Here is a 46,026-nt window from a genome sequence, read left to right on the forward strand (position 1 = left end):
TTTAATCCTTTGGGTGTAGGTTTAGCGTTGGGCGCCGGAGTTGCCTATGCCATGTTTACAGTAATCAGTAAACGATTACTTAAAGAACACCCCTCGGAGGCTGTGATGGCAATTACCTTCTGTTTGGGAGCCGCTTTACTCTCCCCCTTGCTATTTACTGCCGATTTAAACTGGCTAACACAACCCCGTGGTCTGGCCGTAGCCTTACATTTGGGCTTTATTGCAACCGGAGCTGCCTATGCTTTGTTTGCTCAAGGTTTGATAACCGTTCCTGCAGCCAGAGCCGTCACTTTATCCCTTGCCGAACCCCTTACAGCCGGTACTCTGGGTATCATTGTCCTTGGTGAACGACTTACCTTGTTGGGTATCGCAGGAATTGGATTGATCCTGATCGGATTAACACTCCTTTCGGTGGGAAAAGATTCTCTTTCCATTAGATCCCCTTGACACAGGTCCGACCATGAATAGAAATTTATAAGACAGGAACTGAGCCTAAAATAATTCTTATCGTAACTGTTCATCCTCGTCCCAACCCTCTCCCAAGTTGTGGGAGCTTTTAAGGGTAGGTTTTTTGTAAATATAAATATTAATTGATGGGTGCCCCTATCCTTTCCCCATTCCTTCCCCCTTTTACAAGGGAGATAACTTTGACTGCAACGTTCCTTTCCCCCCTTCCCAGCGTGGAAAGGTCAGAAAGGGGGCCTACTCCCATTCGCTCCTAAAAAACCTACCTCAGAAAGGTTAGGGAAGAGGGCCTGAATAGTTACTCAAAGGAGTAGCCTATGATCTCCGTTGAGGAAGCTAGAGCCATTATTTTAAACCAGATTAAGGTGCTGGGTACCGAGAAGGTCAATTTATTTTCTGCTCTAGGGAGAGTCTTGGCAGAAGATGTCCTGGCTCCTTTCAACATTCCTCCCTGGAATAACACGGCCATGGACGGATTTGCAGTTATAGCTCAAGATACCCGAGGAGCTTCCCGGGAACATCCCATCGTTTTGGAAGTGATTGAAGACCTTCCGGCAGGATATGTAGCCAGATATCCGGTTGGACCAGGACAGGCTATTCGGATTATGACCGGAGCACCTATTCCAGATGGAGCGGATGCAGTAGTTCGAGTAGAAGATACTGAACTCATTGACGATCGGCATATTAAAGTGTTTGTTGAAGTGGAGCGGGATCAGGATATTCGTATGGCAGGCGAGGATGTAAAGCAAGGAACCATTATTTTAGAAAGGGGTACCCTCCTTCGACCTGCCGATGTGGGATTATTGGCCTCTATCCAGCGATCTTTCGTAGCCGTGTATCAGCGACCCGTAGTTGCTATTTTATCTACAGGAGATGAACTGGTAGATATCGATGAACCTTTAATGAAGGGGAAGATTGTCAACAGCAATGGCTATTCCCTGGCGGCTCAAGTCCTGGAGTGTGGAGGAATTCCTATTCAGTTGGGAATTGCAAAGGATACCCCGGAGGATCTGGAAGAGAAATTCTCACACGGACTCAAGGCCGATGTTTTGATTTCTTCAGCGGGAGTCTCCGTAGGGGATTATGATTATGTCAAGCAGGTTTTAAAAAAACTGGGAGCCGATATGCAATTCTGGAAGGTGGCTATGAAGCCGGGGAGTCCTTTAACTTTTGGAATCATAAAAGAAAAACCGGTTTTTGGTCTTCCAGGAAATCCCGTCTCGGCCATGGTGACCTTTGAGTTGTTTGTACGACCCGCTCTTCTGAAAATGAGTGGTCACAAAAAAATATTCCGTCCCCTTCTCAGGGCGATAGCAGAAGAAAATATCAAACCGGTTAAAGGAAAAACCCATTTCGTGCGTGTACGGCTCTCTACAAGGAACGGTCGCTATTATGCTTCTACCACAGGACCTCAGGGTTCCGGAATCCTTCGCTCCATGGCCTTATCCCATGGTCTGGCGGTTATTTCAGAAGGCCAGAACCCCATAAAAGTCGGGGAAGAAGTTCCGGTCATCGTAATGGATCGAAGCTTTGAGGATCGAGAAAGTATGAGCCTTCGTATCGAAGAGACGTTAATGGAAGATAAGCATTTTCATTCCCACGATCCCGGTCATGAAGAATCTTGTTGTTGAGAGGTACCACCCTTGCCCTCTCCGTCAACGAGGAGAAACAGATAACGTGAAATAATGGTAAACCCTTAATTCTACAAACACGCCTTCTAGTTGTATAACTCTGATGAGGGGAATTGAAAGATTTTTATCGCTGATGGAAAAATTTAAACAAACTCGCCTGTTGGTAATCGGGGATATTATGCTGGACGAGTATATCTGGGGAGAGGTTCATCGTATTTCTCCGGAAGCTCCTGTTCCCATTGTAGAGGTTCAGTCTGAGAGCTTCCGGCTGGGTGGCGCAGCCAATGTAGCCCACAACATTCGATCCTTAGGTGGAGAAGTTGTAATTTGCGGGATAACCGGGGACGATTTCATGGGGCAAAGACTTAAGGACCTGCTGAAAGAGATAGGAGTTCCTGTTCACGGGATTTTTCATGAAGAGGGTCGACCTACTACCCTAAAGACCCGGGTTATTGCCCATAGTCAACAAATTGTCCGATTTGATCGGGAAGTTCGGGGAGATGTATCAGAAAGAACAACCCGGCAAGCTTTGGAATTTATAGAAGCCCAACTTCCTGGAGTCGATGCGGTAGTTCTGTCTGATTATGCTAAAGGTATGATCACCGTCAAACTTCTCAGAGAGCTAATTCCTCTGTGTCGGCAGAAGGGAAAAATCATTACGGTAGATCCCAAGATCCATCACTTCCCCGAATATAAAGGAATTACCCTCATGACACCTAACCATTATGAAGCAGGACTGGCCCTGAATATGCAGCTCAAGAGTGAACAAGAAATTATACTGGCCGGAAGGAAACTTCTGGAACAATTAGATGCCCAGGCTATTTTGATTACCAGGGGAAAAGAAGGTATGTCCTTGTTTGAAAAGGGAAATCCCCATGTTTCCCATATCTCCACCATGGCCCGAACCGTCTATGACGTAACAGGCGCCGGAGATACCGTCATCGGAACTTTAACCCTGGCTCTGGCCGCCGGCGGCAGTCTCCTGGATTCCGTCCTCTTAGCTAACCTGGCCGCCGGTCTCGTTGTGGGCAAAATGGGAACGGCTACAGTTACTCCGGAAGAACTCAAAGAGGCGTTAGACAACCTGTAGATGGCTCGTACATCTTTCCATTCAGAGATGATTTCTATATAGATTCCTATATTCGTATCCTGAGTTATTAACCTTTTCCCTTTTCTCTTCCAGCAGGCGGAAGACTTTGTTAAAGAATTGCTCCTACAGGGCATGGATTCTGCAAATTTCCTAAAGCCAATTCAATTGTTTCTTCCTGGATTACTATCCTTCAAACATTTAGCCTATATTACTACACTGTTTACTTAGTTTTGGCTTAACTTTTAAGTGGCCTTTACCTCCCCCCCGACCTCCTCCCGCTTCTCCCTCCCTGTCCACGGGGAGGGAGAAGCGGGAGGAGGTCGGGGGGGAGGAGCCGAGGGTGAGGGCAGAGAGTTACATGGAATTAACTTTATAAGATACAATCCAATTGGTCGTGGAAGGGATTAAATCGTTAAAAAAAAGTCGTCATAACGAAAACATCATCTTTTCTTAACCCTTTTTTAAGGAAAACATGTTACCGTGAAATAGCCCATAGATAACATTACTTAAAAAGACTGGAAGGGAGCTTAATTATGCCAAAACAACGTTTTACTTCAATTATATGGAAAACCCGAATCTGGGTATTTCTTTTTTTAGGTTTATTCATTTTCATCTCTTTTTCTGATCTTGTAGCTCAAACTTCTATCTCGGAGTCTGGGATTACAAAGCCGGAATATCTGGTTTTGATAGTTCTAGATCAGTTAAGACCAGAACATTTAGATCGGTTCCATATGACCAACTTGAAGGCTCTCCAGCGGGAGGGAACTTTCTTTGGGAATGCCTATGTGGGACACATGACCAGTTTAACCGTTGTCAGTCATCCGGTCATCACTACCGGACTCCTTCCCAAACACCTTGGTTGGGCTGATGGCATCTTGCGGGATGAAGCTGGAACCCTGGGTAAAAGGGAAGCTTACCACCTTACCATGGAGTTAAAGAAAGATCAATATTTTCAACTTCTGAAAAGCTATGGAGTTCCTTCCCTTCCCGATCTCCTTCATCAATACAAGGGGGGTAAAATCGTAGCTGTTAGTGTAAAACCTTATGCTGCTTATAGTTTCGGTGGCCCGGGTACCGATATTATTATCACCTTATCCGGTAAGTATAAATCGGATTCTTATCCGGGATATCCGGATAGCACTTATGCGGATCTGGTAGGATGGCGGGGTCCTGTAGGGGTTAATGTTCCTTCTTATATTTCACAACCCATCGGGGGACGCTTCTATCTGGATTCCAGAAATACCTATGGAACCGAAGGGAATATTTATCCTTTGGATGGAAATCGTTTCGTTCCGGGGTTGGATCCCAATCACCTGGGCGGAGATATCTGGGCAACCGATGTGGCTTTATCGGTAATGCGAAATGAGCAAGATTGGCGGGCCATTTTGATTACCTTGGGGGGTATCGATAAAGTGGGACATATGTTTGGTACCCTTACCGATACCCAAATCTCTCTGGATCCTCTTATGAACATGATTCATATGCCTAATATTGCTCGAGTTGCCGATGAGCAGGTTGGCAGAATTGTTCGGGAGTTAAAAGCCCAGGGAAAGTACGAGAAAACCCTTTTGGTCGTCACAACCGATCATGGGGCTCAGCCTGCAGATTATTTTTACGGCGTAATGAAGCCTGGGCGGAGTGGTGAAAATTTGCATTACGGACGGGCCGAAAATGGAGTCTATCTTTCCCCAAGCCCCGTCCTGGAGCCTTTAATTCAGACCCAGAATATCGACTTCAGTATCCAGGACTCAGCCATTCGCGTATGGCTGAAGGACCGATCTGAACCTAAGCTAAAAGAAGCGGCCAAGGTAGTTCTAACCTTGCCGGGGGTTATAGCGGCTTATTATAAGATTTCTGAAAACGGCGTTTTTCAATACCGTCTAGGGGGAAAAGACTTTGCCGGACTGGATATAGATCAACGCCAATGGTTTGAGGAACACACCGAGGAACTCCTCGGTACCATGGTGGCTCCCTATGCCGCCGATGTGGTGGGTGTACTTAAAAATCATGTGAATTATGCCATGGTAGGAGAACACGGTGGGCTTCAAGAACCCGTCCAAAGAATTCCTTTACTTTTCGTCGGACCCAATGTTCCTCGTGGAGAGGTTTCCAAAGCACCTGCACGGTTGGTTGATGTGGCTCCTACCATCTTGTCCCTCATGGGAATCGAAATACCTGAGAAAATGGATGGAAAAGCGCTGTTTTAGCTCATTGTCCATGGTTTTTTGTTGGTTGTATCGAAAGGACCCAATCAGGCTCTATAAGAACAATCTGTAGGGAACCGGTTAAATGGGTCATCCCTTTCCAGATTGAGAGAAGAAGGAAGGGCAGATCTACCAGAGTAGGGCTTAGCCGGGAGCACAACCATCTGCCTCACCCCCTAACCTCCATTGATGGGGAAATGTGGGGCTTCAGGAGAAGGGGAGCGCGGGGGTGAGGGCCACTTAAAGGTTAAGTAAGACTAAGTAAACAAAGCAACCCTACCGCGAAGGTAAAAGACAAAAACAACAGACAAGGCCTAAGGGATAGAGAACCCTCAGGCTTTTACATCTTCTAGGCTTTTGGGTAACTCCTGCAAGAAACTGGCATCAATACGATAAACTGTATCCCCAGATTTGGTTCGTGTATAAATCAGGCCGTTGTCTGTCTTCTTTCCGAGGATGAGCGTGGTAATCTCTTCTCCGCCTTTCTTCCAAAGCGTGATTTCTACTTCAGGTTTGTCGAAACCGTAATCACTCTCAGGCTTTTGGTCTGTCGAGACCAATTCTTTAAATTTTAAAAATTGAAGATCGGTTAAGAGGTTTCCCACCCGCCAGTCCTTAGCCTTTGCTTTTTCAGGTTCAACGAGTCTCCATTCCTTACCGGATTTTTGGAAAGTGAAAGTCTTATCCGGGTATTTAAGTGTAATTTTTTCGACATCCTCTCGATTGAAGGAAACGAGGGTCTTATCTCGAAGATCCATGGGGGTCTTTGTAAGGGTTTTAACAATAGCCGAATCTACCAGGTACACCGAATTACTTTCATTGGTTTTAACATACACTCCAGATCCTTCTTCCTTTCCAACCCAAAGGGTTTTAGGATTCTCCTTATCTTTCTCCCAAAGGTTTACCTGGATTTTAGGTGTATTCAGACCATAAGCTGCCAAATCTGAGGGGTTATCATGGGTAAACTCTTTAACCTTGAGCCCTCTTACTTCTGTTAAGACATCCGAGATGGCAGATTCATCGGCCTTTACTTGCTCGGGTTGTGTGAGGTTCCAATCTTTATCCGAAACTTTCTCGGCTATCAAATCCATACCTTCTCGCTGAATTTGGACTTTTTTGATATCTCCCTTCTCAAAGGCCAGTACCGTTTTATCCCGGAGATCCATGACCGTCTTGGGAAAATCTTTGGTCAGGTCATCGGGAACTAAAAATACATTATGGCTTCCTTCTCGTTTAGCATAAATCCCCTTTTTGGACTCATCAGATTTGCCCAGGAGGAGAGTTTTTTGGGCCATATCATCTCCTACCCATAAAGTAACCTGTATGGGCGGGTTATCCAATCCATACTTACTCAGGTCTTCTGGATTTTCTTCTATAAACTCCTTGACTTTGGTGAAATTTAATTTCGTCAAGATACTGGTAATTTTGTCCTTATCCCCTTTGTACTCCCCGGGTTGCGTTACTTTCCAATTCCCACCGCTAGCTTCTGCAACCATTTTGTTTTTATCCACAACAAATTCCAATTTCTTTACTTTATCTGTTTCAAAGGCAACAATGGTTTTATCCCGAAGGTCGAAAACCTTTTTATTGAGATCGTCCCGAAGGAATTTATCAACAAGATAGATTTTGGGGTCTACGTTTTTCTGAGCATATACGTAGAGTTCAGAGGGGGTCAGATCTCCAAAGTAAAGGGTTTGATAGGTTGGCTGGTCCTTAAGTTTAAAGGAAACTTGTAGAAAAGGTTTTACAAGACCGTAGTCTGCGAGTTTGGGAGTTCCTTCATCTACAGACCGGTCGCTTTGAGCAGTTTTAAGCCGACTGAGGAGGAACTCTATTGCTTTGTCATCGGCCTTTGCCTGGATAGGTTCTTCCAGAGCCCATCCGCCATCACTTTTCTTGACCACAATAGTCCCCTCTGGTCCGATTAATTTGACTTCCTGTACCTCCTGCTCCGAGAAAAGGAACAGTTTTTTCTTGTCTTCTTCAATTTTAGCTTGTTTCGCGGCAAATTTAACCTCGTAAAAATAATAATATCCTCCTAACAAGGCTAAAATAAGAAGTAAGATGACCGTAGCTCTGAAATTCATTCAAAGACCTCTACCTTATACGCCATGTGCAATGGGTTTGGACCGGTAGGATGATCTCATTACACATGACGTAGTAGATATTATTTGTGGCGTCTTCTTTCTACATAGACCACAATACCTGTTACAAGAACGGCAAGGGGTAACAAAACCACAGGCACCCAGAACATGACCCGACCTTGAACTGCATTCAGGAGAATAGGTTGAGATTGAGGCTGCTTAGGACGGATAGCAATGAGGTTCTCTTCTTCCAGTAGCCAGCTTACGGTGTTTAGGAAGAGATCTCCATTCCCCTGGAGATTAAATCCAGAATCACTGATAAAATCGGAATCTCCAAAAACTACAATTCGAGCTTTAGTTTTTTTGGATTCCTGATCTTTTTGTTCTTCGGTTTTAGATTCTCCTTCCTTTTTAGGTTCCTCCTTGATTTCCACCGTAGCCAGGGCAGCTACCGAAACCGGACCTTTAAGATCTTTATCCTTATCAAAACTGGCCATTCCTTGTTTGAGCCTGGCAATATCGGTCTCTCCCCAGCTTTCCGGGCTTGTTTTTGCCAGAGATTGGGCCGTAATCCCCTCGGGAAGCTGTTCCGCAACCCCTACAGACCGAGCCCAGGGAAAGAAACAGGCAATATGGAAGTCTCTGGTAATTTCATGGGGTTCATATTCTACTACAACAGGTACAGTTGGCTCTGCTCCAAATACCCGGCTCAAACGATCTACGATTACGTCATTTCCAATCTTAAATCCGTATTTAGCCAAAAAAGTAACCAACCCGGGAGCATTTTCTGGATCGATCAGAACGAGAAGTTTACCGCCTCGTTTGAGGTATTCCTCTACGTTATCCAGTTCCTTAGGCAAAAGATCTTTTTTAGGTCCGTTGATAATCAGAAGCGTGGCATCATCGGGGACTTTCTCCTCTCGTAATAACAAAAGTTCTTTGACTTCATAATTTCGGTCTGTGATGGCCTTTTTAACCTGACTATAGCCTCTGGCACCCGACTCATTCAAATTGCCTTCATCATGTCCGGTCAGGAAATAAACAACTTTCTTTCCCTCCCGAATTACTTTAAGAATTGCATTGGTGATGGCCTGCTCAGAACTATCCGTAATCTTCTCTCGTTTATTTCCACTTTCCAGGACAATGGTTCCATAATCTCGAATTTCATAAGCTTTTGCTTTACCTGGATTACGATCTGGGTCTACGATCTCATATTTAAAATGAGAAGAATGGTAAGCGTATCGATCCAGAACATCGTTGATCCCTCGTTCTTCTCCTTTTCGATAGAAAGCAACGGCCTGAACATCCCGGTCCAGAGATTTGAGAATCTTGACGGTCTGATCGGACAGACTATTTAGCTTGGCCGTGGTAAAATCCCAACGATAATTATGCTTTACCGAGATGGCCTCTACAATGCTGATAATTCCTAAGACGATAAAAATCATGAGGGTTACATTGGCGCCATATCGGGTAGTGCGTTTTCCAAGAAGCCTTTTAACTCCTTCAAAGTTAAAATAAATATAGGTCAGCAAGGCCAGCAGTCCAACGATTAAAAAGATCGAAGCTACAGGGGTCAACTGGGATCGGATAACATAAATTACACCACCACCTAAGGCCAGAATCAATCCGGCCAGACCTATTATAGAGGAATATTTTTGTAACATGCCGTGACGTGAAAGAATAGGAGCATGGGAGAATGGAGAAGTGAAGAGTTTCTCCCATCTCCCAGGCTCCTATTCTCCCTCTCTGTCTTTTAGCCTCGCCATCTATTGGACTCCAGGGATCTTAGGGTTAAAAACAAGAAAAACAGGGTAAAATTCAAGTAATAGATAAGATCTTTGGTATCGATAATGCCTTTGGCAAAGTTTTGAAAGTGCTCAATAATGGAGAGATGCCGAAGAACACTTCCCAGGGTAGGACCCGTGTTTTCGGCAGAGAATCCGATAACCCAAAATATGATAAGAACCCCAAAACTAGCTACTGCAGCTATAATTTGATTTTCTGTCAGGGTAGAAATTAATATTCCCAGGGAAATAAATGCAGACCCCATCAAGAAAACGCCTAAATAAGCCGATATAAAAGGCTTAATATCCGGCCTTCCTACCCAGGCGATGAGGATTGGGTAAACCAGGCTTAAGGCCAGCATGATGGCAAAGACCGTTACACAGGCCAGGAATTTCCCCAGTACCACTTCGATATCCCGAATGGGATACGTCATGAGCAGCTCAAAAGTACCCAGCCGTTTCTCCTCAGAAAATAATCTCATGGTAAGAATCGGCATCATCAAGAGGATAATAACTGCCATATTACTAAACAGAGGGTTGACCACACCTTCGGTGATATTGAGATTGGCTGCAGCAGCCGGTTGTTGCATGGCTTGAAAACTGATCATGCTATAGAAGGTGACAATAGCCGAGAAGAAATATCCTGTGATGACTAGGAAAATAAACAGGACTACATAAGCAATAGGCGAGTAAAAATAAGATCTTAGTTCTTTTTTAAAGAGATAGAAGATATTCCGCATGTTCTATTGTCTATCGTCCGTTGTGCGCTGTTTATATGGAGATGGAGGATAACAGGAAAGAAACAACGAACAACGAACAATGGACAACGGATCTATCCTTCCTCTTCGGTAACCAATTTGACAAAGACATCTTCCAAACTGATTTCCACCGGTCGTAACTCCAGCAACCCATTTCCACTCTGAACGATGGCATGTGCCAAATCCCGACGGACATCTCTATCTTTAGAAGCTTCAACTTCATAATTGAAAATATTTCCGGTTACCTGGTCTTTCCTTTGAACCCGATTAACTCCGTTGACCTCCTTCAAGATTTTCAAAACAGCCTCGGACGGTCCATCTACCTGAAGTAAAATACGTCGGGATGTCTGAGATCGAGAAGTAAGGTTCTCGGTAGTATCTTCTGCCACCACCTTTCCCTGGTTGATGATAACAACCCGTTGACAGATCATACTGACCTCCGGAAGAATATGGGAGCTCAGGATAATGGTTTTTTCGGTGGCAAGTTCTTTGATAAGATGACGGATATCGGTGATCTGTTTAGGATCCAATCCCATGGTTGGCTCATCTAAAATAAGAACTTCAGGATCATTGACGAGGGCCTGGGCCAATCCTACACGCTGCCGATATCCTTTAGAAAGGTTTTTAATCAATCGATTGGATACACTTTCAAGTCCACAACTTTTAATAACCTGCTGGATTTTTTCCTTCCGGAGTTTTTTAGGTACACCCTTGACTTCGGTTACAAAATTCAAATAGGCCCAAACCTCCATATCATTGTAAATAGGGACATTTTCCGGCAGATACCCGATCCTTTTTCTGACTTCCAGAGAGTCTTTAAAAACATCGTATCCCGCAACGGTTGCCGTTCCGCTGGTTGCCGGCATGAACCCCGTTAAAATTCGCATGGTGGTTGTTTTACCTGCTCCATTAGGGCCTAAGAATCCTAAGATTTCACCCTTTTCTACCCGGAAAGAAACCCCCTGAATAGCAGGAAGTGTTCCATAGTACTTGGTTAAATTCTCTACCACGATCATCCTTGATTTTCCTCCTTCCTAGGTTATTGAAACTCACAGGTGAGATAAGCACAAGTAATCTCTTCATGTGGTGAGGGCTGAAAAAGTAATAACTTACGCCAAGCCTCTAAGTTAGATTTTAAGCAGATTAAAAAGTTCCATCTTTTAATGCTTTAAACTTAAAACGATGGGATAAAAAGTTACCTTTGGCGATCTAGATTCAAGGTTTTTAATCACCTTAACAGGAACTTTTAAAACTTGTCAAGACTCCAATTATTGAGAGAGTTTATTCTCTTTACAATCCCATGGACTGGATTCAATTTTGAACCTGGCCATTAAAAGAAAATAATTATAGTATTGATCGGAAAAACCATGGTTATTTCGTCTGTTTGATGGATAGAAAGGTAAGCATGAGGGATAGTTTTAGATTTAAAAATTTCCAAAGCAAGCAGATTATTCTGATCTTTTCGAGTTCCCAGTTTCTCAGGTCCGCTCTCCGAAGTAGCCAGATCCGATATGGATTCCTGGGTTTAGGAATCTACTTGACGATCTGGATGTTACCGGTTTATGCAGAAACGGATTTGCAGCAGGTCCCCTTAGTTCAGGTTTTTGATGAAGCCTGGCAGCGGATTGACTCGGAGTTCTACGATCCTCACTTTAATGGCGTAGACTGGAAGAAAATGCGAGAAATTTATCGTCCTCTGGTAGAGAGAGCCGCAACGAGAGCACAGGGATATGAGATCATCAACCAAATGATCTCGCAATTGAAAGCTTCTCATACCCATCTATATACACCCGATCAACCTGCGTATTATCAACTGGCTGCCATCTTTGGAAAGAGGGTGAGCGGGTACTCCCAGGCTTTTGGGGATAAAGAGGTTCGTTATACTGACATAGGTATTCTGACGGTAACCACCCCCCGGGGTATTTTTGTAAAAGGGGTTCTTGAAGGAAGTCCGGCCCAAGAAGCAGGGATTCAGGTAGGAGATCAAATTTTGGAAGTAGATGGGGAGCCCTTTGAACCGGTTGCATCGTTTCGTAATAAAGCAGGACAGCCTGTTCGTATTCTGATTCAAACGGCGGCTTGTAAAGACGAATCCTCCGATGAGTCCAGAACGGGCTCTTGTATCCGTCCGAGTCCAGAAGAGAAAACAGTCATTCCCAGGGAAGTAGATCCTAACCAGATGTTTCTGGAAGCCGAAAAGAAAAGTATTCGAATCTTTGAGGAGGATGGGATCAAGATTGGATACATTCATATCTGGTCTTATGCCAGGGAAGTCTATCAAGATGCTTTTGTGGAGGCTATTATAACCGGAGAATTCGCCAAAGCTTCAGCATTAATCGTAGATTTACGGGATGGGTGGGGCGGGGCAAGTCCTGAGTACCTGAACGTTTTTAATAAAAATGTACCTGTTATGACTACTGCCTCCCGGTCGGGAGATAAGCGTAAGTACGATCCTCAATGGAGGAAACCAGTGGTCTTTCTGGTTAATGAAGGTACCCGAAGTGGGAAAGAAATGCTCACCTATGGATTCAAGAAATATCGTCTGGGTAAAGTTATCGGTACGCCGACTGCGGGGGCTGTCCTGGCAGGCAAACCTTTTTATCTATCCGATGGGTCTTTATTGATGGTTGCCGTCAGAGATGTCTGGGTGGATGGCGAACGCCTGGAGGGAAAGGGAGTTCAACCGGATATTTACGTGGATTTTCCCGTGGAATACGCCAGGGGCTATGACCCGCAACGTGCCAAAGCCTTAAAAGTCTTGGCCGAAGAAGTTAAACAGTCCAAGCAGGAATCGTAATTGAAGTATGAAGCTATGGGGGTGTGGGGGTATGGGAGTGTGGGAGTATGTGAAGTATAGAAGAATAAGTGGCTATCCCCACCCTTTTACCCTTTCCCACTTCTTCACTTCCCCACTCTCACACCTCCACATCCCTATACCCCTACACTTCCATACTCCCACACTTCCTCTACCTACTGCCTCATCACCTCACGATCTCCTTTATCCCTCGTAGAGGGATAATGGCCCAATCCGGGCGGTTGTTAAGTTCATGATGGAGTTCACGTATGGCCTTATCTAAGAGGAAGGTTTTTAATAAAATATCCAGTTCCTCAGAATCCTTGGGAATAAAGGGTGCGTTTTCGGTGGTCTCCAAATAAGATCTTAAAAAAGCGCCTCCCATAGACCGGTACCAAAAATCCGTCCAGGGTTCTAACACAGGAATATCTTCAGGCCTGAGAGAGGTATGTTTGAGGAGAACAGTATAAGCCGCATAGTGGATGGATCTTAACATGCTGGCTACATCCCTAAGTGGAGAGCGTTTGAGTTTTCTTTCACTGAGGGCTTTTGTCGGATCACTTTCAAAGTCAATGATTACAAAATCTTTTCCTGTATAAAGGACATGTCCCAGGTGATAATTTCCATGGATTCTTATCTTTACGGTGGATATTTTTTTCTGCAGGATTGTTCTGAAATGGTCCATCACACTCTTTTCAAGATTTAAAACCTCTTCCGCTTCCTTTCTTATATTTTGTAGGGAGCGTTCCGATTCAGGAAGCGTATTCAAATTTTTCCGTAAAAGTTGGAGAACCCTTCTTGCAGAGCTTCGCATAGATTGATAAACGGATCTTTGATAAAGGGTTGAGAAGGGTTCAGGGGAGAAGTTGGGGTCTTTTGAATTCGAAGCGAGTGCCAGGTGCAATTCGGCGGTTCTTTTTCCTAAAAGCTTAACCATCTCAAAATAAGCTCCTATAACCAGGTCTTGAAGGGAAGGGGGGATTTCAACTTTTAGAAGAGAGGCCGATAATTTGGGTATTTGCTGAATTTCGCTCCTTCGGGAAAGTACCCGATCGAAATACCTTTCAACCGCATTAAGGGTAAAAGTCCAAGCATCTCCCTGATTTGGAACAAAACTTTGAAGGATGCCCAGGGTCATGGGTTGAGACCCGGGTTTTCTATATTCTATAGCGCCTATAAAAGAAGGAATGTAGGGGAAGGACACAGTTTCTGTAAGAAATCTTCCTATCTCCAGATCTGGATGGGTGCCTTCCTCTAGATATCTAAACAATTTAAGGAAGAATTTGTCACCGTATAGGAAAGAAGGCTTTTGCTTTTCAGCATTGAGGACTTGAAATTCGCGGAGGGGTATTTCACCTACTGATCCTGCCAGGGTTTTAGAGGATCTTTTAGTATGGACGATAAACTCTCCTTGCTTTCCCTTTATTCGGTGTTTTCTCAAGATCATTTCCAGGAGATTTTTACGGAATCCCTCGGAATAGATACTATCATAAAGGATACCCTCCAGGTTTCTTCCCTTGACCCGGGCAATAATTCCCGGCAAAGAGGATTCCAGTATCTCCTTAGCTTTTTCTCCCATAGCAAAGGATATGGGTAACAAATAGGTTTGGGGAGGGCCTTCTACATATTGAACTTCCAGAAGCAGGAGTCGGGTATCCTGAATCCCCCGTTCCCCTGAAGAACCCTCGATCTCTTCCGTCCGTTTAAGATCTTTTCCTATGGGAAGGACCTCCAAGATTTGAAGTCGCTGGATTTCCCGAGTATTTCCCTGGATATTTTCTATCCCGGCAAACCATTTACGCCCTTTGAGATAAGCCGGTAATATCTCCCTTTCAAGTTTTTCCATGGATCTTTCTTCCAGAACTTCCCAGTTTGCCTGGGTTAAGACCCCGGCTACTTCCAATTCCGGAATGGTCCATACATTAATACTTTCTACTGCTTTCTCCTTTTGTAGCGAGAACCAATAGTAACCATAAGGTCCAAGGGTAAGTATGTAAGGAGAATCCTTAATAGGAGAAAATCTGTTTCCACTAAAAACTTCCTCCAAAACATAGCCGGAAAGTCTGGATAGATTCAATTCCACCATTTGAGGGTACTTGGAAAGGTTGACCACTACTAAGATTTTCTCCTCTTGAAGGGATGGTTCAGGTTGGTAGTGACGGATAAAGGCAAAGACTTTGGGGTTGTCTGGAAGGAGAAACTCAATGCTTCCCCGCCCAAAAGCCTTAAAGCGCTTTCTCATGGCGATATATTTTTTCATCCACCAGAGTAACGAGGCCTGGTTTCTCTGTTGATTCTCCACGTTTACCGATTCGTAGTGATATTCGGGGTCTATGATAATGGGAAGGTAGAGCTTTTGGGGGTTGGCTTTGGAAAAACCGGCATTTTTATCTGCACTCCACTGCATGGGTGTTCTAACCCCATTTCGATCCCCCAGGTAGTAATTATCCCCCATTCCAATCTCATCGCCGTAGTAGATAACCGGAGTTCCCGGAAGAGAAAAGAGAAGGACATTCATGAGTTCAATCTTGCGTCGATCATTTTCCAGAAGAGGTGCCAGCCGTCGACGAATTCCTAAATTGATTCTTGCATGGGGGTCGCGGGCGTACATTCTATACATATAATCCCGTTCTTCATCGGTTACCATTTCAAGGGTCAATTCATCATGGTTTCTCAAAAAAAGTGCCCATTGACAGGTTTCTGGAATGGGAGGAGTCTGTTCCAGGATATCGATAATGGGAAATCTATCCTCCATCCGAACTGCCATAAATATCCTGGGCATCAATGGGAAATGAAAGGCCATATGGCATTTATCTCCATTTCCAAAATAACTTACGGCATCCTCAGGCCACTGGTTTGCCTCGGCAAGGAGCATTCGATTGGAGAACTTGCTATCTACATGGGCCCGAAGTCGCTGTAAAAATTCATAGGTTTCCGGCAGGTTTTCGCAGTTAGTCCCTTCTCGCTCAAAGAGGTAAGGAATCGCGTCTAAACGCATCCCATCCACACCCATATTTAGCCAGTAATCCACTACTTTTAGGATGGCTTTCTGAACCTCGGGATTGTCATAATTTAAATCGGGCTGGTGAGAGTAAAAACGATGCCAGTAATAGGCCTTACCTACAGGATCCCAGGCCCAGTTGGAAGTTTCAAAATCCTTAAATATGATCCGGGCTTCTGGATACTTTTCCGGAGTATCACTCCAGACATAGAAATTCCTTATCGTAGAGCCCGGCCTGGCTTTCCTGGCTCTCTGAAACCAGGCATGCTGATCGGAAGTATGATTTACAACGAGTTCTGTGATGACCCGTAATCCCCGACGATGGGCTTCATTTAGAAACTCCTTGAACTCTTTTAAATCACCGTAGTCCGGGTGAATATTGAAGTAATCGGCAATGTCGTATCCATCATCTTTAAGGGGAGAAGGATAGAAAGGAAGAAGCCATAAGGCCGTTACACCGAGATCTTCCAGATAGTCCAGCTTTTCCGTAAGTCCTTTAAAGTTTCCTATTCCGTTACCCTTGGCATCGTAAAAGGTCTTTACGTGAAGCTCATAAATAATGGCATCTTTATACCAGAGTGAATCGTCTTCAAGATACATATCCTAAAGATTTCCAATTTCGTCCGGGTAGAATCTTCCCGAGGATAACCGGATATCTGGCCCCTGTTGCCGGGGGAACATTGCTGGGAATCCCCAGGAAAGTCGCCCGGGCGAGTAAAGCAAAGAGAATAGCTTCTAAAGCGTCACTGGAATATCCGTACTCTTCCACCGTCTTGACGGAAATAGACTCAGAATGAAACGCTTTCTGAAGCATAGCCATCAAAGTTTTGTTTTTAGCACCTCCTCCACAGAGGATGAGCTCCAGAGAGCCTTCCCCTTTAAGGTTCCGATACCGATCAACCAAAAGGAATCGTCGGTAACTGTCTGCGATGGATTCAGCTGTGAAGGCGGTAGCCGTGGCCAGCAAATCCTTTGGAAAGATGCCCATCTCGTTTGCTTTTTTCAGTAGCTTTTGGAGAAACTCTCCGCCAAATTCTTCCCTGCCCGTGGTTTTAGGTGGGGGTTTCTTTAAGTAAGGATGGGCCATAAGCCAGTTGAGGAGATCTGGATGCACCTGCCCACCAGCCGCCATCTGACCATCTAAATCGAAGGAGAGCTTTCCCTGCGTCAGTTGGTTTATCAGTCCATCTATGATAAGGTTTCCGGGCCCGGTGTCGAAGGCGATAAGTTGATCTGGCTCTGCATGGGCCGGAATAAAGGTTACATTACTAATCCCACCAATGTTATTTACTGCCCGGGCCTTCACCTTATCCCGGAAGAGAAGATAATGGGCGTAAGGGGCCAGGGGAGCCCCTTCACCCCCTGCTGCAATATCCCTGGGACGGAAATCGGCCACTACCGTACAACCGGTCCTTTCTGCGATAATGGAAGGCTCTCCGATTTGTAGGGTGGATTTAACGGTTAAAAAACCTGCCTGGGGAGGTAATGCCGGTTCATATCGGGGTTCCGGCAAGTGATGAATAGTCTGACCATGGGAACCAATAAGATCAATCTCCTCCGGTCTGCATCCCCCTCGTTCCATGATCCTGAGAGCCGCCTGGGCAAATAATTCTCCCAGGTAGAAATTAAGGTGACAGATTTGATCAACTTTTCCTGCTTCCGGGGAGGAGAGTTCTAAAATTCTCTCTTTAACCCCCTCTGGAAAGGGATAGGTTTCAAAGCATAAAAGGTTTACCTGGGTCTCCAAATCACGACCCGTAATATCTACTAAAGCCGCGTCAATTCCATCTACAGAAGTTCCTGAAAGTAGACCGATAACCTTCATGGGACCAATAAGGAAGTTTTTAGTATCTACTTACCGGATACTATTTACCCTTTATTCCCTCCCAATGTTGGGCTCTTCCATAAATCCATGTCATTTCCAGAAGTTTCTTTTTTATGGCAGGTGTAAGTTGTTCTGGCAAAAACCTCCACATCCAATTCCCTCTGGAAGTTGCCGGAAGGTTCATTCTGGCTTCTTCTCCTAAGCCTAGAATATCTTGCAAAGGAATGATGGCAATTTTCGCAACGGACATAAGTGCCAACCTGACAAATTCCCAATGAACTTCCTCTTCTGAGACCTCTCGTCCTATGTATTTACAAAATCTTTCCCTGTCTTCCGGAGTGGATTCATTCTGAAACCAGCCTCTCGCCGTGTTATTGTCATGGGTTCCTGTATACACAACGCAATTTTTTACATGATTATGAGGGGCATGGACGCTGGTCGGAAGATCTTCTCCAAAGGCAAAAACAAGGACCTTCATACCGGGAAATCCAAAGAGCTCCATTATTTCTATGACCTCCGGAGTGATTACCCCCAGGTCTTCAGCAATAATAGGAAGATTTACAAAATGCCGGGATAGCGTACTGAAAAAGTCCTTGACGGATACTTCAATCCATTGCCCTTTTACTGCAGTTTTCTCGGTTGCCGGAACTTCCCAGTAGGCGACAAATCCCCTAAAATGGTCCAATCGGATCTGGTCAAAAAATTTCAAGTTGTGCCCAATACGCTTAATCCACCAGGCATAACGGGTTTCCCTCAAAACATCCCACCTGTAAACGGGATTTCCCCAGAGCTGACCGGTTTCACTGAAGTAATCCGGAGGTACCCCGGCTACAAAAGCCGGTTTTTTTTCTTCATTAAGCTTAAATAGCTGAGGATTTGCCCACACATCGGCACTGTCATAACTTACATAAATGGGTAAGTCCCCTATAATCCGGATATTTTTACTCCGACAATAATCTTTAAGGGAATACCATTGTTTAAAAAACAGATACTGGAAAAACTTTTCCCTCCGAATCCTATCCGCCAGTCGGGTTTTCCATTCCTTAATAGCCTCTTCTCTTCTATCCCTTAAATCTTCCGGCCATTGACCCCAAACAACCCCTTTGAATTCCTCCTTGAGGGCTGCAAATAAGGCATAATCCTCTAACCAGGAGGAGTTTTCCGTGCAGAAATCCTCAAATTCATCTTCTTTTCCTATCCGGCTCTTGGACTTCTCATAAGTTAAATGAAGAATTTTTCTTTTGTACTCTGTAACCGCTTCATAATCTACCTTCTCCCTGGGAAAGGAAGGATGATCTTCTACTTCAGATTTCAAAAGAAGTCCTTCCTCTACCAGAAGGTCAGGACTGATGAGGATCGGGTTTCCGGCAAACGCCGAATAACTACTGTAGGGAGAGTTTCCAAGGGCCGGGTCGGTCGGATTTAGGGGAAGAATCTGCCATAAACTTTGATCGGTTTCCGTAAGAAAATTTACAAATCTGTAGGCCTCCGGCCCCAGATCTCCTATACCATAGGGGGATGGAAGGGAAGTAATGTGAAGAAGAATTCCACTTTCTCTTTCCTTCATGTTTTTTACTGTCTTCTAAGGCCAGGCTTGAAATGTGGACCTGTTAAGAGCAAAATAACGCCCTGCCCCACAGCCAGCAAGCCGTTATTTGCTTCCGCAAATTAACAATCTGTTTGCTTATCCGGGGCGTAATACCAAATCTGATAAAAAATGTTGTATTCAAAACGTACGATTTCCTGAATAACCGATCCTAATCTGGGCCATGGAGACATAAGGACCTGGGGATTTTGGGACTGAGAGACGCGGGAGTACCAACGCAAGGCCTTGCGTTTTTGCCCCAAAACTCCCCGTCTCCGTGCCTTTCTGTCACCGTATCTCAAAAGGGAGTCCTTCCTGGGGGAAGGTTTAAAAACTCCAAACGTGTAGGCTAATGAGGAATTCCCCTCGATACCTTCTCGGTTCTGGCTTGGGATAACTGTTCCATGGACTCTTTTTGAGTAGCTTCCCAAACCTTTGTTAATTGCTCAAATTCTGCTAAACCAGGGTAAATAAAAACCATCAAAGCACTGGATGCCATGATGGTACAATTCCGGCGACCCTGACCTCGAGGCGTACAATCTCTGACATGTTTGGTTCCTAAGGCATGGTAAAACTCGTGCTTTGCCATAGCCTGCAGGGTGAGCGTAACCTTATCGATGGGTGATTCGAACTGGAGTTCTTGCCGATCCCGTCCGGCAATATGAATGCTGCGATTAAAGTCGGCGTAGTATTGAGGATGCGCAATTAAGCATTCGACATGTTCAAAATCCTTGTCTACATACTCCGGATCAAAATCTAAAGCATGCCCTTTTCCATCGATAACAAAGGTAATTCCCCCATAGGAACGGGAGAGAACTCGAGGATCCAAAGCAGTATTGGTCTGTTTATACTGTTTTAAATAGTTGGAATCTTCATAAATGCCGAACCAGATCGCACCCTCTTCAGGCTGTGAAACGATTCTGAATTCCGGAATAGGGAGCATAAAAATCTCCAACTGTAAATCATGTAAAACCCTCTGAAGGATCTCCGAAAGGTCGATTGGGTAGGTGGTGCTGCCTATAAGAATGGGAATTCGAGTTTCTCCAAACCTGTACACCGGGATATAACCCTTCTCCAGCCATTTCAGAAATCGGCCTTGTTCTGATCGCTGCAAAGACTTATCTTGAATAACTTCACTGGATACAGAAACCTTTTGTTGGGCCATTGCCGGACTTATCCAGAGAAGCAGGACGAAAACCAATGGTATAAGAAGTCGTATAAACTGCATCTTCTCATGAGGATAGAGGGTAATTCTAATTGAAACGTAGAGATCATTTCAGAGATTATATTACCCGCCGAACCCTATCCTTCCCCTCTCTAAGTTTTAATTTTTACCTCTTAGAGGTCAACTCCTGTTGAAATATTTTAAGCTATCAAACGAGATGTTCGACCTACTTGTCTATATTTCTCCTAGCATAAACCCTGCCAATTCCTGTTTCCTTGTTTTCTATTTACTGAAATATAAAACGAAGTAAAGGTTATCTCAAGGATTTTCATTCTTTTAAGATCCTCTTCTGAATATTTCTGAAGAGGTTGAACCAAACCCCCGGGCCGAATATCTGTAGCATTAAGCGAAGAACCCATGGTAAAGATGGAGGATTTTTAGCTTTGTGAGAACCTGTCCTGAACCCTTCCGTTGCCTGATATTTCGGCAAGGGAAAGTCATTCCGCTTCCCCTAAAAGCAGTTCTTGAGTTCCAAAAAAACTTTAAGGAGAAAATAATGATTAACATTTATTAATTTCTACTTGCAAATTTTATTAACCTTTGTTAATTACAATACCATGTCAACAACAAAGGTGCAACGGATGGCTTTAGGCTACTTTTCAGAGGGACGGTTTCCCAAGGAGGAAAGTAACCCCACCTAAGACCCTGAGATCCCATTGATGAGATTCATGGAACAGGATTTACAGGATTTTCTTTCGATTACCTTCCGAGATCTTGTAAATTCCGTCTATTTCCATTCCGTGGAGTTTGTTCCAGTTTATGTCGACTAATACCAGGCTCATGTTCCTTGCCAGTGAAAGGTTTGAGAAAGGTAATACCCTTCGAGGGGCTTTTTTGGTAACAGATGATAAAACCATACCTCTAGAGTTTCGATGTACTCAGCCTGTTCAACCAACCGATCTTCAAAAAATATTGTACGGGCATATCTTGGAGCAGTATGTATTGATTGAATTACTGGCCATGCCGTTAATTCAGGCCGCCCGGGAAAAACCGGATTTGATTTTAGTTCGAAATCCATTTTTCCTGGAACTTCGCCCTAAAATCGAGATCCCTGTTCTATGCCTTCTTAAAGAGACAGAAGGCCGAAGGCATAAAAATATCGAAACCCGACTGCTTCTCGACCGACGGGATCGGATGGATATCATCTTAACGACAGCAGGACCAAGTAAGGAGGCTGTCATTCAGGCTTTATCTAAAATCCAGGGACTTAAGTTTCAACCCCATCAAATTATAGGGCATCTTCCTTATACAATTGGAAAAAATGTCTCCAAAGAAACGGCCCAGAAGATTCGTATTCTTCTTGAAAAGGCTGGAGCGACGGTAAAGCTGACCCCCTCTATTCAAAAGACCACATTTTCTACACAGATTATTCAGGACGACCAGATTCTTCATTCCGAGTCCGGTCGGTTTGAGTCTCTCATCTTAATAACCCATCGGGATTTTGCCGATGAACGAAGTCAACAGCGGATTATTCTCAACCAGATATTTAAACAATACAACTTAATTGAACCCTTTGATCGTATTGCAGCGGCGCTGAAACAAGTTCATGCACAAAATTTGGATACAAGATCCCTCTCTATCTAAACCCGACATTTCCGACGATCTGACCCCACCGTGGAGGGTAACTTTATCCCCCATTGAGTTACGGGTTATAGAATGTCGGGGAGATGAGGCCTCCTCGGTAGTAGGCCATACTCTGGAGGTAAGGAACTCCTTACTCCCGGTTTATGGTTCATTATCCTTTATCCACTTCTCCCCTCTCCAACCTCCTGGAATACAAGGAAAAATATTTTATGGGGAGGCTTCTCTTCAAGAAGAAACTACTTCTGGAACGAGGCTTCCTATTCGTCCTTCTAAAACGGAGGGGTTGCCTGTTCGATCTTTACAAAGAAGTAAAAATATCTCGTGGGACCTCATTTATTCTCTGTTAACCCCATCCGGCAGTCTCAGCCTTCCCGGAGAACTTTATTCCTATCAGCGGATAGGAGTAGAGTTTTTAATCTCTCACCCGGAGGCTCTATTAGCCGATGAAATGGGAACAGGCAAGACCGTTATGACAACGGTTGCCATTAAAATTTTATTTCAACAGAATAAAATCCGAAAAGCCCTGATTGTTTGTCCACTCAGTATGGTAGGAGTTTGGGAAGAACACCTAGATAAATGGGCACCGGGTTTATCTTTGTTAACAATGCGAGGGGGGCGAGAAACCCGTAAATGGATCTGGGAATGTCCTGTCCAGATTTTGTTGACAACCTTTGATACCTTACGAAGTGACCTGCTGGATGAAGATTCTTTTATAAGCCGGGATATGTTAAAGGAGATTGATTTGGTAGTGGTGGATGAGGCACAAAATATCAAAAATTCTTCCAGTGGGCGAAGCCAGGCGGTAAAAAAAATTCCTGCGCGGTGGCGTTGGGCATTGACCGGAACGCCTTTAGAAAATCGATTGGAGGATTTAAGTTCGATATTTGAATTTGTTAAGCCCAATTGTCTACCTCAGAATGGATTAACTCCAAAGTTGGCCCAGCAACTCGTTAAACCGTATTTATTAAGGCGGCTTAAACGAGATGTTATGAAGGATCTTCCTCCTAAAATTAAGCAAGACACCTGGCTGGAATTAGATGCCTTCCAGCGTCGAGCTTATCAAAGGGCCCTTTATCAAGGCCAACATCATCTTGAACGGATGGGTCGAAAGGGTTCTACTTCTCCACTACGGGCTCATATCTTTGCCATTATTCAGACCCTTAAACAGATTTGTAATTTTGCCCCAGGAAAAGCCACCAGTCCTAAAACAGAAGCCCTCATAGAGTTGGTTGAAAAAATCCTTGCCAATGGAAAGAAAGTACTTGTTTTCTCCCAGTATCAGGAAGAGGGTGTTTACAAATTAGCAAAAGCCCTTGAAGCCTATGGGGTTGTGATATATACGGGAACAATGTCCGAACGAGAGCGTCAAAGTGCAATAGCTACTTTTCGTCGCAGCCCGAATAAATCGATCTTCCTGGCCTCCGTACGATCTGCCGGGGTTGGATTGACGCTGACGGAGGCTAATTATGTTGTTCACTTTGATCACTGGTGGAATCCGGCCCTCATGTGGCAGGCAGAAGATCGGGCTCACCGAAGAGGACAAACCGAACCCGTTCATATCTACCATCTCTGGATGCGAAATACGATTGAAATGCAGATTTATAATAAACTGAAAGAAAAGGGACTACTTTTTCAGGAAGTCATGGAGGATCTTTCATCGGAAGTTGTGGAAAATTCCATTACAACCGAAGAATGGTTAGAAATGCTGGGTCTAAAATCCCTTTCCCGATAGCCTTCCTCACCTTCGCATTTTCTCTTAAGTTATTGATTTATCCACACTTCCAACCCCTCCATACTTCCATACTCCCACACCCCCCTACTTCCATACTCCCATACTTCGACCTTCTTCGTGGATAAAATAGAATGAATTCGGGATTGACAGGAAGGATAAAAGGTTAATTGTAATAAGAAGGGGAAGGGAGGTGAGTGAAGAATGGCTAAAAAAGTGGTAGTTTATCATTCAACCGGTTGAAGACCCTGTCATCAGGCGATGGAGTATCTATCGCAGAAAGGGGTAGCCTTTACCGAAAAAAATGTAAGTGAAGATCCCCAGGCTTTGGAGGAATTATTCCAGCTTGGAAGCCAGGGAACTCCGACGATTCTTATCGATGGAGACATGATCATTGGATTCAACCGGGCCAGGATTGATGAATTACTGAGCAAATAGTTTTACCTGTCCTGGTCGTTTATTGAGGTTTAAGGAAAGACCTCCGAGGTTTAGAAAATAAGGCCCTTCGCACCCCGGAGGTCTAAGAAGTAATTGCTACATCCTCACCGTGATTAGATTTCCGCTTTCATAGCGCCGTAATCCCCTGTAAAAAATCCCAATGGCTCCCAGCAAGCTGCCGAATGCAAAAAGTCCGAAATAAAGCAGGCGCCAGGGACTAAATCCATAAAGCATTTGTACCGGCACGGTTCCCAGAAAAGCGGCAGGGAGAATCGTATAGAGGGTCAGCCGGATAATTCCTTGAAAGATGTCCGCCGGTTTCCTGGCAAATTCCAGTAAAGATGCCAGGGATTCCCAAACGAGGGTGGATTGACCTAACCAGAATGTGAGGGAATGAAAAATAATTAACCAGCTTAAAAATACGGTGGCTCCCAGGAGACTTCCGATGACCAAAAGAGTAAGGGAATAGAAGTTAACCGGGACAAATAAGAGGTAGTATCCCAATCCAACCAGGAGACGCCCTATTCTATTGACACTGGTCCCACTGATCAAAAGGTGAGCCAGCACGTTCTTGGGAAGCGTCAGATAAAAATCTATCCGTCCTTCTCGAATATATTCATTGATATTCCAGATCATTCCTCCAATACCTACATCGACCAGTCCGTAAATCAAACTGTTAAAGGCTACCAGACTTACCAGTTGTTCAAATTTCCAACCGTTGATATCCTGGGTTACCGTAAAAAACAACCTCCAAAAAAAGATATAAATGGACACTTCAACTAAATTTGCAAAAAAGTCTAGAACCACATTGAATCGATATTCTAGATGCGAGTTCAGGTTGATTTTCAGATAAGCCAGGAAGAGTTTTAAATAGGCCATTTTTTGTTTGCTATTCCCTATAGGTTGTGAAAAAGTATGTACCTGAGTTATCTCTGAACAGAAAATTATCCCCCATTAATATCCAATTTCCTGATTGCCTTCCTATATTCTAACAAGAGTAAAGATCCCAAGATAAAAACCCAGAAGATCTGACCTGCCAGGAAGTGAAGGAACAGATCGAATTTAAAATGAATAAAGAGTTTGGCCGGGTAGTAGAAGATGGCACTAAAAGGGGTATAGTCGGCCAGAGGTTTCAAAGAATCAGGCCAGGCATCGATAGGAATAAGCCCACCTCCCAGAACCAGCATAACCGTATTCAAGACCCATACAAAAACCGTAGCCCGCTCGAGCCAGAACGCGGCTATTCCACATATACACTGCAGAATAAAATGGATGAGGAACCCCAGGAAGAGAACCGGAAACAATTGCAAAACCCCTCCCAGGGGAGGAACAAAGGATTTGGCGAAAAAGAGGGCCATTAACAGGGAAATACTGAAGTTAATGATCAAATTAAGTACAACTTTTCCAGAGCTGATACAGTAGGTATACAGGAGGTAGCTATAGGGTTTATTCAGATAATTGGTAATATTTCCACTCTGGACATCCTCTTCGATATTAAGCATGAGGGTATAATCAACACTGAAATGAATCACCTGTACGATAAGAAGATACCAGATGAGTTCCTGTTTATAAATACCTGCCATCTCCTGACGGGTTCCATAGCCGATCAGCCAGAGTTGAACACTTACAAAATAGGCTACCACAATGCTGAGATTTGAGAGAATAAAATCACCCAGATAGACAAAATGATTTTTTAGCTCAATGCTGAAAATGGCCCAGTATTTAATAAATTTCCTTATCACGGATTTCCCCCTATTCTAGTCCCTCCCTTTTATTCCTCTTCCTGTTCTTTATAGATTTGGCGAATAATCTCCTCCAGGGGAGGTTCTGTAATGGTAATATCTTCGATATCATACTGATTCAGAAGCTGGTTGATTACATCCCGAGTGGAATTCCAGTGGGTATCCACGGTAACTTTGAGTTTATAATCAGTTTTCTCTAAAAGTGTACAACCTTTACAGGTAAAGGGGTCTTTCCCAGGGGTGTTGAGGGTTGCTTCGATAACCCTGCGGTGGAGATACGTTTTCTTGAGTCCGTTTACATCTCGATCATAAATGATTTTTCCCAGGTTAAGGATAATAACCCGTTCGCAGAGTGTTTCAATATCTCCTGCATCGTGGGAGGTAATAAAAATCGTGGTTCCCTCGGTACGATTAATGGTTCGGATGTGTTCCCGCAGTATCTGTTTGGCCACCACATCCAGGCCTATGGTCGGTTCATCCAAGAAGATAATGGAAGGTTTGTGAAGAAGGCAAGCCACCAACTCCGCCCGCATCCGCTGACCCAAGGACAATTTTCGTACGGGAGTATGAACAAAACTTTTTATCTCCAATAAATCTATTAAATAATCCAGGCGTTGGCGAAAAGTATGGGAATCCAGTTCATAAATCTTTGAAAAAAGATAAAAGGTTTCCATGGCAGGAAGATGGTACCAGAGTTGGGATTTCTGACCAAAAACAGAACCAATGTGAAAAGATAACTTTTTCCGCTCTTTCCAGGGGTTAAACCCAAGCACCCGAGCTTCACCGGAGGTCGGAAAAAGAATGCCCGTTAGCATCTTGATGGTCGTCGACTTACCAGATCCATTAGGGCCAATAAATGCGAGGGTCTCTCCAGATTTTACAGTAAAGTTTAGATTTTTTACGGCCTCAATCCAACGATACTGGGGTTTGAAGAGAGCCTTGAAGCTATTTTTAAGACCAGGGGGCTTAATCTTAACTCGGAAGGTTTTCGTCAGGTTTCTTACCTCAATGGCATCCATATCCATGGATGATAGGTACAGATTAAAGGATTGTCAAGAGTGAATGACAGAGTAAGCTGAATGACAAGGGTATAAGGAGGAATCGGACCAAGTAATACGTTGAAGAGGTCCTCTTAACAGACTTTACTCCCCTTGGGATTAAACTCCTGGATAAACTAAGGGGTAGGGTTATTTTTTGCTAAAAGACTTCCAGAGTTTTCCTATAAGGGATCGGGTTTGGCTCTAAGGGGTAGGGTTAGTAAACCTCCCGGTTCTCCCAAAGCTTTATAGCAACCGTAAACGGGGTATTTTAGTAAAACCCGGACCCTGGTCCGAGGTTTTACTAAAATACTCCTTAGAGGTTTTCTGAAATTTTACTGGGACCGGTGCTTTTCAGGATTATCAATGTCTGTTGCTATCAATCATCATCATCGTCTTCATTATCATTGTCCTTTTTCTTTCCCTTTAAGGAGAAGCCAGACACAAAAGCATCATCTGTAAGGGTCACCGGAGGTTTTGTGAAAGAGGTTCCGGAAGGAAGAATGATAAAATTGAGAGCGGCACTGGTTCCCGAAGGGAAAAGAGGTAAATTTCCTTCCGACCCATGAATTTCCCCATCGTTATCCAGATCTTCTATGGTTCCTATGAGTTCATCTGTATCGGGAAGCGTATTATGTTGCCATACATCATAGCTACTTCCGGGGGGAACATTATCAATCTCAATTCTGGCGCTTCCATTGGCCCGAATTTTGAATTCCCCGTTATCCAGCCCGGTAGCCCCGGTAATTATATCCCCCACGAATAAAGGCCTCGCCGAATTGGGGAATAGGGGAAGGGCAAATCCGGTTACAAAGGAATCATCCCCTAAGGAAACAGGTGGGGGGGTAAAGGTAACCGTGGAGGGAATGATAATAAACGCCGGTGAAGAACTGCTGCCCCTCAAAAAGGGTTTAAACTTTCCCTCTACTCCACGAATAGCCCCATCCCCATTACGGTCAGCCAGGATCGCAATCTGGGTATTGGTATCGGTTAGGGTCTCGTGCAACCACACCTGATAACTTCCTCCCGGAGTAACACCGTTAATATTGAGTTGTACGTTCCCGTTATTAAAAATCCTCAGGCGGCCTCGCAACTGACCAGTTCCCGCCGTTATGACTTGTGCTTTATAGATCTCTTCATCCGACTTGGCCCATAGGTCTGAGGCGAACAGACCTATCTCCAACATCAGGAACAGCAAGGAAAAACTTACTAGTTTCCCATTCCGTAAAAGTCTAACCTTCATCATAACCTCTCCTTTCCTTTCAAAGGGTTTTTAAAGAAATAAGTTTACCTGGGTAAATTTCCTGCAACAATAATACCATTGGGTAGTGTGTAAGGAATTTTGCGTTAGAATTATACCTTCCTGGGAAGCTTATTTTAGCTTGAGTCCTCAACCATTTTTATAAAATAAAGACGAACTTTATAGGGTTTTGTTCCACATTTTAAATGGAGCGTATGTTTGCTACCAGAAACAGTTTGAAGGTTTTGCGGATTCTTTCGCTTCTTCCTGAAGGGTGAATTATTTAGGAAAAGATGCGAAATGAATAATAGTCTTTTCGATTATTTTTCCGGTATTTGGATCTATCCCCTTATCTGTAATCTCGATATCCAGCCTTTTTTCATTATCCCGGGCTATATAGCGACGTAAAATTATGCCCTTAAAATCTTCTGGGTTAACCTTATCAAATCCGTTTAGCTTTAAGCCGTTAGCCCATTCTTCTAAAGATCTTTCTTGATCTTTGAAGGTAATCTTCAATTTGTCCTCGTAAAATTTTTTCACTTTATCCACGGGATCTGCTGTGACATAGACGGTTACCTTCATCTGGTCCAACATCTTTAGAGTTTTTTCCACTTCCTGAAGCTGGGCTTCTTCTTTCTTTCGATCTTCATCGGTTTTGGCTTCTTTTAGAGATGTTTCCGTAAGAGATCTTAAAGAAGAGATGGTGGATTTAGCAACCGTCCGGATAGCATCTGCCATGGCTTGATTTGACTGGGCTCCCGGGTAGGCAGGGGGCATCTGAGCGGAGGCTAGGGGGGATCCTATTACTCCTATCCAACCCAAGAAAAGGGGGACACCCAAAAAGAGTCTTTTCATGGTTTGAAAGGAAAAATCCTTTTAACCTCTTTACCGAGGGGGAAATCCCTCTTTGGGTTTTCCGATTAAGTAAAGAGAGTCAATAAGGATTTTTTTTCCATAACTTTTCACTTATATAGCTGGAAGAGAAGTTTTCCTATATTTCTCTGCAGGTTTTGAAGATAAGGCCAGATCAAAGAAGTTCTCCCAAAATCCCTTGCTTTGGCCCAAGCCTCGCTTTTTGGGATTTCGGGATTCTCTAGCTCGTAAACGGCTAGATATTTAGGAGTTCCTTCCACAGCTCGATACCTCTTGGCACTACGAACTCCTTCCACCTTAACCAGGGCCGGGATATGGTCCTCATTATACCAGGCGTTGAATTCATCCTCTTTCTCCGAAGAAACATCCACCCGTACTGTAAGGACATAGGGTGATCCTTCCCGAGAAGATGGGCCATAAGAGAAAATTTCTTCGTAAATATTACGGACGAAATCCTGGAAAAGGGCCATGGTCTTTTGAGACCAGGGGGTTGGATTCTGTAAAGCCTTTTGATAAGGTTCTCTGGATAAAACACCAGGCTCCTCTAACTCATAGAGGGCAAAGTATTTAGGTTCTCCTTCCAGACTGACATAACGTCTGGCAGTTAAAAAACCGGGTATACTGATCCGCTCTTGAAGATGCTCAGTATTATACCAGCGATTAAACTCTTCTTCATAATCCGGTGGAATATTCATCCAGGCCGTCAGAAGCCCTTTAGGTTGTGATGATGCCATACTGCCCTCCTTTCGATTAATAAATCCATTAACCCATTGTCTTGAACCCTTCGACTCAATCACCCCATGAAACTTAATTTCTGGATTCCTGAAAATCAAGAAAAATTTATCGACCTGATATTAAGTCAGGATTGAAATGGGATGTAAAGTAAGGACCGCTCTACCCTTTCCCTCCCTGCATGTGGAGAGGGAAAGGAGGAGCTGCCTAACGGGCCATACCGAATCGCCTCTCCTCAGGATACAATCTCAAGGGTTTGGTAGAAAGATTCAAAAGTTCTACTTTGAAGATCAAAAAAATTTGAAAGGGATGGGAATTGGAAAAATCTGATTCCAGGAATAGATTATTTCCATGGGGGATGAAAATCTGGAACAAGGTAACTCTCAAAGGGAAGAGGAGGAAGCAGATTTTCCGGAAATCGTTGAGCTTCCTTTAGAAGATGTTTTGGATCTTCATACTTTCTTGCCCAAGGAAATTCCGGACCTGGTAGAAGATTACATCCAACAGGCCTATCAAGCCGGATTTAAGCAGGTACGTATTATCCATGGTAAGGGAAAGGGAGTCCAGCGGGCCATAGTACATTCCATATTGAAGAGAAATCCCTACGTTGAGGCTCTGAAGGTACCCCCCCTGGAGTTGGGAGGATGGGGGGTTACCCTTGTTATTTTGAAGGATTCCTAGCTCTCATTTTTTTGATCCTCCACTTCCGGAGCCCTTTTAATCAGACCTTTCCCTGCGGGACGGTATTTTCTTACATCGATGTGATATCTTTTAATGATCTTCCTAAAGTTACTTTTATCTAACCCTAATTCTCTGGCTGCCGCACCGACATTGCCTTTATGTTTGGTGAGGATCCAGCCTAGGAGTTCCGTGTGGAAGTTCTCCAGAGCCTGCTCTTTTAATTCCTGATAATGTCCCAATGTGAATTCCGGATCCTTTTTATTTTTAAAAGGATTCAAAATTCCATATTCGGCTATGGCCTGTGGGAGAGAATTAAGGGTGAGGGTATCTGACTCTTCAAAGACCACGGCCCGTTCAATAACATTTTCGAGTTCCCGGACGTTACCCGGCCACGGATAATTGACCAGGGCATGCATGACTTCTGGGGACATTTTGACTTTCTTTCCTAGGCGCTCACACGTTTTCTTCAGAAAGTGGTTGACCAGTAGTTGAATATCCTCTCCCCTTTCCCGGAGGGGAGGTAAAACAATGGGAATGACATTCAGGCGGTAGAGCAGATCTTGTCTAAAATTCCCTTTTCGAGCCTCTTCTTCCAGATTTTTATTCGTAGCTGCTATAATCCGAACATCAATTTTAATAGGGTTGTCCCCTCCCACCCGGAAAATCTCTTTTTCTTGAAGGACCCGCAGGAGTTTTACCTGGGTAGTCAGAGACATCTCTCCAATTTCATCCAGGAAAATCGTTCCTTTATGGGCTAATTCAAACTGTCCTTTCTTCTGTCGATCTGCACCCGTAAAAGCACCTTTCTCATGACCGAAGAGCTCACTTTCGATAAGGGTTTCTGTTAAGGCTGCACAATTAACAGCCCGGAAGGGGCCTTTTGCCCGAGGACTGTTATAGTGTATGGCTTTTGCAATCAATTCCTTTCCCGTGCCGCTCTCACCCTGAATTAAGACATTGGAATCAATCTGAGAGACCTGTTCGATGATTTTAAAGATTTGCATCATCTTAGGACTGTAACCGATGATGTCTTTTTTAAATTTGTAGCGTAACTCCAACTCCTTATCTTTGCGTTGTAGCTCTTGAGTTACCCTCTGGAGTTCTTCTTCTTTTTGCTCCACGGCCAACTCTAGTTTTTTCTCCTTGGAGAGATCTCTGGAAATACTCACAAACCCTAGAGGGGCTCCATTTTCATCTTTCCTGAGACTGAATATAGTGTGTACAGGAAAGCTTTCTTGATTCTTTCGAACTCCTTCAATTTCATCTTCAAAACGCCCTGTTTTAATCAAAGAGTCAATAACCTGTTGAACCTGCTCGGGTTTACCCAATGCTTTAGGATACAAAACTCCAATAGGCTTTCCAATAATCTCTTCTATTTCATAGCCAAAAGCTCTGCGAGCCCCTTCATTAAAGGTTAAAATAGTTCCCTGCAAGTCACCGGTTAAGATGGAGTAATCAGACCAGTCCATGATACTGTTGAGAAAGTTATTGGCCCGGATAAGATTTTTGTTGGCTAGCTCCAGTTCCCGGTTCTTCTCTTTTAAAGCATCTTTACTCTTTTTGAGGCGTACCAGAACCCGGACCCGGGCCCTTAATTCTTCAGCCTCATAGGGAGAGACAATGTAATCCTCCCCACCCACTTCTAACCCTTTCACAACGCTTTCCGTATCTCGATATACGGCCGTAGTAAAGAGAACCGGGATATCTTGAGTGATCGGATTTTCTTTGAGCCTCTGACAGACCTCGAACCCATCCATCTCCGGCATATTTATATCCAACAAAATACAATCTGGGACTTCTTCGGCAGCCTTCCTGAGGCCTTCCTCCGGTTCTGTTGCGGTGATGATCTCGTGGTTATCTTCCTTGAGCTTAATGCTCGCAGAAAAGATATTGTCGGCTCTATCATCGATGATTAAAATCTTTGCCATAACGTCCTGACTCTCTGCTGTTATAAGTATGCAGCTTGGATAAAGTAAACACTTTGTGCTCCATACTTATATTTAGCAAATTTTTAAGGACAACTCAAATCATCTAGGAATTAGGGATTAGGAATCGGTGATCTCCTATTTCTAATTCCCAATTCCTAATTCCTATTAGATCCCTCCTTTGGAAATGGGATTCTGAGAGGATGGCGAATCGGGAACTTTATTTAACCAATCCTGGACTTTCTTTATCAAGTCGGCCTCCTGGACAGGTTTTATCAGATAATCGTTTCCTCCCGCCTGGAGGATTTTATCGCGGACTTCTTCGGTAACCTCGCTGATCATCCCGATAATGGGGGTTTCTTTAAACTCCTCCATTTCCCGAAGGGTTTTAATAGCCGTCTCACCTGCTACCAGGGGTAGCGTTAAATCCATCAGAATCAAATTTGGTTTAATTTTTGAAGCCTTACGAATTCCATCCTGTCCATCATCGGCTATAACCAGATCAAATCCTGCCTCCACAAGGGCTACTTTAACGAGATACTGAATCGATCTGTTATCCTCTACCAATAGAATTTTAGGACCATTTCGAGTTGTCGGCTTCAGCTCGAATTTTCCATAGAGGATCTTTGCTTTTTTTTCTCCTTCCAGGATGAAGCTCAATACATCGGGATCTATCCGGTCTTCGTGGGTTGGGATTTGAAAAGTAAAGGTGGATCCTTCCTTGAGTTCACTGTGGGCTCGTATCTCTCCGTCAAGCATCTGAACCAGCTTTTTGGATATGGCTAATCCCAGGCCGGTCCCTTGAAAACGGCGGACTGAAGCAGGATCCACCTGGCTAAACTCCTCGAAGATAATTTCCAGATTCTCCCTTGAAATTCCAATTCCAGTATCCGATACGGAAAACTGAATAAACGGTTTTGGAGGATCTTCCGGGGTAAGTGTTTTAACACTCAAGACAATTAAACCCTCCTTGGTAAATTTAATAGCATTACTCAGGAGGTTTAAAAGTACCCTTCTAACTTTTTCTTCATCGCTGTAAATCACCAAAGGGGTTCCTTCAGCCACTTCAACCAGGAATCGGAGTCCTTTCTTTTCGGCCTGGAGAGAAATAATTTCCACAACCTCATCGATCAGGCGATTGACGACAAAGGGTCGATAGTTAATTTTCATTTTACCGGCCTCTACTTTGGAAATATCCAGAAGATCGTTGATCATTTCCAGGAGGTCTTTGCCACTGTTATAAATAATCTTTACATACTCCCCCAATTCTGGTTTCAACTCTCCTGGGATTTTCCGTGCAAGGGCCTCGGACAGAGATAGGATAGAGTCGAGAGGGCTTCTCAGTTCGTGGGACAGATTGGCTAAAAAAGCAGCCTTTAATCGGTTGAATTCTTGCAATTTTCTATTCATCTGTTCCAGCTGAAGATTTTTTTCCTCTAATTGTTTATTCATCCGTTCCAACTGAAGATTTTTTTCCTCCAGCTCTTCGGTTCTCTTCTTAACCATCAATTCCAGTCTGGAGTAAGACCCTTCGATTTCCTCTGCCATTCTCGAAAAGGTTTTTGTCAGTAAAGCCAACTCGGTAGGGGCCACAATATCTTCGGAGAAAATATTTCCCCGATTTCCTCCAAGGATGGGTCGGATACGCAGGTTCTCTGTGAATACCCGGGTTGCTTTTTCCAGTTTCCGGACAGGATAGGAAATGGCCCTGGAAAGGAAGATCCCGATAAGAACGGAAATTCCGGAAATCACAAGAATCCGTTGGGCCAGTTGCTTGTAGATATTCTGAATCTCCGGGTAAATCCCTGCTAAAGATTGTTCGATGAGAACTTTCCATCCTAAGGGATCAATAACCTGGAAACCCACCAGGCGAATAGTGGATTCGGGTGAGGTCCTCTTTTCGAGATCCTCTCGATAGTACTGGGAGATTCCAGAATCCCCCGTAAAGATTTGGGCAAGAGGTTTCGTTTTGCTGAGGTCTTCAAGGGTTCGATAACGTTTTGGATCATTGGAGCTTATCACTTGATTATGCTCATCAATTACCAGGATCTCTCGTTCTTTGTCGGTCTTGAATGGATCAATTAAATCGGTAATAACCCTTAAATTCAAAAACCCTCCGATAACGGCTTTTATCTCTCCCCTATCATCCAAAATGGGATGAGCCAGAACCATCATGGGTTCGGATCCCCTCATAAAAAAAGCTTCGGAAACCATGGAGGTTTTTTTCTGGATCAGTTTTTTGTGATATTCTTGATCGTTAAAATGAATCTCTTGTAAAATACCCGGTGAGGGATCCATCGTTTGAATGCGTCCGGAACCATCGGCTAAGTAAAAGGCAGAAAATCCTTCGGATTCTTTATAAAAAGAGGTAATCAGCGTTCTTAGCTCTCCAGAGGGTTGAAAATCCCTTCGAGCCTCCAATTGCCTGACCAGGGTCTGAAATCTTTCTGTGTGAAATTTCACATACCCACCAATACCTGCACTGAGAGAATGGGAGAGCTCTCTAAGATTATTTTTTCTTTCTTCTAATTCCTTCTTAATTTGGGAACGGCTATTGACAAGGCTGATAATGACCACCGGAGTAACGGCGATAAGTATAAACGCAACCAACAGATAAGACTGGAGACTCTCACTTCGACGTCTCTCTGATTCTGATAGAAAACGGTTTATCGGAGGAACCAGCAAGAGAAGTAACTGAGCTATTGCAATGTTAAGGAAGCCATTCCATATTAACCCAATCCCCAGGGTACTTGCATAGGTCTTTGAATAATTCAGCCAAAGCGTATCTGTCCAGTATAGCAAAGGAGACCCTATAAGGACCCAGTAGAAAGTATCTACCAGAACAGGAAATCTTTCCCTTATCAAACTCCCTAGGATGAGGGCCTCCAAACCATAAAGGAGATAGAGTAGAATTCCATGAAGGGAACCCCATAGAAACAAAATATAACTTGAAGCTATCATAGCCGTCAAAGTCCCCCACTGGGGTCCAAGGGTCAGGGTAATGATTAAGGTAGGAATACTTCCGAAGAGAATCCAGACTTTATAAAACAGCTCGATAGGAAAGATATTTAACAGAAAACCGATCGTTCCTGCCAGAAAGGTAATCCTTGCTTTACGTGGGATCTGGTTTTTCACTTCTTTTAAAATCAACGGAATCATAGGAAATTAAATAACTTGTAGAGGGGTTTTAACAAACCCTCTAGTCGGTAACTTCTTACATCCTCTCAGCTTACCCAGGACTTATTCCATTGTCAAGGAGGTAAATTATCCTTCCCTCTTTCCGTGGAATTTTATTTTTGAAGATTCAGCAATAACCATGCCAGTAACGTGAAATAACCCCTCCCCTTCCCATTTCTAGAAGGTAGAGAGCTACCCCTATCTGAGAAGTTGACCTGAAAGAACACTTTTCCGACTCCCTTTGTTTCAAGAGGAAGGTAAAAAACAACCCTCTTTTCGGAGTCGAACATAGGGCAAAAACTTATTTATCGGTCTGGAATTTCTCCGGCTGTGGTAGAGAAGTACCCTGTTAAGGGGGAACTTCAAATCCAGTTTGGATAAATTCCTTGAAGTTTCTATAAATCTTAGGGATATTAATTATGGCAAAATTTATGCACCGACCGGGAAAGAAATAGATTTGTTTTACAAAGCAAAAACCTTAGAGAAATTGGTTTTAGAATCATCTAAAAAGGAGGCTTTTATGGCAACGAATTACAATCCACAGGGCCCAGAAAAAGAGAATACAAACCCGGCAGGGTCTACGGGGGAAGCCGGAAATAAGCAGGGTAGCTATATAAAAAAGGCTCAGGAAACCATGGAAGAAATTAAAGAGCGCGTGGGGGAGCAAGTGGCTACCGTGAAAGATCAGGTCGAAGAACAGATGGTCAAAATAAAGGACCGGGTTGAAGAAACCTATGAAGCCGGAAAAGTCAAAGTGGGGGAAATGGTGGAGGGGGTTAAAAAGAACCTCCCTGAGATACGAGACTGGAGTCTTGAAAAAATTTACAATGATTCCATTGCCTACGTAAAAGCTAACCCCGATAAAGGCTTGCTCATTTCCTTGGTGGCCGGCTTTGTCTTAGGCTTGATTTTCAGACGTAAGCAGACGTAAAAAAATAATTCGTTTTCAGGGATAGAAGAAAACGGCTCACAAACTAACCGATCTTTCCTGGTGCTATCTTCATAGACCGCAGGGGAGAATCAATTCCTGACTAACCATCTGGCGTTTTGAAGAGAGCACCAGGAAGCCGGAGGGAGGTATAAGAATGGACGAAAAAGACTATCGAACCGATACGGAAGTTTTGAAAGCGAGTTTAAAACAATCTATCGAAGACACTAAAGAAAATATTTCCCACACTGTGGAAGCCATAGCCAGTGAAGTTAAAGAAAGTCTGGATTGGCGATCTTGGGTACGTAAATATCCCGTGGGATTTGCCCTGGGAGCCATGGCCGTGGGCTACTGGATTGGGAAAGAATTTACCCCTTCAGCTCCGGCACATCTTTCCTCAGAAGCCAAAAAGGATATCAACCAAATTCCCAATATTGTGGGAAGTATTCTGGCCGGTCTTCTGATAAAGAAAGCAACGGAATTTATCGAAGGATTAAGTACTTCCACACCTTCTGACCGGGAACAAACTGCTACCTTCTCCAGGCAGTCGACCGACAACACTCCATCGACCGGAAAGACGCTTTAATTTTTTATATTCTCTCTGGCTACTGCATAGTATGGAGAGGATTTTTATTTTCTTCTTCTGACTTTTTATCTTGATGTATAAGGGAAGAATCTTTCCAGGGGTTTTGTCGAAAAACAGGTATTTAGCGAAGGGTAAAGTAGAAAATAGCAAATGGTGGCCTGGGTCTATTTGATCTAAAAAGGTAGTTCAGGAGGAAAAAAGAATTCTATGTCTGGAGAGAAAAAGACTTTTTCTGAAGCTTCTGGAGAAAACTGGTCCGAAGAGCGAGAAAAATTATTACAGAGGAAGATTAGTGAGTTGGGACTAAAACTGGAAGGGACCCGTTTAGAAAAACTTGTGGAGTGTTTATATCAGGAACTGGAAGTAGCAGGCATTCGATTTAAACCAAAAGTTTATCTTTCTGAAGAATGGGGCTGCCCTGAAGGAATTCCAGTCATTGGTATTCCCTTTTACCTGGCCGATGAAAAACTCTCTCGAATTGCAGATGAAATCCTGGAAGGCATTGAGGGGGAGACCGATGAAGAGATTTTAAGTTATTTACGCCATGAAGCCGGACATGCCTTCAATTATGCATATAAATTATACGAGACCGAAGAGTGGCATGAACTTTTCGGTCCTTATTCCCGCCCTTATCGCGAGGATTACCAACCCAATCCCTTCTCCCGTAACTTCGTTCGTCATCTCCCCGGTTGGTATGCACAAAAACATCCCGATGAGGATTTTGCCGAAACCTTTGCCGTTTGGCTTACCCCAGACTCTAATTGGCGAGAATTCTACAAAGACTGGGGATGCTATAAAAAGCTTTTGTATGTGGATAGGATAGTCCAAAAGCTAGGCCAGACCGAACCGTTGGTTACAGCGGATAAATACGATATTACCAAGGAAGATTTAAATTACTCCATTGCCGATCATTACAAAATGTTCCTTTCGGAGACAGTTGAAGTACCGGCCTATTTCGATGGGGACTTGAAAGATATTTTCGAGAGGAAAGTGCCCCAGAACGCTAAAGACGAATGGCAGTCGGCCCATCAATTTTTAACCAGGTATCGCCGCCAAATCGTTGGCAATATCACCTATTGGACAGGGCTCAATGAAACGGTGGTACGGTCTCTCATTAATCACTTTATCGATCGCTGTAAACTTTTGGGACTCTGGGTTAAGCTAAGTAAGAGTTCTGAGGTTTTGATGGAAATAACCGCTTATGCGACTACCCTTTGTATGAATAAGTTGTACAAAGGTGATTTTATTATTAAGTAATTTCCTTTAACCTTATCGAGGGAATTATCAAAGGAGACCTCAACATGGAAAAACTAAAAATTACTATTCTTTACGATGCCATCGAAGACAAAGAAAAGGCAGAAGCTGAAGAGAAAGGTGAAAAGTTACCCTTGGTTTATGAACAGGTTGCACAGGTACTCACCAAACGCGGACATGAAGTTAATCTTTTGGCTGCTGGGCCTAAAATCAGAAACTTAGTTTCTCAGATAGACAAGGATGATAGTGATATTATCTTTAACCTATGTGAGTCTCTGGGAGGGATCAGCCAACATGAACAAAATGTAGCCTCCTTACTGGAGTTACTGGACAAAAAATTTACAGGCTCCAGCTCTATAGGTTTAGCCCTTGCACAAGATAAAGCCTTGGCCAAAAAGTTATTTAGTTTCCATGGAATTAAGTATCCAAAATTTTCGGTGATCGATGAAGGTCAGGTAGATTGGTCAGACGATTTGGAATTTCCACTTTTTATCAAGCCACTTAATCAAGACGCTTCCATTGGGATCGATGATAGAGCGATCGTTCATAATGTCAAAGAGTTAATGGAACGAATTTCCTATATTCAAACCGAGTTTAAAACACCAGCTTTGATCGAAGAATTTATTGAAGGGCGTGAAATTTATGTTGGGATATTGGGTAATGAAAAACCGGAAGCCTTACCGATTGTAGAATGGGATTTTTCCAGGGTCCCGGATGGGGTACCCAAGATTGCTTCGGCGGAGGCGAAATGGGATGAGGACTCAGAAGCCTATAAAGATGCTCCCTCTATTTTTCCGGAAGATATTCCCGAGCCGGTGTATAAGAAGATTCAAGAAACGGCTATTACCGCCTTTAAGGCACTTAAATTGCGGGATTATGGTCGGGTGGATATGCGCTTAAGACAAATTAAACCCTCCCGATCCAAATCCAAAAGTGAATCGAATCCGGAGACAGACGGAAAAACGGCAGAGAAATCCCCTTCGGCAAAACCCACTAAAGCTGAAGAAAAGGAAGGTAAAAAATCGGCTCAGTACCAGGAAGAGGTAGAGGATTGGGAATTTTATATCATCGAGGTTAATCCCAATCCTCACCTTGCCAGAAATAGTGAACTTGCCCTGGCTGCTAGAAAGCATGGACTGACTTATCCCAATTTAATCGAAAAAATCATTGAACTGGCTCTGGCTCGAAGTAAGTAGTATTTTGTTTTGCTTAATTTTTAAGCGACCCTCACCTCCGGCCCCTCTCCCACGCCGTGGGAGAGGGGCCGGAGGTGAGGGGGAATCTCACAGGCATTAACTTTACAAACTAGTAGAAAGGAGAAGACTCCTAAGGTAAGAAGATGAATGAAAAAAAAGTAGCGAAAACTCAGGAGACTTATCGTACTATCCAGCAATGGCCGGGGAATCCGTACCCCCTGGGAGCAACCTGGGATGGAGCTGGGGTCAACTTTGCACTCTTTTCAGAGAATGCGACCGGGGTCGAATTATGCCTGTTTGATACCCAGGATGCGAAGCAAGAGGTGGCGCGAATCCCAATGAAGGAGCAGACAGACCAGGTCTGGCATGTTTATCTGCCTGAAGCACGACCAGGACAGCTCTACGGTTATAGGGTCTATGGCCCCTACGAACCTAAACAGGGGCATCGGTTCAATCCTTCTAAACTCCTGCTGGATCCATATGCCAAAGCCATTGCCGGGACCATTCAGTGGAGTGATGCTCTATTTGGCTATACTATCGGACATCCCGATGCTGACCTTTCTAAGGATGAACGTGATAGTGCTGGGGGAGTGCCCAAGTGTGTTGTGATAGATCCGGCCTTTAGTTGGGGCCATGATGTACCTCTCCGAATTCCCTGGCATAAAACGGTTATCTATGAAATGCATGTAAAGGGGTTTACAGCCAGACATCCCGATGTACCCGAAGAGTTGCGAGGAACCTATGCAGGTTTAACCTGTCCGGCTGTGATCGACTACTTGTGTGCCTTAGGAATTACCGCCGTGGAATTGATGCCGGTCCATCAATTTGTAGCAGAGAAGCATCTGGTGGATCGCGGACTGACAAACTATTGGGGATATAATTCAATCGGTTTCTTTGCACCGGATGCACGGTATTCCAGTAGTGGGGTCTTGGGCCAGCAGGTAACGGAGTTTAAAACCATGATTAAAACCTTTCACCGGGCAGGAATTGAGGTAATTCTGGATGTAGTCTATAATCATACTGGAGAGGGCAACCACCTGGGACCTACGCTCTGCTTTCGAGGAATCGATAATGCCGCTTATTATAACCTGGTAGTCCAGGATCGGCGCTACTATATGGATTATACCGGTACGGGTAATACCTTTAATATGAATCATCCCCGTGTGCTCCAGCTCATCATGGATAGCTTACGTTACTGGGTGCTTGAAATGCATGTGGATGGATTCCGGTTTGATTTGGCCTCCACATTGGCCCGGGAACTTTATGAGGTCAATCGGCTGGCCTCTTTCTTCGATATTATCCATCAAGACCCTGTGTTATCCCAGGTAAAACTCATTGCCGAACCCTGGGATCTGAGTGAAGGTGGTTATCAGGTTGGAAACTTTCCGGTCCTCTGGGCAGAATGGAACGGTAAATATCGGGATAATGTTCGACGTTATTGGAAGGGAGATAGTGGACAAATTAATGAGCTGGCCTATCGGTTAACAGGAAGTAGTGACCTCTACGAGCGAAGCGGACGGCGACCCTATGCAAGCATTAATTTCGTAACAGCCCATGATGGATTTACCCTGCGGGATCTGGTCAGTTACAACGAAAAGCATAATGAGGCCAATGGAGAAGACAACCGGGATGGAGTCAATGATAACTTGAGCTGGAATTGCGGAGTGGAAGGACCTACCGATGACCCTTCTATCCTCACCTTACGGGCACGCCAGCAGCGTAACCTCGTGGCAACCCTGTTTTTATCTCAAGGGGTACCGATGCTTCTGGCAGGGGATGAAATAGGACATACGCAGCAAGGAAACAATAACCCCTACTGCCAGGATAATGAAATTACCTGGTTAAATTGGGACCTCGACGAACCCCGACAGAAGTTGTTGGACTTTACCCGCTTTGTCATCCAACTGTCTCAACAACAACCGGTTTTACAACGTCAAAAATTTTTCCAAGGACGAGAAATCCGTGGCTCTGAAATTAAAGACTTGACCTGGTTCAGGCCTGATGGTAAGGAAATGACCCACGAGGATTGGAACAATCCTGAAGCTCGCTGCCTTGGACTCCGTCTGGCCGGTGACGCTATAGATGAGGTAGATCCTCGGGGGCATCCCATCGTAGGAGATACCTTACTGATTCTCCTGAATGCCCACTACGAACCGGTTCCCTTTGTATTACCTGACCACGAGAAGGTACGCTGGAAACTCCTCCTTGATACCCGAGAAGAGACCGGAAGACGACCCGATACGGAGATCCCAGGGGGAGAAACTTATCAGCTAGAAGCACGTTCTTTGGCATTATTCCGTCTGATACGCGACTAGCTTGTCTATATAGCTGCAAGGATCTCAAAGATCCCCCTAATTCAGTTTTCTTTAACCTCAATTTATCAACTTTGCCCACCCGGAAGGTTTATTTGAATCTTCTCTCTTAAACCAGGAGTGGGGTTTATTTTAACCCCATCCTGGACTTCCCTTAAATCTAAAGTTTCGGTAACAGAGAGAGGCTGCTCGATTTCATCTCCCCGGTACTCAAGGCTCATGATAAGGATGTCATCACTCAATTGATTACCCGAATAATTTAGAATACCTTGCAGTACTTCTTTAAGGAAGTCCGGCCCTTTGAGATAAGAGGCGTTTTTAATCAGTTGGATGATTCCCTTATTTCCTAAAAGCTCGCCTCCTTTGTTCATGACCTCGACAGTTCCCTCGGTATAAAAAACAAGACGATCCCCAGGAAGAAGGTTCAGGGAAGTCGAAGGCTGGTATACATGATCCGGTTCACTGAACAGAGGTGGCTCCTGGGGAAGTTGGATAAACTCCGTAGAAGACCCTCGGAGTAAAACAGAGCCTGGAGAACCGGCACATCCAAGCTCTAGCTTCTTGAGGTTCGGATTGAAGAGGGCCACCATTGCACTCACAAACTGTCCTGGTTGTGCCATCGGTTTCAGGTCTCGATTGATAGTTGTGAAAAACTCTTGCGGTTTTGTTAAGGATGGCAGGGCCTGGAAAAACAACGTCTTTACCATGGTAGCCAGTAACACGGCTGAGGGACTTTGATCTACTACATCGGCAAGAAACAGTACCACCGATCCATTTTCACGTACCTTTATATCTGCTATATAACCGCCAACTTCACTCAAAGGCTGGCAGATATGATAAGTCGCATAGGTTGGACCTTCTTGCGGACCGGTCGGCAACAGATATTGCTGGATAGCCGGGAGGGGTAAGAAATTGTACTGGTTCAGGGGATTCTCTTCCTTTATTGGGTCCGAAGAGTTCGGGCGATTAGGATTATCCGGTTGTTCTTTTTCATTTGAGGGAGAAGTAGAGGATGTTTTCTCCTCCCCGGTCGACAGAGGGGCTGGAATACTCTTCATAGGATCGGCATCTGGTAAAACGCTAGGCTTTTGTTTGGCCAGCAGGATAGATTCATTCAGTTGTCGGATCTGTTCGATGGCTTCCGAGAGAGTCGTAACCACTTGATCGGCCTGGGCACCCCGAAGACGCGCTTTAGCCTTTTCGATATCTCCTTTAGCATGCCATAGACCTACAAGAATTTTAACCTCTGGAAAACGGTTACGTAATCGCTTGCAAAGATAACTGGCATGGGCTACGGTGGAGGGGGGTAAAGCAGAAATACAGATAATATCCGGTCTCTGCTTCGAAATCTGCTCTAATAATTCCCCGGTCAGTAAAGCTGCCGAGAGAACCTCTACCGGATATCCATTCCGTCTTAATAATTGTGCCAACATCATGCTGGTAATCTGATCCGCTTCGTCCCGGGCAGGTATAACGCAGATTTTCGATCCTGGAGAGGCTAAAACCCGTTCTACGGAATCCTCTATGTTATCATTTGGTTTGGTGGGTATAACCGCCTGATGGTCAAATTGTTCATTCAGTTCTTGAATTAATTCCCTGGTGCTTTCAAAGATGAACTTTTCTCGGGCCTCATCGAGATCTCCTTCATGACGATCCTGCTCGACCATTATAAGAGCCGGAACCAGAACTTCATCATAAAGGGCTTCCAGGGGCTTCTCTTTGAGATACTCTTCGGCCACTTCTGTGGCTTCTGCCTGATCTAAAGCCAAAAGGCGTTGATAAAAACGAGCTTCTGGAGTTAAAACCGGTTCATCACTGAGTAAAACATTTAAAAATTCTAAATTCGGGACATATCTTCCTATAACAGCAATGCAAACGGTCAAAGGAGTAGCCAGAAGAAGACCCACTGTACCCCACAACCAGGTCCAAAACACGGCCGCTACAAGAATGGCTATGGTAGAGAGACCTGTACTCGCACCGTATAACCAGGGTTCGATTACGTTATTGCTGATCAACTCAACGATAATAAATAACCCTATAGTCCAGAACGCAGGAGCCCAGTTATCAGAAATGGCCAGGGATAGGACTAACGGCATGGAGGCAGCGATCCACGGACCTACAAAAGGAATAAACCGTAACACAATGGCCAGCAATCCCCACAAGATAGCGTTTGGAATTCCAATAAAATAGAGACCAATCCCAATGGGAATCCCATAGGTGGTGTTAACCACTAATTGCATGAGCAGATAACGACTCACCCGGGAACTGGCATCATCGATGGCCTGGGTTGTGACATTAAGCCGGCCCTGTCCAATGAGATGGATAAATCGATCTCTTAGATCCTGTCGCTGGATGAGCATAAAAATGGTGAAGACAATGACAATTGCCGCAGTTCCCAAAGGAGCAAAGAGGGGACTGAGGAGGTCTCGAAGATATTCCAGTGGATTTAAGGGAGGTGGAACAATTCTGACCGGAATCGGCTGTTCTGGTCTTGTGTTGTTAGGGACAGGTGAAAATAAGGGGTAGGGCTGTTCCTTAGGCTTTGACTTTTGAGCCTTCTCTAATTCCGAAGAGATTTCTTCACTGAGCTCTTTAATGCTTTCCGTTGCTTTGCCTAAGCTTCCAGTGGAGGGTTGCTTGAGGGCTTCAACTTTCCTTTTAATGTTTTCTCTATATTCGGGTAAACGATTCGCCAGGTTCACAATTTGGTTGGTTACAATCCAGGTGAGGGTACCTATCACCATGAAAGAAAGGATCACTACAATAAGTACCGCCGGAATGTGGGGAAATCTCCATCGTTCCAGGCGAACCACTAAAGGAGTAAGTAAAAAGCTTAACAGAATAGCCAGAGCTATGGGAATAAGTACTTCTTTTGCAAAATACAAAACCGCGATGATAATAACAATGGAAAGAAGAGGAGAGACTCTCTGGGAAGCACCCCGGGGGTGAGTACGCACCATCTATAGCCTCCTGTTTGAGGTTAGAAAGTAGGTAAACCGAATTCTATCCCTCATCAAGAAAAAAAGGGATTAATAAAATCTCCCTTTTTTAGCCATACATATTTTTTAATTGCACGATTCGTTTTAACCCATAAGCAAATAAGCAAAGGATGTGCCACTCTGCCGGTACCCACCTCCTAAACTTGCCGTTTCAGGGCAAGGGACCCGACGGTTAGGGAAAAAGAGGATCCAAATCGACACCGATCCCCCATCGGAAGAGGGTAAAAATATACCTCTTCCAGATCTCAGAGTAAAACTTTGAAACCCTATTAAATTCTATTAAGGTAACTTTTTACCTCCTTCCTATCTTTAATTTTCTTACAGTTTTTTCCATTGGACCACCAGGAATTTCAAAGACCTCTTCTTTTGGTATAAACTTTGCGGGATCTGGAGATTAAGAGATCCTAAGTGTAAATTAAAGGTATAACACCTAAAAAGGATTTCCTTTTTATCTAAACAGTAAACTTTTTTATCTAAAAGGAGGTTTTTCATGAAAGTTCTTTTAGTCATTCTAATCGTCCTATTACTTCTCATCGGCGCTGGAATTGTTTATGTCCGACACAATTCTGATCAAGTTACCATTACCATAGATAAGGAAAAAGCTCAAAAGAAAACCGAACAAGTTATTGAAACCGGTAAAGAGGTAGGATCTGAAGCCTTAAAACAGACAGGGAGAGCTCTGGAAAAGGCTGGAGAGAAATTGGATAGCGGAAAGACCGAATCAAACCCCCAAAGACGGTAGTGTGATGTAATCCTTGGTAGCCTGCGGACAGACACAGATGAAGAAAGGTTTAAGAATGAGTAGCTCGATAGATGGGGGTTATGGAGTTCTCCGAGAGAATGGTTCGGATGTTAAGGATTTTTTTTGAAATAAAGTAAAGAGGATAAAACTATGCGGCGGCGTAGATACAAAATCTTATTCATCTTATTTTGCATACTTATTATCCTAATTCCGGGTATTTTCCTCATCTCCTGGTATGAAATGTACCTGAAGAGGTTGATCAACGAGGAATTCAATAAAAAGCGGTGGGATTTACCTTCCCGTATTTATTCAGATCTGGAGGTTCTTCAACCTGGAGACAATATTTACCAAAGGGATTTAAAAGGGAAGCTGCAGAGGTTAGGCTATCGAGAAATCAGCCCCATT

General features: G+C 44.0%; 32 protein-coding genes and 1 pseudogene (1 of these 33 running past the window's edge). 16 read left to right on the forward strand and 17 right to left on the reverse strand.

What is annotated here, in order from left to right:
• The 4 genes from VNM22_01555 to VNM22_01570 form a co-directional block, all read left to right on the forward strand.
• Nucleotides 1–447: the 3' portion of a DMT family transporter gene (locus VNM22_01555; GenBank protein HWP45823.1), read on the forward strand. Its footprint begins 447 nt before the window's first position; the window shows 447 of its 894 coding nt (coding positions 448–894); its start codon lies off the left edge, out of view; the stop codon is at nucleotides 445–447.
• 335 nt (nucleotides 448–782) lie between these two features.
• Complete coding sequence (gene glp / locus VNM22_01560) at nucleotides 783–2,096, forward strand: gephyrin-like molybdotransferase Glp (protein HWP45824.1); 1,314 nt, start codon at nucleotides 783–785, stop codon at nucleotides 2,094–2,096.
• Between the two features lie 133 nt (nucleotides 2,097–2,229).
• Entirely contained in the window at nucleotides 2,230–3,186 is a 957-nt protein-coding gene (gene rfaE1 / locus VNM22_01565; GenBank protein ID HWP45825.1) for a D-glycero-beta-D-manno-heptose-7-phosphate kinase, read from the forward strand.
• A gap of 533 nt (nucleotides 3,187–3,719) precedes the next feature.
• Complete coding sequence (locus VNM22_01570) at nucleotides 3,720–5,393, forward strand: alkaline phosphatase family protein (GenBank protein ID HWP45826.1); 1,674 nt, start codon at nucleotides 3,720–3,722, stop codon at nucleotides 5,391–5,393.
• Between the two features lie 329 nt (nucleotides 5,394–5,722).
• Here the strand turns inward: VNM22_01570 and VNM22_01575 are convergent, their stop codons facing one another.
• The 4 genes from VNM22_01575 to VNM22_01590 all read right to left on the reverse strand — a co-directional run bounded on the left by VNM22_01575 (nucleotide 5,723) and on the right by VNM22_01590 (nucleotide 11,032).
• Complete coding sequence (locus VNM22_01575; GenBank protein ID HWP45827.1) at nucleotides 5,723–7,477, reverse strand: DUF4340 domain-containing protein; 1,755 nt, start codon at nucleotides 7,475–7,477, stop codon at nucleotides 5,723–5,725.
• A gap of 80 nt (nucleotides 7,478–7,557) precedes the next feature.
• A complete protein-coding gene (locus VNM22_01580) occupies nucleotides 7,558–9,138 on the reverse strand; it encodes a Gldg family protein (GenBank protein ID HWP45828.1) in 1,581 nt (526 codons plus the stop codon).
• Between the two features lie 89 nt (nucleotides 9,139–9,227).
• Complete coding sequence (locus VNM22_01585; GenBank protein HWP45829.1) at nucleotides 9,228–9,998, reverse strand: ABC transporter permease; 771 nt, start codon at nucleotides 9,996–9,998, stop codon at nucleotides 9,228–9,230.
• A 92-nt stretch (nucleotides 9,999–10,090) separates the two neighbouring features.
• Complete coding sequence (locus VNM22_01590; GenBank protein ID HWP45830.1) at nucleotides 10,091–11,032, reverse strand: ABC transporter ATP-binding protein; 942 nt, start codon at nucleotides 11,030–11,032, stop codon at nucleotides 10,091–10,093.
• Between the two features lie 389 nt (nucleotides 11,033–11,421).
• Here VNM22_01590 and VNM22_01595 point away from each other — a divergent pair, with 389 nt between their 5' ends.
• On the forward strand, nucleotides 11,422–12,813 hold the full coding sequence (locus tag VNM22_01595; protein HWP45831.1) for a S41 family peptidase: 1,392 nt from the start codon (nucleotides 11,422–11,424) through the stop codon (nucleotides 12,811–12,813).
• A 184-nt stretch (nucleotides 12,814–12,997) separates the two neighbouring features.
• On the opposite strand, the gene treS is transcribed toward VNM22_01595, so the two are convergent.
• From treS to VNM22_01615, 4 genes are all read right to left on the reverse strand, one after another.
• Nucleotides 12,998–16,411 (reverse strand): maltose alpha-D-glucosyltransferase, encoded by a 3,414-nt coding sequence (gene treS, locus VNM22_01600; protein HWP45832.1) that lies wholly within the window; start codon nucleotides 16,409–16,411, stop codon nucleotides 12,998–13,000.
• Nucleotides 16,401–17,636, reverse strand: a complete 1,236-nt coding sequence (locus tag VNM22_01605; protein ID HWP45833.1) for an anhydro-N-acetylmuramic acid kinase — start codon at nucleotides 17,634–17,636, stop codon at nucleotides 16,401–16,403. The genes treS and VNM22_01605 overlap by 11 nt, the downstream gene beginning before the upstream one ends.
• A gap of 40 nt (nucleotides 17,637–17,676) precedes the next feature.
• Nucleotides 17,677–19,203, reverse strand: coding sequence for a 4-alpha-glucanotransferase (gene malQ / locus VNM22_01610; GenBank protein ID HWP45834.1), 1,527 nt, complete (start codon nucleotides 19,201–19,203; stop codon nucleotides 17,677–17,679).
• A 367-nt stretch (nucleotides 19,204–19,570) separates the two neighbouring features.
• Entirely contained in the window at nucleotides 19,571–20,449 is an 879-nt protein-coding gene (locus VNM22_01615; protein ID HWP45835.1) for a hypothetical protein, read from the reverse strand.
• Between the two features lie 756 nt (nucleotides 20,450–21,205).
• On the opposite strand from VNM22_01615, the gene VNM22_01620 reads away from it, so the two are divergent.
• From VNM22_01620 to VNM22_01630, 3 genes and pseudogenes are all read left to right on the forward strand, one after another.
• Nucleotides 21,206–22,030 carry a ribosomal protein L7/L12 gene (locus tag VNM22_01620; GenBank protein HWP45836.1) on the forward strand — a complete coding sequence of 275 codons (825 nt, stop codon included), beginning with the start codon at nucleotides 21,206–21,208 and terminating at the stop codon, nucleotides 22,028–22,030.
• Nucleotides 21,993–23,762: a DEAD/DEAH box helicase gene (locus VNM22_01625; GenBank protein HWP45837.1), complete on the forward strand. Its 1,770-nt coding sequence runs from the start codon at nucleotides 21,993–21,995 to the stop codon at nucleotides 23,760–23,762. The genes VNM22_01620 and VNM22_01625 overlap by 38 nt, the downstream gene beginning before the upstream one ends.
• Before the next feature lie 255 nt (nucleotides 23,763–24,017).
• Nucleotides 24,018–24,197, forward strand: a pseudogene (locus VNM22_01630) (glutaredoxin family protein).
• Between the two features lie 96 nt (nucleotides 24,198–24,293).
• Here the strand turns inward: VNM22_01630 and VNM22_01635 are convergent.
• The 6 genes from VNM22_01635 to VNM22_01660 form a co-directional block, all read right to left on the reverse strand.
• Nucleotides 24,294–25,076 carry an ABC-2 family transporter protein gene (locus tag VNM22_01635; protein HWP45838.1) on the reverse strand — a complete coding sequence of 261 codons (783 nt, stop codon included), beginning with the start codon at nucleotides 25,074–25,076 and terminating at the stop codon, nucleotides 24,294–24,296.
• Between the two features lie 65 nt (nucleotides 25,077–25,141).
• Nucleotides 25,142–25,939, reverse strand: a complete 798-nt coding sequence (locus tag VNM22_01640; protein ID HWP45839.1) for a hypothetical protein — start codon at nucleotides 25,937–25,939, stop codon at nucleotides 25,142–25,144.
• 29 nt (nucleotides 25,940–25,968) lie between these two features.
• A complete protein-coding gene (locus VNM22_01645) occupies nucleotides 25,969–26,958 on the reverse strand; it encodes an ATP-binding cassette domain-containing protein (GenBank protein HWP45840.1) in 990 nt (329 codons plus the stop codon).
• Between the two features lie 397 nt (nucleotides 26,959–27,355).
• Nucleotides 27,356–28,222: a hypothetical protein gene (locus VNM22_01650; GenBank protein HWP45841.1), complete on the reverse strand. Its 867-nt coding sequence runs from the start codon at nucleotides 28,220–28,222 to the stop codon at nucleotides 27,356–27,358.
• A 273-nt stretch (nucleotides 28,223–28,495) separates the two neighbouring features.
• On the reverse strand, nucleotides 28,496–29,071 hold the full coding sequence (locus VNM22_01655; protein ID HWP45842.1) for a hypothetical protein: 576 nt from the start codon (nucleotides 29,069–29,071) through the stop codon (nucleotides 28,496–28,498).
• A 107-nt stretch (nucleotides 29,072–29,178) separates the two neighbouring features.
• Nucleotides 29,179–29,823 (reverse strand): DUF4286 family protein, encoded by a 645-nt coding sequence (locus VNM22_01660; GenBank protein ID HWP45843.1) that lies wholly within the window; start codon nucleotides 29,821–29,823, stop codon nucleotides 29,179–29,181.
• Nucleotides 29,824–30,172: 349 nt separating this feature from the next.
• Here VNM22_01660 and VNM22_01665 point away from each other — a divergent pair, with 349 nt between their 5' ends.
• On the forward strand, nucleotides 30,173–30,502 hold the full coding sequence (locus VNM22_01665) for a Smr/MutS family protein (protein HWP45844.1): 330 nt from the start codon (nucleotides 30,173–30,175) through the stop codon (nucleotides 30,500–30,502).
• Here VNM22_01665 and VNM22_01670 read toward each other — a convergent pair.
• Nucleotides 30,499–32,430, reverse strand: a complete 1,932-nt coding sequence (locus tag VNM22_01670; protein ID HWP45845.1) for a sigma 54-interacting transcriptional regulator — start codon at nucleotides 32,428–32,430, stop codon at nucleotides 30,499–30,501. The genes VNM22_01665 and VNM22_01670 overlap by 4 nt on opposite strands.
• A 165-nt stretch (nucleotides 32,431–32,595) precedes the next feature.
• Nucleotides 32,596–35,586, reverse strand: a complete 2,991-nt coding sequence (locus tag VNM22_01675; GenBank protein HWP45846.1) for an ATP-binding protein — start codon at nucleotides 35,584–35,586, stop codon at nucleotides 32,596–32,598.
• 538 nt (nucleotides 35,587–36,124) lie between these two features.
• Between VNM22_01675 and VNM22_01680 the strand changes: the two genes are divergently transcribed.
• The 5 genes from VNM22_01680 to glgX all read left to right on the forward strand — a co-directional run bounded on the left by VNM22_01680 (nucleotide 36,125) and on the right by glgX (nucleotide 41,883).
• The gene (locus VNM22_01680) at nucleotides 36,125–36,535 is read left to right on the forward strand and encodes a hypothetical protein (protein HWP45847.1); all 411 of its coding nucleotides are present in this window, start codon (nucleotides 36,125–36,127) and stop codon (nucleotides 36,533–36,535) included.
• Nucleotides 36,536–36,689: 154 nt separating this feature from the next.
• Nucleotides 36,690–37,118 (forward strand): hypothetical protein, encoded by a 429-nt coding sequence (locus tag VNM22_01685; protein ID HWP45848.1) that lies wholly within the window; start codon nucleotides 36,690–36,692, stop codon nucleotides 37,116–37,118.
• A gap of 207 nt (nucleotides 37,119–37,325) precedes the next feature.
• Nucleotides 37,326–38,375 (forward strand): putative zinc-binding metallopeptidase, encoded by a 1,050-nt coding sequence (locus VNM22_01690; protein HWP45849.1) that lies wholly within the window; start codon nucleotides 37,326–37,328, stop codon nucleotides 38,373–38,375.
• Nucleotides 38,376–38,419: 44 nt separating this feature from the next.
• The gene (locus VNM22_01695) at nucleotides 38,420–39,568 is read left to right on the forward strand and encodes a hypothetical protein (protein ID HWP45850.1); all 1,149 of its coding nucleotides are present in this window, start codon (nucleotides 38,420–38,422) and stop codon (nucleotides 39,566–39,568) included.
• Nucleotides 39,569–39,711: 143 nt separating this feature from the next.
• Nucleotides 39,712–41,883 carry a glycogen debranching protein GlgX gene (gene glgX / locus VNM22_01700; protein ID HWP45851.1) on the forward strand — a complete coding sequence of 724 codons (2,172 nt, stop codon included), beginning with the start codon at nucleotides 39,712–39,714 and terminating at the stop codon, nucleotides 41,881–41,883.
• Nucleotides 41,884–41,948: 65 nt separating this feature from the next.
• Here glgX and VNM22_01705 read toward each other — a convergent pair whose 3' ends face one another.
• Nucleotides 41,949–44,840 (reverse strand): AI-2E family transporter, encoded by a 2,892-nt coding sequence (locus VNM22_01705; GenBank protein ID HWP45852.1) that lies wholly within the window; start codon nucleotides 44,838–44,840, stop codon nucleotides 41,949–41,951.
• Nucleotides 44,841–45,369: 529 nt separating this feature from the next.
• Between VNM22_01705 and VNM22_01710 the strand changes: the two genes are divergently transcribed.
• Nucleotides 45,370–45,621: a hypothetical protein gene (locus VNM22_01710; protein ID HWP45853.1), complete on the forward strand. Its 252-nt coding sequence runs from the start codon at nucleotides 45,370–45,372 to the stop codon at nucleotides 45,619–45,621.
• Between the two features lie 150 nt (nucleotides 45,622–45,771).
• Nucleotides 45,772–46,026, forward strand: a 255-nt coding sequence (locus VNM22_01715; protein HWP45854.1) for a hypothetical protein, incomplete at its 3' end; no start/stop codon positions are given.

It is taken from the genome of Candidatus Limnocylindrales bacterium, from assembly GCA_035559535.1.
Taxonomy (GTDB): domain Bacteria; phylum Moduliflexota; class Moduliflexia; order Moduliflexales; family JAUQPW01; genus JAUQPW01.

Bases quoted from the DNA above. Each gene is read 5' to 3' on its own strand.
- glp (HWP45824.1), top strand. From the start codon at position 783: ATGATCTCCGTTGAGGAAGCTAGAGCCATTATTTTAAACCAGATTAAG.
- rfaE1 (HWP45825.1), top strand. From the start codon at position 2,230: ATGGAAAAATTTAAACAAACTCGCCTGTTGGTAATCGGGGATATTATG.
- VNM22_01570 (HWP45826.1), top strand. From the start codon at position 3,720: ATGCCAAAACAACGTTTTACTTCAATTATATGGAAAACCCGAATCTGG.
- VNM22_01575 (HWP45827.1), bottom strand. From the start codon at position 7,477: ATGAATTTCAGAGCTACGGTCATCTTACTTCTTATTTTAGCCTTGTTA.
- VNM22_01580 (HWP45828.1), bottom strand. From the start codon at position 9,138: ATGTTACAAAAATATTCCTCTATAATAGGTCTGGCCGGATTGATTCTG.
- VNM22_01585 (HWP45829.1), bottom strand. From the start codon at position 9,998: ATGCGGAATATCTTCTATCTCTTTAAAAAAGAACTAAGATCTTATTTT.
- VNM22_01590 (HWP45830.1), bottom strand. From the start codon at position 11,032: ATGATCGTGGTAGAGAATTTAACCAAGTACTATGGAACACTTCCTGCT.
- VNM22_01595 (HWP45831.1), top strand. From the start codon at position 11,422: ATGAGGGATAGTTTTAGATTTAAAAATTTCCAAAGCAAGCAGATTATT.
- treS (HWP45832.1), bottom strand. From the start codon at position 16,411: ATGTATCTTGAAGACGATTCACTCTGGTATAAAGATGCCATTATTTAT.
- VNM22_01605 (HWP45833.1), bottom strand. From the start codon at position 17,636: ATGAAGGTTATCGGTCTACTTTCAGGAACTTCTGTAGATGGAATTGAC.
- malQ (HWP45834.1), bottom strand. From the start codon at position 19,203: ATGAAGGAAAGAGAAAGTGGAATTCTTCTTCACATTACTTCCCTTCCA.
- VNM22_01615 (HWP45835.1), bottom strand. From the start codon at position 20,449: ATGCAGTTTATACGACTTCTTATACCATTGGTTTTCGTCCTGCTTCTC.
- VNM22_01620 (HWP45836.1), top strand. From the start codon at position 21,206: ATGTCGACTAATACCAGGCTCATGTTCCTTGCCAGTGAAAGGTTTGAG.
- VNM22_01625 (HWP45837.1), top strand. From the start codon at position 21,993: ATGCACAAAATTTGGATACAAGATCCCTCTCTATCTAAACCCGACATT.
- VNM22_01635 (HWP45838.1), bottom strand. From the start codon at position 25,076: ATGGCCTATTTAAAACTCTTCCTGGCTTATCTGAAAATCAACCTGAAC.
- VNM22_01645 (HWP45840.1), bottom strand. From the start codon at position 26,958: ATGGATGCCATTGAGGTAAGAAACCTGACGAAAACCTTCCGAGTTAAG.
- VNM22_01650 (HWP45841.1), bottom strand. From the start codon at position 28,222: ATGATGAAGGTTAGACTTTTACGGAATGGGAAACTAGTAAGTTTTTCC.
- VNM22_01655 (HWP45842.1), bottom strand. From the start codon at position 29,071: ATGAAAAGACTCTTTTTGGGTGTCCCCCTTTTCTTGGGTTGGATAGGA.
- VNM22_01660 (HWP45843.1), bottom strand. From the start codon at position 29,823: ATGGCATCATCACAACCTAAAGGGCTTCTGACGGCCTGGATGAATATT.
- VNM22_01665 (HWP45844.1), top strand. From the start codon at position 30,173: ATGGGGGATGAAAATCTGGAACAAGGTAACTCTCAAAGGGAAGAGGAG.
- VNM22_01670 (HWP45845.1), bottom strand. From the start codon at position 32,430: ATGGCAAAGATTTTAATCATCGATGATAGAGCCGACAATATCTTTTCT.
- VNM22_01675 (HWP45846.1), bottom strand. From the start codon at position 35,586: ATGATTCCGTTGATTTTAAAAGAAGTGAAAAACCAGATCCCACGTAAA.
- VNM22_01680 (HWP45847.1), top strand. From the start codon at position 36,125: ATGGCAACGAATTACAATCCACAGGGCCCAGAAAAAGAGAATACAAAC.
- VNM22_01685 (HWP45848.1), top strand. From the start codon at position 36,690: ATGGACGAAAAAGACTATCGAACCGATACGGAAGTTTTGAAAGCGAGT.
- VNM22_01690 (HWP45849.1), top strand. From the start codon at position 37,326: ATGTCTGGAGAGAAAAAGACTTTTTCTGAAGCTTCTGGAGAAAACTGG.
- VNM22_01695 (HWP45850.1), top strand. From the start codon at position 38,420: ATGGAAAAACTAAAAATTACTATTCTTTACGATGCCATCGAAGACAAA.
- glgX (HWP45851.1), top strand. From the start codon at position 39,712: ATGAATGAAAAAAAAGTAGCGAAAACTCAGGAGACTTATCGTACTATC.
- VNM22_01705 (HWP45852.1), bottom strand. From the start codon at position 44,840: ATGGTGCGTACTCACCCCCGGGGTGCTTCCCAGAGAGTCTCTCCTCTT.
- VNM22_01710 (HWP45853.1), top strand. From the start codon at position 45,370: ATGAAAGTTCTTTTAGTCATTCTAATCGTCCTATTACTTCTCATCGGC.